This is a genomic window from Streptomyces sp. NPDC054813 (genome assembly GCF_053611365.1).
This window is the reverse complement of sequence record NZ_JBSHAF010000026.1, coordinates 101,354-156,710: the sequence shown is the minus strand read 5'-3', so window position 1 is coordinate 156,710 and position 55,357 is coordinate 101,354. Positions and strand designations below refer to the sequence as shown.

At 69.9% G+C, this 55,357-nt stretch carries 54 protein-coding genes and 8 pseudogenes (1 of these 62 only partly in view); 25 read left to right on the top strand and 37 right to left on the bottom strand.

Annotated features, from left to right (window positions below; translation table 11 throughout):
- The 3 genes and pseudogenes from ACWGJB_RS39425 to ACWGJB_RS39415 all read right to left on the bottom strand — a co-directional run.
- A protein-coding gene (locus tag ACWGJB_RS39425; RefSeq protein ID WP_453384854.1) for an IS110 family transposase crosses the window boundary here: on the bottom strand, positions 1–328 show its start. Its footprint begins 755 nt before the window's first position; the window shows 328 of its 1,083 coding nt (coding positions 1–328); the start codon lies at positions 326–328; its stop codon lies beyond the left edge, outside the window.
- A 483-nt stretch (positions 329–811) separates the two neighbouring features.
- A pseudogene (locus ACWGJB_RS39420) lies at positions 812–1,249 on the bottom strand (transposase); the annotation flags it as partial.
- A 161-nt stretch (positions 1,250–1,410) separates the two neighbouring features.
- On the bottom strand, positions 1,411–2,241 hold the full coding sequence (locus ACWGJB_RS39415; protein ID WP_453384844.1) for a hypothetical protein: 831 nt from the start codon (positions 2,239–2,241) through the stop codon (positions 1,411–1,413).
- A gap of 303 nt (positions 2,242–2,544) precedes the next feature.
- Between ACWGJB_RS39415 and ACWGJB_RS39410 the strand changes: the two genes are divergently transcribed.
- Entirely contained in the window at positions 2,545–2,763 is a 219-nt protein-coding gene (locus tag ACWGJB_RS39410) for a hypothetical protein (RefSeq protein ID WP_453384843.1), read from the top strand.
- Between the two features lie 143 nt (positions 2,764–2,906).
- On the opposite strand, the gene ACWGJB_RS39405 is transcribed toward ACWGJB_RS39410, so the two are convergent.
- Together ACWGJB_RS39405 and ACWGJB_RS39400 are read right to left on the bottom strand one after the other, a co-directional pair.
- Positions 2,907–3,359 (bottom strand): nuclear transport factor 2 family protein, encoded by a 453-nt coding sequence (locus ACWGJB_RS39405; protein ID WP_453384842.1) that lies wholly within the window; start codon positions 3,357–3,359, stop codon positions 2,907–2,909.
- Positions 3,360–4,646 (bottom strand): FAD-dependent monooxygenase, encoded by a 1,287-nt coding sequence (locus tag ACWGJB_RS39400; protein WP_453384841.1) that lies wholly within the window; start codon positions 4,644–4,646, stop codon positions 3,360–3,362. It abuts the gene before it with no gap.
- Between the two features lie 308 nt (positions 4,647–4,954).
- Between ACWGJB_RS39400 and ACWGJB_RS39395 the strand changes: the two genes are divergently transcribed.
- Positions 4,955–6,349 (top strand): amino acid permease, encoded by a 1,395-nt coding sequence (locus ACWGJB_RS39395; protein ID WP_453384840.1) that lies wholly within the window; start codon positions 4,955–4,957, stop codon positions 6,347–6,349.
- 36 nt (positions 6,350–6,385) lie between these two features.
- Here ACWGJB_RS39395 and ACWGJB_RS39390 read toward each other — a convergent pair whose 3' ends face one another.
- On the bottom strand, positions 6,386–6,550 hold the full coding sequence (locus ACWGJB_RS39390; protein WP_453384839.1) for a hypothetical protein: 165 nt from the start codon (positions 6,548–6,550) through the stop codon (positions 6,386–6,388).
- Between the two features lie 414 nt (positions 6,551–6,964).
- Here ACWGJB_RS39390 and ACWGJB_RS39385 point away from each other — a divergent pair, with 414 nt between their 5' ends.
- The 5 genes and pseudogenes from ACWGJB_RS39385 (at position 6,965) to ACWGJB_RS39365 (ending at position 11,474) form a co-directional block, all read left to right on the top strand.
- The gene (locus tag ACWGJB_RS39385; protein ID WP_453384838.1) at positions 6,965–8,644 is read left to right on the top strand and encodes a chloride channel protein; all 1,680 of its coding nucleotides are present in this window, start codon (positions 6,965–6,967) and stop codon (positions 8,642–8,644) included.
- A 106-nt stretch (positions 8,645–8,750) separates the two neighbouring features.
- The gene (locus ACWGJB_RS39380; RefSeq protein WP_453384837.1) at positions 8,751–8,996 is read left to right on the top strand and encodes a hypothetical protein; all 246 of its coding nucleotides are present in this window, start codon (positions 8,751–8,753) and stop codon (positions 8,994–8,996) included.
- Between the two features lie 2 nt (positions 8,997–8,998).
- A pseudogene (locus ACWGJB_RS39375) lies at positions 8,999–9,703 on the top strand (DUF4396 domain-containing protein).
- 134 nt (positions 9,704–9,837) lie between these two features.
- Positions 9,838–10,620: a DUF4142 domain-containing protein gene (locus ACWGJB_RS39370; protein WP_453384836.1), complete on the top strand. Its 783-nt coding sequence runs from the start codon at positions 9,838–9,840 to the stop codon at positions 10,618–10,620.
- Between the two features lie 114 nt (positions 10,621–10,734).
- Positions 10,735–11,474: pseudogene (locus ACWGJB_RS39365) on the top strand (DUF4142 domain-containing protein).
- Between the two features lie 35 nt (positions 11,475–11,509).
- Here ACWGJB_RS39365 and ACWGJB_RS39360 read toward each other — a convergent pair.
- From ACWGJB_RS39360 to ACWGJB_RS39350, 3 genes are all read right to left on the bottom strand, one after another.
- Positions 11,510–12,214, bottom strand: a complete 705-nt coding sequence (locus tag ACWGJB_RS39360; protein WP_453384835.1) for a hypothetical protein — start codon at positions 12,212–12,214, stop codon at positions 11,510–11,512.
- A gap of 207 nt (positions 12,215–12,421) precedes the next feature.
- Positions 12,422–12,961, bottom strand: a complete 540-nt coding sequence (locus ACWGJB_RS39355; protein ID WP_453384834.1) for a MarR family winged helix-turn-helix transcriptional regulator — start codon at positions 12,959–12,961, stop codon at positions 12,422–12,424.
- Positions 12,962–12,995: 34 nt separating this feature from the next.
- Positions 12,996–14,084, bottom strand: coding sequence for a PP2C family protein-serine/threonine phosphatase (locus tag ACWGJB_RS39350; RefSeq protein ID WP_453384833.1), 1,089 nt, complete (start codon positions 14,082–14,084; stop codon positions 12,996–12,998).
- A 187-nt stretch (positions 14,085–14,271) separates the two neighbouring features.
- On the opposite strand from ACWGJB_RS39350, the gene ACWGJB_RS39345 reads away from it, so the two are divergent.
- From ACWGJB_RS39345 to ACWGJB_RS39335, 3 genes are all read left to right on the top strand, one after another.
- On the top strand, positions 14,272–14,778 hold the full coding sequence (locus ACWGJB_RS39345; protein ID WP_453384832.1) for a nitroreductase family deazaflavin-dependent oxidoreductase: 507 nt from the start codon (positions 14,272–14,274) through the stop codon (positions 14,776–14,778).
- Positions 14,779–15,305: 527 nt separating this feature from the next.
- The gene (locus tag ACWGJB_RS39340; protein ID WP_453384831.1) at positions 15,306–15,611 is read left to right on the top strand and encodes a hypothetical protein; all 306 of its coding nucleotides are present in this window, start codon (positions 15,306–15,308) and stop codon (positions 15,609–15,611) included.
- Between the two features lie 122 nt (positions 15,612–15,733).
- A complete protein-coding gene (locus tag ACWGJB_RS39335; RefSeq protein ID WP_453384830.1) occupies positions 15,734–17,539 on the top strand; it encodes a copper resistance CopC/CopD family protein in 1,806 nt (601 codons plus the stop codon).
- A 9-nt stretch (positions 17,540–17,548) separates the two neighbouring features.
- On the opposite strand, the gene ACWGJB_RS39330 is transcribed toward ACWGJB_RS39335, so the two are convergent.
- Both ACWGJB_RS39330 and ACWGJB_RS39325 read right to left on the bottom strand, forming a co-directional pair.
- On the bottom strand, positions 17,549–18,286 hold the full coding sequence (locus ACWGJB_RS39330; RefSeq protein ID WP_453384829.1) for a flavodoxin family protein: 738 nt from the start codon (positions 18,284–18,286) through the stop codon (positions 17,549–17,551).
- Between the two features lie 122 nt (positions 18,287–18,408).
- Positions 18,409–18,777, bottom strand: a pseudogene (locus tag ACWGJB_RS39325) (galactose oxidase early set domain-containing protein); the annotation flags it as partial.
- Between the two features lie 17 nt (positions 18,778–18,794).
- On the opposite strand from ACWGJB_RS39325, the gene ACWGJB_RS39320 reads away from it, so the two are divergent.
- Together ACWGJB_RS39320 and ACWGJB_RS39315 are read left to right on the top strand one after the other, a co-directional pair.
- Positions 18,795–19,058: an Rv1733c family protein gene (locus ACWGJB_RS39320; protein ID WP_453384828.1), complete on the top strand. Its 264-nt coding sequence runs from the start codon at positions 18,795–18,797 to the stop codon at positions 19,056–19,058.
- A 263-nt stretch (positions 19,059–19,321) separates the two neighbouring features.
- Positions 19,322–19,666: an STAS domain-containing protein gene (locus tag ACWGJB_RS39315; protein ID WP_453384827.1), complete on the top strand. Its 345-nt coding sequence runs from the start codon at positions 19,322–19,324 to the stop codon at positions 19,664–19,666.
- Between the two features lie 9 nt (positions 19,667–19,675).
- Here ACWGJB_RS39315 and ACWGJB_RS39310 read toward each other — a convergent pair whose 3' ends face one another.
- Positions 19,676–20,251 carry a TerD family protein gene (locus ACWGJB_RS39310; RefSeq protein WP_453384826.1) on the bottom strand — a complete coding sequence of 192 codons (576 nt, stop codon included), beginning with the start codon at positions 20,249–20,251 and terminating at the stop codon, positions 19,676–19,678.
- A gap of 182 nt (positions 20,252–20,433) precedes the next feature.
- Positions 20,434–21,312 (bottom strand): alpha/beta fold hydrolase, encoded by an 879-nt coding sequence (locus tag ACWGJB_RS39305; RefSeq protein ID WP_453384825.1) that lies wholly within the window; start codon positions 21,310–21,312, stop codon positions 20,434–20,436.
- Between the two features lie 248 nt (positions 21,313–21,560).
- On the opposite strand from ACWGJB_RS39305, the gene ACWGJB_RS39300 reads away from it, so the two are divergent.
- The gene (locus ACWGJB_RS39300) at positions 21,561–22,043 is read left to right on the top strand and encodes a CBS domain-containing protein (RefSeq protein WP_453384824.1); all 483 of its coding nucleotides are present in this window, start codon (positions 21,561–21,563) and stop codon (positions 22,041–22,043) included.
- Positions 22,044–22,070: 27 nt separating this feature from the next.
- On the opposite strand, the gene ACWGJB_RS39295 is transcribed toward ACWGJB_RS39300, so the two are convergent.
- From ACWGJB_RS39295 to ACWGJB_RS39285, 3 genes and pseudogenes are all read right to left on the bottom strand, one after another.
- Entirely contained in the window at positions 22,071–23,375 is a 1,305-nt protein-coding gene (locus ACWGJB_RS39295; RefSeq protein ID WP_453384823.1) for an SLC13 family permease, read from the bottom strand.
- Complete coding sequence (locus tag ACWGJB_RS39290) at positions 23,372–24,619, bottom strand: cation:proton antiporter (protein ID WP_453384822.1); 1,248 nt, start codon at positions 24,617–24,619, stop codon at positions 23,372–23,374. The genes ACWGJB_RS39295 and ACWGJB_RS39290 overlap by 4 nt, the downstream gene beginning before the upstream one ends.
- A 390-nt stretch (positions 24,620–25,009) precedes the next feature.
- A pseudogene (locus ACWGJB_RS39285) lies at positions 25,010–25,210 on the bottom strand (ATP-binding protein); the annotation flags it as partial.
- A gap of 7 nt (positions 25,211–25,217) precedes the next feature.
- On the opposite strand from ACWGJB_RS39285, the gene ACWGJB_RS39280 reads away from it, so the two are divergent.
- From ACWGJB_RS39280 to ACWGJB_RS39270, 3 genes and pseudogenes are all read left to right on the top strand, one after another.
- Positions 25,218–26,132, top strand: coding sequence for an alpha/beta fold hydrolase (locus ACWGJB_RS39280; protein ID WP_453384821.1), 915 nt, complete (start codon positions 25,218–25,220; stop codon positions 26,130–26,132).
- Positions 26,133–26,566: 434 nt separating this feature from the next.
- Positions 26,567–26,968: a hypothetical protein gene (locus ACWGJB_RS39275; protein ID WP_453384820.1), complete on the top strand. Its 402-nt coding sequence runs from the start codon at positions 26,567–26,569 to the stop codon at positions 26,966–26,968.
- Positions 26,938–27,282 (top strand): annotated as a pseudogene (locus ACWGJB_RS39270) (SDR family oxidoreductase); the annotation flags it as partial. The gene ACWGJB_RS39275 and the pseudogene ACWGJB_RS39270, both read left to right, overlap by 31 nt.
- A gap of 97 nt (positions 27,283–27,379) precedes the next feature.
- Here the strand turns inward: ACWGJB_RS39270 and ACWGJB_RS39265 are convergent.
- From ACWGJB_RS39265 to ACWGJB_RS39255, 3 genes are all read right to left on the bottom strand, one after another.
- Positions 27,380–27,871 carry a MaoC family dehydratase gene (locus ACWGJB_RS39265; RefSeq protein WP_453384819.1) on the bottom strand — a complete coding sequence of 164 codons (492 nt, stop codon included), beginning with the start codon at positions 27,869–27,871 and terminating at the stop codon, positions 27,380–27,382.
- A gap of 156 nt (positions 27,872–28,027) precedes the next feature.
- Positions 28,028–28,789, bottom strand: a complete 762-nt coding sequence (locus tag ACWGJB_RS39260) for a class I SAM-dependent methyltransferase (RefSeq protein ID WP_453384818.1) — start codon at positions 28,787–28,789, stop codon at positions 28,028–28,030.
- A 145-nt stretch (positions 28,790–28,934) separates the two neighbouring features.
- Positions 28,935–29,246 (bottom strand): ArsR/SmtB family transcription factor, encoded by a 312-nt coding sequence (locus ACWGJB_RS39255; RefSeq protein WP_453384817.1) that lies wholly within the window; start codon positions 29,244–29,246, stop codon positions 28,935–28,937.
- A gap of 983 nt (positions 29,247–30,229) precedes the next feature.
- Here ACWGJB_RS39255 and ACWGJB_RS39250 point away from each other — a divergent pair.
- Together ACWGJB_RS39250 and ACWGJB_RS39245 are read left to right on the top strand one after the other, a co-directional pair.
- Positions 30,230–31,510 carry a molybdopterin-dependent oxidoreductase gene (locus ACWGJB_RS39250; protein WP_453384853.1) on the top strand — a complete coding sequence of 427 codons (1,281 nt, stop codon included), beginning with the start codon at positions 30,230–30,232 and terminating at the stop codon, positions 31,508–31,510.
- Positions 31,507–32,037: a hypothetical protein gene (locus tag ACWGJB_RS39245; RefSeq protein WP_453384816.1), complete on the top strand. Its 531-nt coding sequence runs from the start codon at positions 31,507–31,509 to the stop codon at positions 32,035–32,037. Before ACWGJB_RS39250 ends, ACWGJB_RS39245 begins: the two co-directional genes overlap by 4 nt.
- Here the strand turns inward: ACWGJB_RS39245 and ACWGJB_RS39240 are convergent.
- The gene (locus ACWGJB_RS39240) at positions 32,007–32,684 is read right to left on the bottom strand and encodes a class I SAM-dependent methyltransferase (protein WP_453384815.1); all 678 of its coding nucleotides are present in this window, start codon (positions 32,682–32,684) and stop codon (positions 32,007–32,009) included. The two genes, ACWGJB_RS39245 and ACWGJB_RS39240, sit on opposite strands and share 31 nt — an antisense overlap.
- 407 nt (positions 32,685–33,091) lie before the next feature.
- Here ACWGJB_RS39240 and ACWGJB_RS39235 point away from each other — a divergent pair, with 407 nt between their 5' ends.
- On the top strand, positions 33,092–34,906 hold the full coding sequence (locus ACWGJB_RS39235; RefSeq protein WP_453384814.1) for a glycoside hydrolase family 15 protein: 1,815 nt from the start codon (positions 33,092–33,094) through the stop codon (positions 34,904–34,906).
- A gap of 199 nt (positions 34,907–35,105) precedes the next feature.
- Positions 35,106–35,849: pseudogene (locus tag ACWGJB_RS39230) on the top strand (YaaC family protein); the annotation flags it as partial.
- Positions 35,850–36,079: 230 nt separating this feature from the next.
- Here the strand turns inward: ACWGJB_RS39230 and ACWGJB_RS39225 are convergent.
- Positions 36,080–36,928, bottom strand: coding sequence for a transposase (locus ACWGJB_RS39225; RefSeq protein WP_453384813.1), 849 nt, complete (start codon positions 36,926–36,928; stop codon positions 36,080–36,082).
- Between ACWGJB_RS39225 and ACWGJB_RS39220 the strand changes: the two genes are divergently transcribed.
- On the top strand, positions 36,830–37,864 hold the full coding sequence (locus tag ACWGJB_RS39220) for an ATP-binding protein (protein WP_453384812.1): 1,035 nt from the start codon (positions 36,830–36,832) through the stop codon (positions 37,862–37,864). The genes ACWGJB_RS39225 and ACWGJB_RS39220 overlap by 99 nt on opposite strands.
- A 90-nt stretch (positions 37,865–37,954) precedes the next feature.
- Here the strand turns inward: ACWGJB_RS39220 and ACWGJB_RS39215 are convergent, their stop codons facing one another.
- The 9 genes from ACWGJB_RS39215 to ACWGJB_RS39175 form a co-directional block, all read right to left on the bottom strand.
- Positions 37,955–38,590 (bottom strand): CoA transferase subunit B, encoded by a 636-nt coding sequence (locus ACWGJB_RS39215; protein WP_453384811.1) that lies wholly within the window; start codon positions 38,588–38,590, stop codon positions 37,955–37,957.
- A complete protein-coding gene (locus ACWGJB_RS39210) occupies positions 38,590–39,345 on the bottom strand; it encodes a CoA transferase subunit A (protein WP_453384810.1) in 756 nt (251 codons plus the stop codon). The genes ACWGJB_RS39215 and ACWGJB_RS39210 overlap by 1 nt, the downstream gene beginning before the upstream one ends.
- Before the next feature lie 21 nt (positions 39,346–39,366).
- Positions 39,367–40,110: an SDR family NAD(P)-dependent oxidoreductase gene (locus ACWGJB_RS39205; protein ID WP_453384809.1), complete on the bottom strand. Its 744-nt coding sequence runs from the start codon at positions 40,108–40,110 to the stop codon at positions 39,367–39,369.
- Positions 40,107–41,078 carry a fumarylacetoacetate hydrolase family protein gene (locus tag ACWGJB_RS39200; RefSeq protein ID WP_453384808.1) on the bottom strand — a complete coding sequence of 324 codons (972 nt, stop codon included), beginning with the start codon at positions 41,076–41,078 and terminating at the stop codon, positions 40,107–40,109. Before ACWGJB_RS39200 ends, ACWGJB_RS39205 begins: the two co-directional genes overlap by 4 nt.
- 114 nt (positions 41,079–41,192) lie before the next feature.
- Positions 41,193–42,131 carry a VOC family protein gene (locus tag ACWGJB_RS39195; RefSeq protein WP_453384807.1) on the bottom strand — a complete coding sequence of 313 codons (939 nt, stop codon included), beginning with the start codon at positions 42,129–42,131 and terminating at the stop codon, positions 41,193–41,195.
- Between the two features lie 11 nt (positions 42,132–42,142).
- A complete protein-coding gene (locus tag ACWGJB_RS39190; protein ID WP_453384806.1) occupies positions 42,143–43,153 on the bottom strand; it encodes an amidohydrolase family protein in 1,011 nt (336 codons plus the stop codon).
- Positions 43,150–44,313 carry an FAD-dependent oxidoreductase gene (locus ACWGJB_RS39185; protein WP_453384805.1) on the bottom strand — a complete coding sequence of 388 codons (1,164 nt, stop codon included), beginning with the start codon at positions 44,311–44,313 and terminating at the stop codon, positions 43,150–43,152. The genes ACWGJB_RS39190 and ACWGJB_RS39185 overlap by 4 nt, the downstream gene beginning before the upstream one ends.
- Positions 44,314–44,465: 152 nt before the next feature.
- Complete coding sequence (locus ACWGJB_RS39180) at positions 44,466–45,428, bottom strand: cyclase family protein (protein WP_453384804.1); 963 nt, start codon at positions 45,426–45,428, stop codon at positions 44,466–44,468.
- Complete coding sequence (locus ACWGJB_RS39175; RefSeq protein WP_453384803.1) at positions 45,425–46,408, bottom strand: fumarylacetoacetate hydrolase family protein; 984 nt, start codon at positions 46,406–46,408, stop codon at positions 45,425–45,427. Before ACWGJB_RS39175 ends, ACWGJB_RS39180 begins: the two co-directional genes overlap by 4 nt.
- Positions 46,409–46,529: 121 nt before the next feature.
- Between ACWGJB_RS39175 and ACWGJB_RS39170 the strand changes: the two genes are divergently transcribed.
- Positions 46,530–47,513 carry a LysR family transcriptional regulator gene (locus ACWGJB_RS39170; RefSeq protein ID WP_453384802.1) on the top strand — a complete coding sequence of 328 codons (984 nt, stop codon included), beginning with the start codon at positions 46,530–46,532 and terminating at the stop codon, positions 47,511–47,513.
- Positions 47,514–47,568: 55 nt separating this feature from the next.
- Here the strand turns inward: ACWGJB_RS39170 and ACWGJB_RS39165 are convergent, their stop codons facing one another.
- Together ACWGJB_RS39165 and ACWGJB_RS39160 are read right to left on the bottom strand one after the other, a co-directional pair.
- Entirely contained in the window at positions 47,569–48,849 is a 1,281-nt protein-coding gene (locus tag ACWGJB_RS39165) for an MFS transporter (protein WP_453384801.1), read from the bottom strand.
- Positions 48,850–49,186: 337 nt separating this feature from the next.
- Entirely contained in the window at positions 49,187–49,501 is a 315-nt protein-coding gene (locus tag ACWGJB_RS39160; protein ID WP_453384800.1) for a hypothetical protein, read from the bottom strand.
- On the opposite strand from ACWGJB_RS39160, the gene ACWGJB_RS39155 reads away from it, so the two are divergent.
- Positions 49,493–49,924, top strand: a complete 432-nt coding sequence (locus tag ACWGJB_RS39155) for a DUF1731 domain-containing protein (protein ID WP_453384799.1) — start codon at positions 49,493–49,495, stop codon at positions 49,922–49,924. The two genes, ACWGJB_RS39160 and ACWGJB_RS39155, sit on opposite strands and share 9 nt — an antisense overlap.
- Positions 49,925–50,272: 348 nt before the next feature.
- Here ACWGJB_RS39155 and ACWGJB_RS39150 read toward each other — a convergent pair whose 3' ends face one another.
- The 3 genes from ACWGJB_RS39150 to trhA all read right to left on the bottom strand — a co-directional run bounded on the left by ACWGJB_RS39150 (position 50,273) and on the right by trhA (position 51,720).
- Complete coding sequence (locus ACWGJB_RS39150) at positions 50,273–50,440, bottom strand: hypothetical protein (RefSeq protein ID WP_388551177.1); 168 nt, start codon at positions 50,438–50,440, stop codon at positions 50,273–50,275.
- Positions 50,441–50,477: 37 nt separating this feature from the next.
- On the bottom strand, positions 50,478–50,834 hold the full coding sequence (locus ACWGJB_RS39145; RefSeq protein ID WP_453384798.1) for a PRC-barrel domain-containing protein: 357 nt from the start codon (positions 50,832–50,834) through the stop codon (positions 50,478–50,480).
- 229 nt (positions 50,835–51,063) lie between these two features.
- Positions 51,064–51,720, bottom strand: a complete 657-nt coding sequence (gene trhA, locus ACWGJB_RS39140) for a PAQR family membrane homeostasis protein TrhA (protein ID WP_453384852.1) — start codon at positions 51,718–51,720, stop codon at positions 51,064–51,066.
- Positions 51,721–52,115: 395 nt separating this feature from the next.
- Between trhA and ACWGJB_RS39135 the strand changes: the two genes are divergently transcribed.
- Positions 52,116–52,676, top strand: a complete 561-nt coding sequence (locus tag ACWGJB_RS39135) for a hypothetical protein (protein ID WP_453384797.1) — start codon at positions 52,116–52,118, stop codon at positions 52,674–52,676.
- A 284-nt stretch (positions 52,677–52,960) separates the two neighbouring features.
- Here the strand turns inward: ACWGJB_RS39135 and ACWGJB_RS39130 are convergent, their stop codons facing one another.
- A complete protein-coding gene (locus ACWGJB_RS39130; RefSeq protein ID WP_030052720.1) occupies positions 52,961–53,164 on the bottom strand; it encodes a cold-shock protein in 204 nt (67 codons plus the stop codon).
- A 243-nt stretch (positions 53,165–53,407) separates the two neighbouring features.
- Positions 53,408–53,746, bottom strand: coding sequence for a MerR family transcriptional regulator (locus tag ACWGJB_RS39125; RefSeq protein WP_453384796.1), 339 nt, complete (start codon positions 53,744–53,746; stop codon positions 53,408–53,410).
- A gap of 1,116 nt (positions 53,747–54,862) precedes the next feature.
- Between ACWGJB_RS39125 and ACWGJB_RS39120 the strand changes: the two are divergent.
- Positions 54,863–55,199: pseudogene (locus ACWGJB_RS39120) on the top strand (hypothetical protein).
- Positions 55,200–55,357 lie beyond the last annotated feature (158 nt).

Below are 55,357 nucleotides of genomic sequence, written 5' to 3'. Positions count from 1 at the left end.
ACTTGCCGCGCCGACGACGATCCGCCCGGTCCATCCAGTTCACGTCAAACACGTCTATGCCCTGGGCCAGCAGATAGCGGGACAGAGACGCCCCGTAGGAGCCGGTCCCCTCCACTCCGGCCCGCCTCACGGTTCCCGACTTCCTGGCCCACTTCAGCAGAGCTCGGTATCCCGCCGCGGTGGCCGGGAACTCGTCGGTAGCAAGGACTGCCCCCGTCGCGGAGAGCACCGAGGCTACGTGGGCATCCCGGTGCGTATCCACTCCAAGAACCACCTCCCCCGCCGGGCGACGACGGCGGGTCTTGGGAGCCGGCGACGTACTGGGCACGGTCGAACTGGACATGCCCGTTCCTCTCCTTCCCGTCCGACGGCACGTCGCGTTGCCGGTACCGGGCCGCGTCAGACGGTCAGAATCGTGAGGACGCCACAACAATCGGCAGGCCCCTATCGGGACACACCCCGCCGGCCCGGCACCGACAACGCACCATCCCCGGCCAACGGCCGACACCGTGTGATCGAGACACTTCGGTCAGAGAAATCATGAGTCAGACCCCGGACCCGGGACAGCACCCGCCCATCCTCCCGCCCCTCATCTCTCTACCACTCAGGAACCGCAGGACATACTCAATCCCCCTCACGCAACACCCCGAACCTGATCCCGGCCGAGCACAACAGCACACAAAGACGCACGGCGCGATCAAGGATCGCCAGCCGCAAAAGCGGCGACCCGGGCACCGACCTCGGCGGCCACCTCACGGATGACCTCGCGCTGGTCGTCCAGGTCCAGAATTACGCACGCGCCAGAGCGCAGCGTTATGCGCTTGGTGAGGTTGTCGATCGAGGCGACGTGGATCATGGCCTCGGAGCCGGAGGGCAGGGTCTCGTAGTCTCGGGCGTGGCGCCGGCGCTGCATGATCCAACCAATCCTTCGTTCGACAACCCGGTGCCTTTTCACGACATGGAAGCCGCGAACTCCGGGGTTCCTGTTGACGACTTCGACATCGATTCCCAGGCTGGCGCCGTGCTCGATGACGGCGTTCTTGAAGCCGGTGTCGACCCAACTTCTGGAGGATTTCCGGTAGGTCTTCTTGGCCTGGTCGAGGAGCCGGATTCCGACGGCGTTCTCGGACAGGCTCGCGGCAGTGACGGTCACGGCGAGGATGAGTCCGATCGTGTCGGTGAGGATGCCCCGTTTCCTGCCGACGATCTTCTTGGCGGCGTCGGTTCCCTGGCTGGTCAGGGGCACACTCCAGGTGCGCAGCACGTAGCCGGTTGGGAGGGTTCCGGGCGTGACCGGCGCCAGCTCGACGGACATCAGGAATGCCGGCTCGTCGGACGCCCACCCCGGTCCGAGCCATGCGCAGACCTGCGCCTCCGGCGCCTCGCACGGCTCAGGCAGGAAAACCCGACCTATCCGAACCCCTCAGGCTGGTCCTTGGCCCACCACAGGAACGCGGCGGAGTGCTGCTGGTTGACGAAGCCCTCGCCGACCAGCGTGTGCAGGAGGTCGTTGCTCCAGAGGATGAGCCGACCGAGGGTCCGGTTCACCGACTCGGGTGTCGGCAGGTCGAGTCCGTAGACCGCCCGGGCTATCTCGCGCTTCCCGCCCGCCTCCGTCGTGTACTTGAGGATCGACAGGAACCGCTCGGGCTGCACCACGCACAGAACCCTCGTGAGAAGCGCCTCCTTGAAACCGGTCATGGCGAACGGCTTCACGCCGGCCAGCAGATGCTGGAGCCGGTCCTCCAGGGGGATGTCGTCCGGCCCGTACAAGAGGTACTCGATCGTCTTGCGGGTCGTCTCCCCTGCCGCCGCGTCGCCCATGAGGTTCCAGGCGGAGTTGAAGGTGGCCTGGTTGCCGGGGTGGGCTCCGACGTCGGAGTTGGCGAAGTCCTTGAGCACTCTGGGGTCGCACGTGTGCAACCCCTCGGGGGAGAAGATCTCCCGGTACTTCGACCAATAGGCGGCGACCTGGGGATCGAAGTGGGGCTTGGTGGCCAGGTACCGCGCCTTGAGCCGGGCCGCCCGCGCCAGACACCTGGGGTCGACATCGTCGGGTCCCGGAAAGCGGGCCTTCAGGTCGCCGAAGGAGCGGGGCTGCTCCTTCTTCGTAGGAGCGGGCTCGCCGTGCTCCCATTCGTAGCCGCACCGGTGCTTCACGACCCGGCGTCCGTCGTCCAGGATGCGGACCAGTTCGATGTCCTCGTCGTCACTGCACAACGGGCACATGGCCAGTCCCATGGCACCCCCACTCCGTCGTGTCCGTACCGCCCGGCGAGCCTGCGTGTCTCCTGGCCCGAGAACCACAAGGCGGCAGCCGGCTCAGGCAAGTGGAAAGCGGTACCGGGGGGCGGCTGCCGGCCCGCGAATCAATCTTGGCATACTGCAAAGATGACCGGCACAACACCGCGTGGCCGTTTCTCCCTCTCAGTGTCCCTGTCCGTGGCACTCGCCGTCCTGGCAGCAGGATGTGCGAGCAGCCCGTCCTCTCCACATGCCGCCGCCTCCGCTCCTGTGTCCACCAGCGGCCCGGGCCATGTCCATGTGGACGTCGCCGACGTGGACATGACGATCACGAACGCCGTGGCGCAGCTCGATCGCTCGGGTGACGGCTCGCTCGGCATGACGGTGCGCAACGACGACGGCGTCCCCGAGCACCTCGGCATGGTCGTGACCCCGGGCGGTGGGCGCGGTGTGCTGGTCGGGGGGGGAAGTCGGCCGAGGGTAACGGTTCGCTGTCCGCCGCCGGGATCCTGCGACTGAGCGGCACCACCGTCACCTTCGGAGGCGGCAGCGGACCGCGTGTCCTGCTGCACCGGGTGCACGGCGTCACCGCCGCGCACACACTGCCGGTGGCCCTGCAGTTCGGCGTGGCCGGACTGGTCAGGTTCCAGGCGCGGGTCGCCTCATCCTGAGGCTCGCGTTCGGTGTCCAGGTATGGGTCCGCGTTCCATCGTGTATCCCGTGGTGGCGCCGGTGAAGGCCGCTTCGAGCGCCTGGGCGCGGTCGGCGTAGCCGGTGATTCGGGTGATCAGGCCGCCGGTGACATCGAAGACGTGGTACCCCACGCTCTCCGGGTCGGCCGGTGGCACCGTGCCGCGGATCCGCAGTCCGAGGACGACGGCCGCCGGGTAGGTGAAGGTCTCCTCGGCTCTCGCCCGCAGTCCGAGCGCGTGCAGGCGGGAACATCGGCTCAGGACGTGGGAGCGGGCGTGGCAGCCCGTTTCGCCTCCTTCTGGCGGGTTCCAGTGGACGTTCGGGTGCAGGATGTCGGCGAGCAGTCGGCAGTCGGCGGCTTCCAGCGCCTCGCGCAGACGAGCGGTGACAACGCTCGGGCCGGGCCTGGGACTTGATGGCATCTAACTCTCCGCGTTACGGGTCTGCTCGCCGGAACTCTTCGCCGCCTGCGCACGTTTGCTGCGACCCGGGCGCTGCGCGCTCCCGTCCGGCGTCCCCGCCCAAGCCGGTACCGAGGCGAGTTGACGCAGGTACGGTCGCTGCCGGCCGGCGAGTGCGGTGCCGGCGATGCGGCTCGCTCCTGGCAGGCCGACGGACCGCAGGCCCAGCCGGCGCAGCCGTAGTTGCCGGGGGGATGCGGGGACGAACCAGCGGGCGGTTCTGCGAGCGGAACGCTGCCTGCGTGTGATGACCGGCCGCCAGAGCCGTTCGTATCCGGCGAGCGCTTCCTCGATGCTGCGGGATCCGGCGAGCTGGTCGGCCAGGACGTAGGCGCCGGCGATCGCCAGCGAGGCACCCTGCGCGGCGAGCAGGGACACGGCGTGGCAGGCGTCGCCGATCAGGACGACCCGCCCGCGGCTCCAGGACGGCAGGTCGGTCTGGGCGACCTGGTCGTAGTAGATCCGCGAGGGCGGCGGGCAGTTGGCGAGGGCTCGGGGCACGAGCCAGCCGAGCGAGCCGTACTCGCGGCGCAGAGCTGCCCGGGTGTCGTCGGGCAGGCGGGGTTCGGTGGCGTGGTGCACGGCGAACGCGGCGACCTTTCCGTCCCGCAGAGCGTACAGGCCCATCTGCCTGCCGACGGTGTCGGTGAGGCAGAACCGGTCGCCGAGTTCCACGTGCGCCTCGGGGTCGTCGAAGGTGAACGCGGCCGTGTGGTAGCCCAGGTACCGTACGTATCGCCGCTCCTCGCCGAAGGCCAGGGCCCGCACGGTGGAGTGCATGCCGTCGGCCCCGACGAGGAGGTCGGCGTCGACGCTGCTGCCGTCGGTGAGGGTGACGCGAACACCGTGGGTGCTCGCGTCGATGTGTGCCGGGCCGACACCGAACCGCAGGCCGACGGCGAAGGACAGCCGTTCGCGCAGGGCGAGTTCGAGGTCGGACCGCATGATGCTCAGCAGGCGCCCGTTCAGGGACCGGGCGAACTGGTCGTACCCGAGCCGGGCACGGCACCGGCCCCGGTCGTCGACGAACGCCGCCCCGGAGATCGGATAGCCCAGTTCCTCCAGCCAGGGCAGTACACCCATGGCCTCGGCAGCGTCGTAGCCCGGGCCGAAGAAGTCGATCATGTAGCCCTCGGTGCGGGGTCCCGGCGCCTTCTCGACGACCACGACCTCCCAGCCGAGCACGTTGTGCAGGCGGCCGGCCAACGACAGCCCCGCGATACCGGCGCCGCAGATCACTGCCTTCATCGGTGTGCACCGCCTCTTTCGCACCTGGAGCGCTCGCGCACCCTCCCCATACTTTTGCATTATGCAAAGCTCGACGCAAGGAGACCTCGGGCGGCCGGCCGGTTTCCGGGCCAGGCCACCTTTTCCCCGGCCGAGCCGACGGCGCCCTCTTCGCGCGGCGGTGCGCCGCCCTGGGCATCTTGACGCTTCCCTAACGCCTCACTGACGGCTCTTTGACGTATCTTCGAGAGCGGTGTGCCGGGAAGACGGGTCGGCGAAGTGTCCCCCCTGTTTCGCCCTCCGTTTCGGACATCGAGGAAGGTCTTCCCGTGACCCCGCCTAAGTCGGCCGTCGCAGCCGCCCCGTCACCCGTCTTGCGCGGACGCGGTCCACGCCGTTCCGTTCTCTTCTTCGCGTTCGCCTTCGCGGTGATCGCCGACCCGGTCTCCTCGGTCGCCTACGCGATCGAGGCCGCGCTGCGCGCCCTGCACGGCGACCTCGCGCTGCTGCTGCCGACGATGAGCCTGGTCATCGGCCTCGTCGTGCTCGTCACCGCGAACTACTGGCAGCTCGTACGGCGCTTCCCCAAGGGCGGCGGTGCGGCGGCCGCGGCCGGGCGGGCCTTCGGCGCGCGCTGGACGTTCCTGCCCATCGGCGCCCTGGTCGTCGACTTCGTGCTGACCATCGGCATCTCGATCGCGGCCGCGACGAGCGCGGTGATCGCCCTCTTCCCCGGTCTCGCCCCGTTCCGGATCCCGCTCGCGCTGCTGCTGCTCCTGGTGGTGGCGGGGCTGACGTGGTTCGGGCACGGCGGGCGGCTGCTGTTCGCCGTCATGACCGTCGCCTTCGTCGTCATCTCGGTGGCCGTTCTGGTCCTGGGCTTCACCTCCCCGCACGGCACCGGGCACGCCACCGCCACGACCGACCCGGGACACTCCGCCGTGCTCGCGGTGGTGCTGGCCTTCCCGGTCGCGATGGCGCTGGCCACCGGTATCGAGGCGCCGTCCACCGCGATCGCCCAGCTCGGCCAGCTCGACGACACCCACCGCCGGCGCTTCGGCCGCGGCACACTCGCACTGCTGCTGGTCATCGTCGGCGGCCTCACCCTGGCCCTTACCGCCCTCGCCGTACGCCTGCACATCGGCATCCCCGGCACCGACTCCACCCAGATCGCCGACATCGCGCACGCCGCCACCGGACCGGGCTGGCTGTACGGCGCCTTCCAGCTGACCAGCTCGCTCCTGCTGCTCGCCGCGGCCAGCTCCTCCTTCCAGGCCGGGCCCGGGCTGCTGAAAGCCCTGGCCGGTACGGCCGAGCGGCCCGGCGTGCTGCCGCCGGTCCTGGGCCGGGCCAACCGACACCACACCCCGTACTGGTCGGTCGTGGTTTACCTGGCCGCCGCCGCACTGATCATCGTCGCGGCGGCCGGCCAGGAGCAGGAACTCGTCCTGTTCTACGCGGTCGCCGTCTTCGTCAGCTTCCTGGTAGGGCTCCTCGCCATGGCACGCTTCGCCACCCGGGCGAACAAGACGGCCCTGGCCTGGGTCAACGGCCTGGCCGCCGCGGCCGTCGCCTTCACCCTCGCGGTGAACCTGCTGCGCGGCTGGCCCATGCTCTCCCTGGCCGCCACCCTGCTCATCGCGGCCGGCCTCTACGCCCGGTGGACACGGGCCGGCCGCCCGACCGGCATCGAGGACATCGAAGCGCGCGCCGAGGCGGACTGACACCCAGGCCGGCGTTCCGGGCCGCCTCGGTAAGCACTACTGCCGGGTGCCCCTGCGCCACCTGAGGGGCGACGGGCACGTCCGGGCGATCAGGGCCTTCTCGACCGTGCGCCGCAGGTCGTCGCCGGCCTTTTTCTCGAAGTCGACGTCGAAGTAGTCCACCGGCATGCCCCAGGTGGGCGGCAGCTGCCAGGCGAGCACGGGAAGCAGAACGCACCGGTCGACCCGCCCTGGCGTGCCGTCCAGCGCAGCGCCGCCCGGCTCGACTCCGACCCGTCCACGCCCACCACGATCAGGGGCGGTGAGCTCTGGCCGCTCACGGTTCACCTCCGCGGTTCGCCCATTTACCCAAGGCCACGCTCGCGCGAGCGTGGTCGCGCCAAGGGGTCCTTCGACCCGGCCGGGCGGACAACCGGACCAGGTTTCCGACGGAGGCGGGTAGCCCCGTGTGACGCACCCCCTTGACTCGTTTTGCATAATGCAAAGGTGAGGGAGGTCGACGCGATGCCCGCAATACCGGCAGCAAGGGACAGGAACCAGGTGACCAGCACGACGGCAAGGGGTTTCACACTCACACCAGGACAGGCGGAACTACGCACCGCCCCGTGGGGCCTGATGGCCTTGGCCGTCGCGGTCGGTGCCGGAGCCGGGGCCGGTTCGGTCGTCTTCCGCTGGTGCATCAAGACCTTCACGCACCTCTTCTCCGGCCACGCCGACTACTCGGCTTCCCCCGGCGCGAGCAACTCGCACCTGCCCTGGCTCGGCCCGTACTTCGTGCTGCTCGCCCCGGTCGTCGGTGGGCTGCTGTACGGGCCACTGGTGAACCGGTTCGCCAAGGAGGCGCGCGGGCACGGCGTACCCGAGGTGATGCTGGCTGTCGCCCAGCGCGGCGGGCGGATCAGCCCCAAGGTCGCTGTCGTCAAGACGCTGGCATCCGCCCTGTGCATCGGCTCGGGTGGTTCGGTCGGCCGTGAGGGCCCGATCGTGCAGGTCGGTTCGGCGCTCGGCTCGACCCTCGGCCGGGTCACGAAGGTGACCGAGGGCCGGATGAAGCTGCTGGTCGCCTGCGGCGCGGCGGGCGGCATCGCCGCCACCTTCAACGCCCCGCTGGCGGGTGTCTTCTTCGCCATGGAGCTGATCCTGGGCACCTTCAGCGCGGAAGCCTTCGGTGCCACCGTGCTGGCGAGCGTCACTGCGAGCGTCATCGGTCGCGCCGCATTCGGCGACGTCGCTTTCTTGCGGCTCCCCGGCTTCCACGTCGACCACCTCGTCCAGTACGGCCTGTTCGCGGCCCTGGGCATAGTCGCGGCCGGGGTGGGGGTGGGCTTCTCCCGCTTCCTGTACCTGATCGAGGATGCCTGCGACTGGAGCTGGCGCGGCCCCGAGTGGCTCCGCCCGACGGTCGGCGGACTGGCACTCGGTGTCGTGCTGCTGGTACTGCCGGAGATGTACGGCGTCGGATACCCGGTGCTGCAGAAGGCGACCGAGGGCGGCTACGCGGTCGGCTTCCTGCTCCTGCTGCTGGTGGGCAAGATGCTGGCGACCAGCCTGACGATCGGCATCGGCGGCTCGGGCGGGGTGTTCGCGCCCAGCCTTTTCATCGGGGCGATGCTCGGTTCGGCGTACGGCATCGGCGTCCACCACCTGCTGCCCGCCTCCGCCGGCGCGGCCGGCGCGTACGCCCTGGTCGGCATGGGCGCCGTCTTCGCCGGCGCGGCACGGGCGCCGATCACCGCCGTGGTGATCCTCTTCGAACTCACCGGCGAATACTCGATCATCCTCCCGCTGATGCTCGCCATCGTGCTGGCCACCGCCACCAGCCGTCTACTGACCCGCGACACCATCTACACCCTCAAACTGCGCCGCCGCGGCATCGACCTCGAAGGCCCCGCCCAGGGTGCGCCGCTCGGCACCCAACCCGTCGGCGCCGTGATGGAACCCCTGCCGTCCCCGCTGCCCGCATCGACCACGCTCGCCGACTCCGCCGACCTGCTCAGCCTCTCCGGCCACGGCGCGCTCCCGGTCGTCGACGACACCGGGCGCTATGTCGGCGTGGTCACCGCGCAGGCTGTGGCTGAGGCCCTGACAGAAGAACCGGAAGGCGCACCGACCCTGGTCGGGCAGCTCGCCGAGCCGCCCGCGCCCGTCACCGCCGACCAGCCCGTCACCCAGGCCCTGCACGCCCTGCTGTCCGCCGCCGGTACCGGGGTACCCGTCCTCGACACCGACTACGGCAAACCGGTCGGCTGGCTCAGCCACCAGAGTGCCCTGCGCGCGGTGCACACGACGCGCTGAGTGCACGTCCGCAGGCGGCCGACACAGAACGCCTCTTAATTTGCACTGTGCAAAAATGGATACGAGGGCCCCGAAGGACGAAACGCATCGCTCCAGGGAGGTGGCCATGCACACCGAGGACACCCGGCGCGCCTACTCGTTCGTCTGCCTCGACTGCGGACACGGCTGGGAGGCGGAATACGACATCCACGTGACCGTGGACGACGAGACGCGGATCATCGCCACGTATCGCCTTGACGGGAAGGCCGTCCCGTCACCGCTGCAGTCACCCCGCTGCCCCGCCTGCGAGAGCCGCAAGATCCGCATCATGCGGCCGGGGCGGGTCGCGACGGCACACCTGTACGAGACGTGATCATGACGCAGCCGCACCAGCAACCGCCCGACTGGCTGGAGGTGCTGGGCTGGGTCAGCCTGACGCCGGCCGCGGCGAGCGCCCTGGTGATCGCGGCTGACATGACGCTGCGCGGTTACCGGCAGCGCATGTGGATCATGCATCTCGTATACCCGATCACCGCCCTGCACTGGGGCCCGGCCACCCTGTGGTTCTACCTCCGCCCCGGCCGGCGCACCTCCCGCCCGGTGATCGAGCGGGAGGGCGAGCCCGATCCGGAGAAGCAGCCCCGCTGGATCGGCTCGGCCACGGCCGTCAGCCACTGCGGCGCCGGGTGCGTCCTGGGCGACATCGGAGGCGAATGGCTGGTGCGGGCGACCGGCATGAGCCTCGCCGGAAAGCCGATCTACGCCGACTTCCTGCTGGACTTCACCCTCGCCTGACTGCTGGGCATCGGCTTCCAGTACTTCAGCATCGCCCCGGTGCACGACATCACCCCGGCACAGGGCCTGTGGGCGGCGGTCAAGGCCGACACGCTCTCGATCGTGTCGTTCCAGATCGGCCTGTTCGCCGGGATGTGGCTCTACCAGGAGATCCTCTTCGAACCAGGGCTGGCGAAGACCACGGCGGCGTACTGGCTGCTGATGCTCGCCATGATCGTCGGCTTCTTCACGGCCTGGCCGGTCAACGGCTGGCTGATCCGGGCAGGCTGGAAGGGGCGGATGTGACCGCGCCCACTCACCCGGTCACCCACCGGAAGCCAATTTAGCATCATGCAATCTTTACCTACAGCAAAGGTTCTCTTGCATCGCGGCCCCCGTACCTCCAGGCGACGACCACTCCGTCCACTCCGGGAGGCCACGTGCCCTTCTCGCGCAACACGCTCGGAACCGCCGTCGTCGGCGGCGCCCTGAGCCTGACCCTCGCCGCCCTCGTCTATCCGAGCATGCTGGGCATTCAGACCACCGCCTCGAACTCGTCCCGGATCATCGCCAACACCCAGTGGGGACCGCTCACCGAGGCCGACCGCAACTTCGTCGTCTTCGTGCGCTCCGCCGGTCTCTGGGAGGGCCCCTCAGGAGACCTGGCCATGAAGAAGGGGACGACCGCGGCGGTGCGCGAGGCCGGGCGGCACCTGGTCATCGGGCACGCCGCGCTCGACGCCAACTGCCGGAAGATCGCTCCCATGCTGAACATCACCATCCCCAACCAGCCCACGCCACAGCAGGCGGGCTTTCTTGCGACGTTCCAGTCGGACGCGGGCAGGCAGTTCGACACGGACTTCGCCAACGTCCTGCGCGTCACGCACGGCTCGATCTTCAACACCATCGCCAAGATCCGCTCCACGACCGAGAACACCCTCGTGCGCGCGTTGGCCGACCAGGCCAACGACGTGGTCCTGGACCACATCACGCAGATGGAGAAGACCGGACTGGTCAACTTCGACCAGGTCAACTTCCAGATAACGACCCCGCCGAAGCTTCCGTCCGCCCAGGTGACGCCGCCCGTGCCGCAGGCGGGCGCACCCCAGGTCGTCCTCACGGTGCCCCCCGGGCTGTCGACCGAGGGAGTGCCTACTGGCCCGGCCGTCACCTCGGAGGGCTCCTCCGCGACGTCCCCGACGCCGTCGCCGACCGCGGGATGACGCGGCCCCACCGAGCGCCGTATGGCAGCGTGCAAGTTTTACCTTGCGCAATGATCGGTCGGCGCGACTCCCGCGTACCTCTTGGCGAACGCTTTGCTCGCGCCAGGAGGAATCATGCCCGTTGCCCGCACCACGATCGGAACCCTCGCCGTCGGCGGGGCGCTCACCGCCACATTGGCCGCCCTGGTCTACCCGAGCATGCTCGGCGTGCAGACCACGTCCTCCGATCCGTCCCGGACCATCGCCAACACCCAGTGGGACCGCTGACCGAGGGCGACCGCGACTTCGTCGTCAAGGTCCGCTCCGCCGGTCTCTGGGAGTACCCCCTGGGCGAGCTGGCGCTGGAGAAAGGCTCGACGCCGGAGATGAAGGAAGCGGGCAAGCACCTGATCGTCGGTCACGCGGGGCTGGACGACCTGTGCCGCAAGATCGCGCCCATGCTGAACATCACCCTGCCCAACCAGGCCACCCCGCAACAACAGCAGTTCGTGGCGACCTCGGCGGCTCAGTCGGGGCGGCAGTTCGACTCCACGGCCGCCAACATCATGCGTGTGACCCACGGCCAAATCTTCCCGACCATCGCCAAGATCCGCGCCAGCACCACCAACACCCTGGTGCGTCAGCTCGCCGACCTCGCCAACGACACCGTCCTGGACCACATCACGGTCCTGGAGAACACCGGCGTGGTCAACTTCGACCAGGTCAACTTCCAGCAGACCACCCCGCCGAAGCTGTCCAAGGACCAGGTCACCCCGCCCGCCCCGCAGCCCGGCGCCCCGATCGTCGTCCTCACCCCGCGACCCGACCTCGGCATCAACACCGCCTCACCCGCCCCCACCCCCACGGCCGGGTGATCAACGGCAGACCGCACGGGTTCGGCCGGTGCACCTCAGAGCTTCATGTCGGCAGGGCGGGTAAGCCGGTAGGAGCGGACAACCGCGACCAGGCTTCCGGCGACGAGAGCGGACGCCCACGGCGTCAGGCCACGCAGGGGCTCCAGTCCGCCCGACCCCGCCTCCACACCGCGCAGGGGCACCCGCCCCTCAGGGTCGTACACGAGCGTGATCGCGTCCCCGGGGCGGGACGTCTCTCCGCAGCCGCGCCAGATCCGGACCTTGAGCGAGATGCCGTCGGCGTCCCGTACCGAACACAGGTACCGGCCCCGCCCGCCGTCCGTGGCCCAGCCGTCCTCGACCGACGTCACGGTCACGGACTGCACCCGTCCGCGTTCCGCCAGCACCAGGCCGGCCGCGGCCTGCGGGGTGTGCAGTGCGAGGCAGACGCCGAGCAGCACGACGATGCCGACCAGCGCACGCCCGGCACCGACGGAGACGAGATACAGCGCGAGTGCCACCGCGCAGGCCAGGCCCCCCTCGCCATCGGCGAGCGAGGGGCGGCCTGTCCAGGCGCCGTAGAGCGTCGTGCCGACGGCGGCTCCGGCTGTGAGCACCCCCGCGAGGACTCCCTCCGCGACCAGCCACCACGGCGGAAGGCCGACGAACTCAGCGGGCCCCCAGACCGTGCCGCGCAGATGCGCCATGAGGTGGGAGTCGGCGGACGGCGAGGCCCGGCGCGTCCGGCGCACGAGTGCCATCCTTCGCGTCCTTCCTCAGCCCCCCGGCGCCCGTGCTGCGGCCGTGCTGCCACGGCCGGACGTACTCGTACGGCGCCTGCCCCGGAGCGGGCGGCGTGGCCCGCGTTCACAATTCCCTTGCATTATGCAAGACAAGTGGGATCCGGCAAAGATGTGTCCGAAAACGGATCCTGGTCGACCGCGCGTTCCGGCCCGGACCACCGCGGATCACACGTCGTGGACCATCGCCTCGTCCACGACCCAGCCGAGCGGGTGCGGATCCGGATTGTCGGCGGCGGGGGTCGCCGGGGGCTCGCCGCCGGCCCGGTTGAAGGCGCCCAGGGCCTCGATGAGCGCCAGCCGCTGAGTCGGTCCGAGACGGGCGACGATCGCGGCGATCTCGGCGCGGCGCCGGGCGGTGACGTGCTCGACGGTGCGCCGGCCCTCCTCGGTGAGCTGCAGCAGGGTCTCGCGGCGGTTGTCGGGGTTGGTCTGCCGGTCGGCGAGCCCGGCCGCGATGAGCCGGTCGACCATCCGCATCGCGGTCGACGGCGCCACCTGGAGGAGGTCGGCGAGTACCACCAGCTTGGTGGCGCCTCTGGTGGCCAGTACGACCAGCATCCGGAACTGCGGCAGGGTCACCCGCTCCTCGACCTCGGCGAGGGAACGGGCGGAGACCGCCACCAGCAGGCGGGAGGCGGTCAGCACCGCCCTGGTGACCGCGTCGACATCGTCCATGGCCCCAGCTGGGGTCTCGTGCTCCGGCATAGGTCCTTTCTACCGCGCCGAAGTCGGTGCCCCCTCACGCGAGGGGAACAGATTTTCCTTCCCCATGACCGTGGTAGCGCAGGAGCAGCATCGCGGCGTCGTCGTGGAGCGGCCCGTCGGCATGTCTGACCAGGTCTTCCCGCAGAACCTCCAGGGCGTGGTCCGCTTCGGGCTCCTTGAGCAGGTCGGCCCGGTCGCCGAGGGGATAGAAGGAGCCCTGTGCGTCCCGGGCCTCCGTGACGCCGTCGGTGTACAGGAGGAGCTGGTCGCCGGGCGCAAAGGCCACCCGATAGGGCTCCGGTCCCTCGGCCCCATGGGCGCCCAGCCCGAGAGGGAGAGCGAAAGCAGGCGGCTGCGGGAAGTCGACGGCGCCGTCCTGCCGCACGACCATCGGGACCGGATGGCCGAAGTTGAGGAACACGACCTCGTGACCGGCGCCGATCTCGGCGAGCACCGCCGTGACGAACTTCTCACCCTCCAACTCCCGGGCCACACTGCGCTCAAGCCGCTCCCCCAGCCCCACCAGATCGGGTTCGTCGTGGGCCGCCTCCCGGAACGCGCCGAGCACCACGGCCGCCGTCTCCACCGCGGCCAGCCCCTTGCCCTGCACATCCCCCACGATCACCCGGATCCCGTGCGGAGAGGCGACCACCTCATACAGGTCCCCGCCGATCCGCGCCTCCGCAACCGCCGACGTGTACGACACCGCCGCCTGCAACGGCCCCGCGGTCCGTGGCACCGGCCGCAGCAGCACCCGCTGGGCCACCTCCGCGATCGACCGCACACTGGCCAGCTCCGCCTCCCGGCGCGAGCGCATCACCGCGGCCGCGACACCCACGCCCGTGACACCCGCCACCGACACCATCGCCGTGAACCCCCGGCGCTCCTCGAACAGCCCGTCGTACATCCCGAGCCCCACGCACACCAGCAGAGCCACCGCGCCGATCAGCGCCGTACGCCGCCACCCTCCCACCAGCCCGGAGAACGCCGGCCCCAAGGAGACCAACGGGAGGAACCCCACCCCCGGCCCGGCGAACACGTCCGCCACGGCCACCACGCCCATCACCGCCACCGGCATCCAGGACAGCACGACGCCCCCGGAAGCCGGCGTCCGCCCGGTCATGACGTCCTCCAGCAATACGGCACCACCCGCCGGCCGTTCTCGCTGCCTCTGCCCACTTCCGACACAGTCACCCTCTCCTCCCCGTCTTTAGACTATGCAAGAGTTTCCGCGCCCAGGCCGCACCCTTCTCGACCTTTTACTCAACAGAGGCCGAGAGCCGAGCACATCCGATCCCCGGGAGGCGACGATGCCCCGCAGTCAGACCACGCCGGACCGTCCCGCGCTCCCAGTCGGCTGGCGGCGCCTGGCCGCCAGACTGCGGATACTCCTCTTCCGCTGCGGACTGGGCTGGGTCGTCGGCAAGCGCCTGCTCCTGCTGCACCACACGGGCAGGCTCAGCGGGCTCGATCGCCGGGCGGTCCTCGAAGTGGTCGCCTACGACCCGGCCGGTCGCAGCTGGACCGTCGCCTCCGGCTTCGGGCCGACGGCGGCCTGGTACCGCAATCTGCGGGCGGACCCGAAGACCCTGATCGAGGTGGGCAGCCACCGGCACGCCGTCACGGCCCGTTTCCTCCCGCCGGACGAAGGCGCCGAGATCATGGCCCGCTACGCCCGCCACCACCCCCGGACCGCCCGCCGGCTGTGCGCCTTCATGGGATACGCCCCGGACGGCACGGACGCCGGGTACCGACTGGCCGGGAGGGCCATTCCCTTCGTCCTCCTGGAGGCCGCACCCGGGTTCCGCCCGAAATGACCCGCAGGGCCACCATGATCCACGACAGGAAACTCCACCGAAGTACTGGCATCGAATTTTGCACCATGCAAAAATTGCACCGGGGGGCCGAGTCGGCGGTCGGGTCGCCCGGCGCCCGCGCAGGAGTGACCGGCACGGATAACGGGCTCGGGTGGCGCGTCCGGCCGCCGACGGGCCCCACGGGCCTGGCCCGACGCGCGCACCTCACCATCCCCTCCAATCTCCAGCAGTACGCCACTCCAGCACGATGTACCCCCGGTCGAGGAAACAGGCATGGAGATGAGAGCCGGTGGTCGCTGAGCACCCGGCGGGCAACGGAGGACCCGGCGCCGAGGACGGCGGTGCGCCCGTCCCGGATGCCGTATGGCGAAGATTCCTCGACGACAACGAGCAGGCCATCCTGGCCTCAGCGCCCCCGCGAGCCCTCCGCACAGGAGCGAGCGACTGGTGTCCGCCCCGGTCCGACGGGGCGGATCGCCGCGCGACGGTGGCGCCGGGCGACGGAGCGAGATCCCAGGCCGAGCCGCATGGGCGACGCGGTCGGCGACCTGTGTGATCCGGAGGATCCGTGGGTGGCGGGCTGGCGGGACCTCGACGGCCCGGGTAGACAGCGACGGGCCGGCCGTGTCCTCGCCGTCGTCGCCGCCGTCATCGTGGCCGTGGGCGCACTCTCCCACATACCCACCCGATCAACCCTCCCTGATGGCACACCCGACGAGGGCACCACACAGCAGTCCGAGGACGTCCTGCCGGACGGAGCACCCACCGCCACCGGCCCGCCGACGGGTTCCACGTACGCCAGCACGCCCTCTCCGATGCCCCACACCGGGTGAGGCACGCGGGATCACCCGCCGCCAGCCGCCGTTCCGCGGTCGAAGGACGCCATCGGGTGAGCACGAGTCGGGCCACGTCCGTACGTGTCACCGGACCAGGAACCGGAAACCGGAGAACCCACGTGGCACGACGACAGGTGAACGACATCAGGTACTTGGTCCGCTCACTGCTCGCGCTGCTCGCCGTGCTCGTCGGTGCCCTTCTCGGCGGTGCCGCGCCCGCGTCGGCGCACGCGACGCTGACCGGCAGCGACCCACGCGACGGCGGTGTGCTGAAGACCGCGCCGAAACAGGTCACGGCCACGTTCGACGAGTCGGTCACCCTGGTCGAGGACTCGCTGCGGGTGGTCGACCCGGACGGCCGTCCGGTGACCGCGGGCCGACCGCACCACGCGGGCGGCAAGGGCGACACCGACCAGGTGAACCTGACGGACGGTCTGGAGCAGGGCACCTACACCGTGTCCTGGCGGGTGGTGTCGGCGGACAGCCACGCCGTGTCGGGCGCGTTCACCTTCTCCGTCGGAAAGCCCTCGGCGACCCGCGCCACCACCGCCGCCGCACCAGCCGTCGACCCCACGGTCAACGCGCTGTACGGCATCGGCCGCTATGTCGCCTACGGCGGTCTGGCGCTGCTGATCGGTGTCGCCGTGTTCGTCCTGGCCTGCTGGCGTTCCGCCACTGCCGTACGGCTGGTGCGCCGGCCGTTCGCGATCGGCTGGTGGACGCTGCTGGGGTCCACGATCGCGCTGGTGCTGTTGCGCGGCCCCTACGACAGCGGTGACGGACCGGCCGGGGTGCTCGACCTGGGCGCGCTGCGCCAAGCGGTGGGCACCCGGCCGGGGATCGCCCTGTTGGCCCGGCTGGTCCTGCTCCTGATGGTGGCCGTGCTCGTGCGGCGCCGACTGCCAGAGCCGAAGCCCACACCGCGCGTCATCGCGGCGAGCGGTGTGCTCGTGCTGGGCCTGGCCGCGACCTGGGTGGCGGCCGAGCACGCCGCCGTCGGAGTCCAGGTGCCCGTGGCCGTGGCCTCCACCACGCTGCACCTGCTGGCCATGGCGGTCTGGCTGGGCGGCCTGACCGCGCTGCTGGTCACGCTCTACCGCACCCCCGCCGAGGATCCGCTGCCGCCCGCCGCCGTAGCCCGTTTCTCCCGCATCGCGCTCGCCTCGGTGGCCGTGCTGGCCGTCACCGGTGTCTACCAATCCTGGCGCGGACTCGGCTCCTGGCAGGCGTTCACCACCCCCTACGGCAGGATCCTCGCGTTCAAGATCTGGGCCGTGCTGCTGATGCTGTTCGCCGCGTCGTACTCCCGGCGCTGGACGGCCCGGCTACTGCCCGCGCCGGAGGACGAACGGGTCCTGATCGCCGCAGGCCACGGCGGATTCCCTCCCCCGGCCGAGGGCAGCGACACGGCGGGCCTCACTTCCCAGGCGCCGCGGCGCGGGTTGCGCCGGTCGGTGCTGGCGGAAGTGGCGATCGGCGTGGCGGTCCTCGTGCTCACGACCCTGCTGACCGGCACCCAGACGGGCCGGGCCGCCGCCGACACGGCGGCCACCGCCAGCAGGGTGCCCGGTCAGCCCGACATCTCCCTGACCCTGATCCCGTACGACACCGGTACGAGCACCCTTGTCGGGCGCGGCAAGGTCCAGGTCAGCCTCTCGCCGGGCCGGACGGGCCGGAACGCCGTGGAGGCGCTGGTCTACGGCGCCGACGACAGTCCCGTCACCATCCCCGAACTCCGCCTGACCTTTACGGACACCGACCGGGGGATCGGCCCGCTGAACGCGGGCCTCGTCGACGAACGCGGCTACTGGGGCAGCGACACCCTCAACCTCCCGGTCGCCGGGACCTGGACCATGAAGGCGACCGTCCGGATCTCGGACATCGACCAGGTCACCGTGGAGAAGACTGTGACGATCCGGCAGTGACCGTCCTGCCTAACGGTGTTCCGGGTTCTCGTAGTCGCGGCGGCAGCCGGCGTCCCAGGATGTGCGCTGGTTGCCGTAGGCGGGGATTCCGCCCAGGTCCTTGAGCGCCCGCGCCAGGTGAAGCAGATTCCAGGTCATGAAGGTGGTGTTGCGGTTGGTGAAGTCGTTCTCCGGGCCGCCGGAGCCCGGATCGAGGTACGAGGGGCCGGGGCCCGCCTCGCCGATCCATCCGGCGTCCGCCTGGGGCGGGATGGTGTAGCCCAGGTGCTGGAGGCTGTAGAGCACGTTCATGGCGCAGTGCTTGACGCCGTCCTCGTTGCCGGTGATCAGACAACCGCCGACGCGGCCGTAATAGGAGTACTGGCCCGCCTCGTTGAGCAGGCTGGAGCAGGCGTAGAGGCGTTCGATCACCTGCTTCATCACCGAACTGTTGTCACCCAGCCAGATGGGGCCGGCCAGCACGAGGATGTCGGCCTCCATGACCTGCTGGTACAGATCGGGCCAGGCGTCCGTCTCCCAGCCGTGCTCCGTCATGTCGGGCCACACACCGGTGGCGATGTCGTGGTCCACCGCCCGCACCACGTCGACCTGCACGCCTTGCGCCTCCATGATGGCGGTGCTGCGGTCGATCAGTCCCTGAGTGTTGCTGGTCTCCGGGGAACGCTTGAGGGTGCAGTTGATCACCAGGGCGTGTAGGTCGTCGTACCGGGCCGGTGGGGCGGCGCCGGCGGACGGCGAAGTGGTCACACGATCCTCCTGAAAGGCCCTGCCGTCGCACGGTGCGCGGCGAGTCGTCCACATCCGGGCTTCAGCCTGTGGGCCTCCTGTGCCGGTCGCCACCGCGGCACCTCCGATTGGCCCTGCCGTCCTCAGGGCACACGCACCCACAGCGCCTTGGACGGGGTGCCCTGGTCGTCGGTCACGAAGAGCATGTAGCAGCAGGCCGGGGCCAGGTCGCGGTTCTTCGGGACGGTGACCCGGATGCCTCTGCCGTCTTTCGTCCTCTTCAACGGCAGGGCGATGGAGCGCTGTTCGACGTCGGTGACGTGGGTGGTGGAGCTGGGGTGGACCAGTCGTGCCGTCTTGATGACCGAGGCGTGCTTGGTGGTGAAGGTCGCCGTCTGCCCCAGCCCGACGGTTTTCGGGCCACCGGTGAGCGACGGCCGCGAGCTGCGGTACAGGTACGGCGGGGTGTAGATCTCCAGGCGCTGTTCGAACACGCCGGGCTTGGTCTTGGCCCACGCGTACCGGCCGCGTGACGGCGCACCCCGGCGCGAAGGCCGGCACGCCGGTCGCGGTGTGGACCGACCGCCAGGGCCGGCTGAGGTCACGGCCGCTCACGCCGGACGAGACGGCGTTCCAGGCGGCCTGGACCTGCACGCTGGTCGCCCTGGCCACGGCCGGTGCGGTGCTCGGCGGCGCCCAGCTCGTCCGTGTCCGACTGGAGCGACGACGGCTGGAGCGGTGGGACGAGGAGTGGGCGCGTGTCGACAGCCCCAGGGGATGGAACACCGGGTGACGGGACCTCCGAGTCGGTCAGGCGCCACGTATGCCCCGGCCCGACCGCGCGGGCGCCGGCCTGTCGGTACCGGCAGCGGGAGATCGGGATCGAGGTGACACATGATCCCGCGAGTACCCAGCGTCCTGGATCCGTACTATTCGGGCGCCCGGGTTCGCCCCACGGCTCAGAACGGGCGCTCTGCCGGCACCCCCGATATGGTGTGCAGTAGGTGTGCCGGGAAGTCTGGTCGGCGGACGTCGTCCGCTGCCCCGGAGCCACCGATGCGCCTCTTCCGCTCGCGTTTCCCCCGACGACCCGTTGCACACGGCCAGTCCGCACGCGAAGTCGTCCGTCTCCGCGGTGAGCTCGACGCCCGCAGCGCCAGGGCGACCGGCCTGCGCCTGGTCCGGCTGATCGACGCCGGACCGCAGGTTCTGGAGATCGACCTCGGCAAGGTGACGTATCTCAGCCCGGACGGCTGCAGAGCGCTGTTCGTCGCGCTGCGTGCCGCTCGCGCCCGCGGCACCCGGGTGGTCGTCACGCACGCCGACGAGCGGGCCCGGTCGGTCCTGGACCAGATCGGTATTGCCCGTGTGCTGCCGGCCCAGCCGGGCGGCGGCTCCTGAGCGGCGTGTTCAGGCCGTCCCGGCCTGACGCTCCTCCGGGGCGTGGCCGCTGCGGGGCCGGCGCACCCCGCCCATCTCCAGACTGAAGGGCCCCGGGTCGCTGTCCGATCCCCGGACCATTTCGCGCATCTCCCACTCGCCCGAGCCGTTTCTGACGAACTCGGCCACGGTGGTGGCGATGGAGTCGGCGACCTGCGTGAAGTCGTCCGCCAGCAGTGCGACGTAGCGCTGGACGACCAGAATCCCGGCGTTGGAGATGTCGCCGAAGGTCCGGCGTCCGCCGTCCTGGTGGATGACCACGCCCACCACTACCCGCCCGTAGGCGGCCGCGAGGCGGTCGAACTCCAGCACCATCACCTCGACGTAGCCGAATCCCTGGCCGCTCTGGCTGTGCCGGGTCATGTTGATGGTGCCGTCGGGTGACCGGCTGTCGTAGTGGACGATGTACTCCGGCCGGCCGTGCGGGTCGTCCGCGGAGTAGGTCGCGGCGACGATGTCGAGATGCCGGGGCGGTTCCCCGAAAGGGCTCGGGTCCCATTTAAGCCGTACCTCGACCTTGCCGAGTCCCTCGCCGACGCTGCTCACCAGGCGCCGCCTCCTCGCGTCGAACCGCAGCGGGACCGATCTGGCCCCGCTCGTCAAGTATGGCCTGCGACCAGCCACTTGATGCTTCCTTGACGCTCCTCTCGCCGAACTGGCGGAGAACGGAAAGGACGGAGGACGAAAGGACGATACGCCGAGGTCGGTCGCCGCGGGCACCGGGACCGTCAACCCGTCCCGCCGCCGGGGTTGTCCGCGAGGAAGGCGCGGACCTTCGTGGCGATCGCAGGCCAGTCGGCCCCGAACCACACGAGGTGGCTGTCGGCCCGGCTCTCAAGGAGCTCCGCGTTGGGGATGGCCGCGGCGAGGGACAGGGCATGGGCGAACGGCACGCCACCGTCCGAGCGGGTGGCGATCACCAGGGTGGGCTGGCAGACCTCGGCGGTGAGATCCGGGGTGGACCGCAGATCGTTGAGAAACCCGTGGCCCGACCGCATCCGGCAGAACAGCTCGATCATTGCCACGCGCCCCTGGGGCCCGAGGCGGGCCATCACCTCCCTGACCGGCAGGGTGCTGAGGCCGTACAGCAACAGTCGCAGCCCCGCCTCGGGCGCATGGTGCACGAGCACCCGCAACGCACCCCAGGTCACTCGCTCGGTCCGCGCGGCGAACACGACATGCGCGCCGAGCCGGGTGCGGCGGTCGGGCCAGGCCGGCCACCCGACCGCGCTCTGCAGAATCAGTCGCCGCACCAGATCCGGATGGCGGGCAGCCATCGTCACCGCCGTCGGCCCACCCCCCGAGGTGCCCACCACCGCCGCTACCTCAGTGATGCCCAGGCGGGCGCAGAGTGATCGGACAACATCCGCGAATCCGCTCGCGGTCGTACCGGTCGACAGCGGGGTCCGGCCGTAGCCGGGCCGCGACGGCGCCAGCACCGTGCAGCCTGCTTCGGCGAACACCTCCTCGCCCACCGCCAGCCCAGCCCGGGTGTGCCCGCCGTGCAACACGACCACGGTGGCCGGACCCCGACGCTCCAACCGGTACTCGACCAAGCCCCCGTCCAGTCGTACGACACTCGTGGGCCGCTCCGCCCCCACCACCACGCGCCTGCACCTCCTGCCGGGCCGGCGAACACGCTGCCGCAGCGAATGTAGCCGCCCACAGTGGACTCACGAGGGCCTGCGCCTGCACGCATGCGCACCAAGGCCGCCACGCCGGTGGGGCGTGCCCTCACCCCGTCATCCCGCAAGGCCGCTCAGGTCGCGTATGTTTCCTCGCGATGACCTGGCGCGCGGAGCGGGCACTGTACGACGCTGGGCACAGGGACGTTTCGGAAAGACGGGAGCCGGCCGTGCGCGCACGTGATCTGGCGGTGGAGTACCAGTCGGTGAGCGTCGACAGCGACGCTCTGGACGCGGCACGGCTGATGGCCGAGCACAAGCTGCCGGCACTGCTCGTGCTGGACGAGCGCGGGGAGCCGAAGGCGATCCTGCCGGCCTCGCAGATGGTCAAGGTGCTGGTGCCGGCGTATGTCGTCGAGGACCCCACACTCGCTGCGGTCGTCGACGAGCAGCACGCCGACCGGATCTGCCAGGCGCTGGCCGGACGGCGGGTCGGCGACTGTCTGTCGCGTACCGCTCCCGCGCCGCCGATCGCCGACCCGGACGACACCGCGCTGGAGGTCGCCGCGCTGATGGCACGGGTACGCAGTCCCTTGGTCGCGGTGGCGACGAAGGACAGGGCCGGCACCCATCTGCTCGGGGTCGTCACCGCTTCGCACCTGCTGCACGAGCTTCTGGGCAAGGCGGGCGTGACGGGTGCGCCGACCGCCTGAGCGGCCCTCACCGAGAACGGCTCGGGCTCAGGCCAGGGCGAAGTAGCGCAGCCACAGGTACAGGGCGCTGATCGCCACGGTCACGGTCGTGACCACCAGGCCGTACTTGGTGAACTGCCAGAAGGCGATGGGCTGCCGGTTGCGTTCGGCGATGCCGAGGACGACGACGTTGGCGCTGGCGCCGATCGCGGTGGCGTTGCCGCCCAGGTCGGCGCCCAGGGCCAGCGCCCACCACAGCACGTGATGGCCGTCTGCCGCGCCGCCCATGTCCTTGACCAGGTCGGCGGTGATGGGTGCCATGGTGGCCACGTAGGGGATGTTGTCGACGACGCCGGACAGCACCGCCGAGCCGCCCAGCAAGGTGAGCGTGGCGCCGAGTTCACGGCCGCCGGTGGCGTCCGCCAGGGCGCGGGACAGGTCGCCGATGACCCCGGTCTCGATCAGCGCGCCGACCATCACGAACAGGCCGACGAAGAAGGCGAGGGTGGGCCACTCCACCTCGCCCAGGACATCCCGGGTGTCCACCTTCGACACGGCGACCAGCAGGCCGGCGCCGAGCAGGGCGACCACACTCGGCTCGTAGTGCAGCACGGGGTGCAGGACGAAGCCGGCGACGACGAGCGCCAGGACGGCCAGTCCCTGCCACAGCAGGCGTGGGTCGCGGATGGCCTCGCGTTCCGTCAGTGTCATGACCTGTGCGGCGCGCTCCTCGTCGTACACGAACGCCTTGCGGAACATCACCCGGCACAGCGCCAGCAGCACGACCGTCAGGACGGCGGCGATCGGGGCGAGGTGGACCAGGAAGTCGTTGAAGGTCAGTCCGGCCCGGCTGGCGATGATGATGTTGGGCGGGTCGCCGACCAGGGTCGCGGTGCCGCCGATGTTGGAGGCGAACACCTCGGCGATCAGGAACGGCGCGGAGCGGAGGGCGAGGCGCTCGCACACCAGCAGGGTGACCGGGGCGACCAGCAGCACGGTGGTGACGTTGTCGAGGAGCGCGGAGGCCACCGCGGTGATGAGTATCAGCATCGTCATCACCCGGAAGGGCCGGCCCCGGGCCCGCTTGACCGACCAGATCGCCAGGTACTCGAACAGGCCGGTCTGCCGCAGCACGCCGACGACCGCCATCATCCCGAGCAGCAGGAAGATCACGTTCCAGTCGATGCCGGTGTGCTCGGAGTAGAACGCCGCCTTGTCGTCGGTGGCGCTGATCACGAGCATCAGTCCGGCGCCGCCGAGGGCCGCGGCCGTACGGTGCACACGTTCGCTGATGATCAGTACGTACGCGCCCACGAACACGGCCACGGCCGCCCAGCTCTGCCAATCGCTCATACGGCTGTCTTTCTCTCCACTTCGGCCGGCGGGTCTGCGTGGTCGGGCTCGTCGTCGGGGATGCCGACCAGGTCCTCGACATCGAACATGCGGGCGATGGGTACGTCGGTGCTGGAGTGCGCCACGATCGAGAAGGCGATGCACACCGCGATCAGCGTGTACGCCTCCTCGGCGTGCGGGATGCCCGACTGCAGTACCAGCAGCCCGTACACCACCGAGGCGAAGCCCTTTGGCCCGAACCACGCGGCGGTCAGCTTCTCGCGCCGCGCGAACCGGGTACCGGCCAGCGAGATCAGCAGCGACGCCGGGCGGATCAGCACGATCGCCAGCACCACCGTCACAAATCCCTGCCACGGCAGGTCCCCGAACAGTCCCGGTGTCAGCAGCGCCCCGAACACCAGCAGCGCGGCGAACTTGGCCAGCTCCGCCAGTGCCTCGCCGAGCGGCTCGAACGCCGCCTTCCCCTCCGGGGAGACTGCGGCGAGCACGGAGCCGACGGAGAACGCGGCCAGGTAGGGGTTGGCGTGAGTGAGGTGACACAGGCCGTAGAGGATGACACCGGTGGCCAGGGGCAGCAGCGGCTGTAGCTTCGGCTCGGCGCCCAGCAGCCGGAACAGTACGAGACCGCCCACCAGCAGCGGAAGCAGCACGCCGAAGGCCAGGCCGAGGCCGAGTTCCAGCGCGATCTTGCCGATCGACGCCTCGTCCGTGTGACCGGCGGCGGTGGGCCCGGCGGCGGCGATCAGGAGCAGCACGACGGGCAGGGCCAGTCCGTCGTTGATGCCGCTCTCGACGTTGAGCAGCTCACGCAGCTTGGCCGGGACCTCCTTGCGGCCCACGATCGCCGAGGCGAACACCGGGTCGGTCGGCGCCAGCACCGCGCCCACCAGGAACGAGGTCGTCCAGTCCAGGCCCACCAGCCAATGGGTCACCAGTGCCATGAACACGAACGCCAGAGGCAAGCCGAGCCCCAGTGCGCGGGCGGGATTGCGCCAGTTGGTCCGCAGCTTGGCGAAGGACACGTGCTGACCGTCGGTGAACAGGACCGCGAACAGGGCCAGATCGGCGGTGACCGACACGATCTCGCTGTCCGGAGTGATGTGGATCAGCCCCAGGAAGCCGTCACTGACCAGTGCCCCGCCGACGAGGAACAGGAGGGAGGTGGACAGCACGGTACGAGCGGCCAGCCCGGACAGCAGCACCGCGATCAGCAGCGCCACCCCGAAGACAGCGACGAGCACCACCGGAAACGCCCCCGATCGGAAGAGAGATCACACCTCTGTTCGCCGACCAGGCTTCCCGGCACACCGGTGGAAACCCTACCTGTTCTTGATACGTCTTTGACAGAACGCTTACGCGCACCGTCGCGGACGGCAGGTTGCCGGAGCCCGGCAACAAGCCTCAGGCGCGGAATTACGGCGCGGATGTCGTTGGCAGGCCGACCCGCCCCGCCTTGTGCCACCGGAAGAGTGAGGACCTGGTGAGCCCGCCGCCGGGGGTGTCCTCGGCCACCCAGGTGCCACCCATGGCCTCGGCGAAGGCCGGTCATCGCCGTGAACCCGGCGACTACCGGCATCGACAGCAACCCGTCCAGGGCGCCGCCCAGCCCAGCACGCCGGCATTCGCGCGACGCTTTACGACGCGGCGCTGGTGGACAGGCCGGGTGAGACCGGCGGGCGGCTCGCCGCGACCGGCAGGCTGAGGACCATCGTGAGGCCGCCGCCCGGAGTGTCCTCGGCCTGCAGGGTGCCGCCCATGGCCTCGGTGAAGCCGCGGGCGACGGCCAGGCCGAGGCCGACGCCGTTGCCACGCGGGGAGTCGCCGTAGCGCTGGAACGAACCCGTGCACGTCGAGCCCCGGGCCCTGGACCTGCTGTGCCACCTGGCCCTGCACCGGGACCGGGTCGTGCCGAAGAGCGAGTTGCTGGACGAGGTGTGGGGCGACCGCTTCGTCAGCGAGGCCGCACTCACCACGGCACTGCGGACCGCACGCCTGGCGGTGGGCGACACGGGCAGTCTGCAGCAGGTGATCCGCACCGTGCACCGGCGCGGCTACCAGTTCGCGGCCCCGGTCACGGTCATCGCAGGCGGCCCGTCCGTCGGCGCCGACCGGGTGCATGACGCCGAGCCCGCGACGACCGACGGACTCGTCGACGCCGACGGTCAGACGGTCCGGTTCTGCCGGGCCGGCGACGGCACCCGTATCGCCCATGCCTCCGTCAGTTCGGGCCCGCCGCTGCTCAAGGCGGCCAACTGGATGTCCCACCTCGACCTCGAATGGACGACCCCGGTGTGGTCGCACTGGCTGCGCGGCCTGGCCCGCAACCGCAGGCTGGTCCGTTACGACGAGCGGGGTTGCGGCCTGTCGGACTGGACGGTGCCCGGCTTCACCTTCGACGACTGGGTCGACGACCTGGAGACCGTGGTGGACGCCGTGGGGCTCGACCGTTTCCTCGGCGTGTCGCAGGGCGGCGCGGTGGCGGTGGCCTACGCCGTGCGCCACCCCGAGCGGATCAGCCGGCTGGTCCTCGCCGGGGCGTACTCCCGAGGACGGCAGGTCCGGGCCCGGGACGAGGCGGGCGCGAGGGGGCGGCACTCGACCTGGATCTGGCCCGGCTGGGGTGGCTCCACGAGGATCCCAGGTTCCTGCGGGTCTTCGCCTCCCAGTTCCTGCCCGAGGGCACAACCGGGAGTGGGACGAGTTCACCGCCTTCCAGCGGCAGACGACCTCGCCAGCCAACGGGGTCCGCTTCCTTGAGGAGTTCGCCCGCATCGACGTGTCCGACATCGCCCACCGGGTAGCCTGCCCGACCCTGACCATCCACTCGCGCGACGACGCACGCGTGCCCGTCTCGCAGGCCGGTGAGCTGGCCGCGCTCATTCCCGACAGCCGACTGGTCCTGCTCAAGAGCCGCACCACCTGCTCACCCCATTCGAACCGGCCTGGGACGAGTTCCTCTCCCACATCGACGCCTTCCTGGCCGAGTGGCCCCAGGGGCCCACGGCCACCGCCCCACCTGCTGAGGGCGGTGCCCTCAACTCCTCCTCAGAGAAGCCTCAGAGCTCCACCAAGCGCAGACCCGGTGGCCTGCCCGATGCTCGAACAGTGCCCGGCAGACGGGCGGCGAACGTACTTCGTACCCCCGCCGGGCGCTCACCGAAGAGGCATGACACGAGAGGGAAGAAGAAACAATGCGACTCGACAACGCCAGGCAGACGGGCCCGATCCGGACGCGACGGGGGCTGGCGCTGCTGATCGCCTCGGGAGCCGCGCTGGGCTCCCTGCTGCTCGCGACAGTTCCCGCGCAGGCCAACGACACCACCAAGCAGGTCTCGGCGGACGGCCAGCAGATCTCGTTCGCCACGAGCGACAGCAGCCGGGATGTCAGCGGCGACGTCACGTTCGTGGTGAACTCGGACGGCAACTGGTCGATCGAGGGAAGCGCACACAACTCGCACCTCCTCGTCCGCACCTTCAGGGTCTTCTTGCCCGGCACGGCCTTCTTCGCGGTCGAGTGCGTGACGCTCGCCGCGTCCCACGTCAGGTCGCAGGTCCAGTGGGCGGTGGCCGGATCGTCAACATCTCCAAGATGAACACGGTGCGGCCCGCTCCAGGCATCGGCCCCTACGCCGCCAGCAAGGGCGCCATCGAGCAGCTGCCCGCGGTCGCAGCACAGGAACTCGGGGCCCGCCGCAACACGGTCAACACCGTCTCCCCTGGAGCCACTGACACCGAAATGTTGCCTGCAGCCAATCCCGCGCAAGCCCTCCAGGCTGTCGCCGGCATGACGTCCCTCGGTCGACTCGGACAGCCCGCCGACGTCGCTGACGTCCTCGCCTTCCTTGTCGGCCAGGACGGCCGGTGGATCACCGGTCAAAACCTGCGGGCGACCGGCGGCCTGGCCTGATCTCCGAGATGGGCGTCCACGAACACTTGGCGAGATCGGGTGGTTGATGACCGGCACCATCGCCCTGCACGCCGCCCGTCCCGAGGGCGGGTGACCGCTACGGCCTGCGCCGCAGCATGTTCATGACGGTCATGGTGAGCACCGTTTCGCCGTGCTGGTTGAGGACCTCGACCTCGGTGTGCACGATGCCGCGGTCGGGCTTGGAGCGGGAGATGCGGGCTTGGGCGATCGTGGCCCGAACCGAGAGGGTGTCGCCTGGCCGCACCGGCCGCTGCCAGCGCAGTTCGTCTACGCCGGGGGATGCTAGCGAGGCGACCTTGCTGAGGTAGTGGTCGGCGTACAGGCGCATCATGACGGCGGTGGTGTGCCAGCCGCTGGCGATCAGCCCCTGGAACGGTCCGGCCTGCGCCGCCACGGGATCCATGTGGAAGCTTTGGGTGTCGAAGCGCCGGGCAAAGTCGAGGATGTCCTGTTCGGTGAGGGTGCTGCTGCCGAAGACGTGCACGACGCCCGGCACGTAGTCCTCGAAGTAGCGGTCCTCGATGGGGTGGGTGAAGTTGTCGGTGGCGGCTGGGACGGTCGTCGTCATGGACGCCCTCTCACTCGGTTCCCCGCCGAACTCGACGAGGCGTGGTGGACGATGGGGCGTACGGTAACGGACGGCCGCCTCCCCGAACGCACGGAATGATCCAGGATCGGCCAAGGCGCCGTGCCGCCCTGCGCGGCCTGCTGGCCCATCGCAAGGTCACGGACGAGCGGCCACTAGCACATCAACGACATACATCTCTTCCACCAGCCCATCAGGGAAGGCCCCGCGCAGTCGCCTGCGCTCCTCGGCGAGAAAGGCCCGGTTCGTGGTCTGGTCGAGGACAAGGAACGCCGAGCGGCTGCTGATATTGGCGAGGTGTGTGTCGAGGGGGACGGTCCGCTGCCAGCGGATCTGCCGGCGCACGACCCGCAGTCCGGTCAGCCCCGCGAGCCGGATGGCTTCGCTGTCGTTGGGACGCACCGCGGAACGAGCGGGAACTCCGCAGTGGTGCGCGATGCGCTCGTGCTGGGCGCGGATCCATGGCACATCGAAGGCGGTGGTGTTCCACCAGATCGCGAGCGCCCCGTTCGTGCGCAGGATCCGCAGGGCCTCCGGGACAGAACGGCCGGTGTCGGTCCACTGCCATGACTGCGCGTACGTGATGAGGTCGTGCGAGGCATCGGCGAGTGGCAGGGCATTGCCGTCTCCTCGGACGATCGGCACGTCCGGGAGCACCCGACGAAACTCGACGGCCATCGCGTCACCAGGCTCGACGGCGACCACATCGGCACCCCGCTCGCGCAGCAGGGAGGTCGCGATTCCTGTGCCCGCGCCGACATCCACGACGCGGACACCCGCCAGGGAACGGCTCAGGAACTCCTCGACGAAGTCGAAAAGGGCGGGCGGATACGAAGGGCGGCTCGCCTCGTACTGGGCAGCAGCCGAGTTGAACGAATGAGCACGTGAGCTGGCAGTCATCTCCACATCATCGGTCCCTGCCCCGGTGCATCAGGGCGCCGGATCACCCACAACCAGAGCCCCCTCGGCGCACGGCAGCTGCCGAAGCTCTCGGGGCTGAATGGTTCGAGGTCGCCAACACACGCTGGATCAGCTTCGGGTACACCTAGTCCGCCGAGATGACGGCCTGAATCAGGCCCGGAAAGCGGCGGTCCAGATCCTCTTTGCGCAGGCGCATGTACAGCCCGTTCCCGGCATCGCGCTGATACACCAACCCCGCCTCACGCAGGACGCGCCAGTGACGGGTGCGACTGGACTTGCCCACCGGCAGATCGAAGGAAGCGCACAACCGCTCCTCATCCGGTCCCTCGGCCAGTTCAGCCACGACCCGACGCCGATTCGCATCAGCCAACGCCAAAAGGATGGCCCCTACTTCCAGCTCCTCAACGCGAGGATGCGCCAACTCGCCCGCCGCCATCACTCCACCCCTCGACAAGGTACGCACATGTGCGTACCTTACTGAAGGTACGCAACAGCGCGTACCTTACCGCTATCGGGGGAGCCATGTCTGCACATACCTCGTCACGTCGCCGCATTCTGTCGCGCATCCGCTCGTCGCTTCGCAAGTTCCTGCTAGCCGAGCACTCGCCCTTCATGACCCTGTGAATCCCAGACAGGGCCTCGTACCCGCACCTACCGTGCGGCGCGTGGAGACGGCATGAACGCGACCACGGCTCGGGGCCCTCCGACTCGCCCACGCGAAGCCCGAAACCAACGCAGTCGGAGGATCAGCAACAGCCTTTGCCATCCAACTCGGTCCGCCCAGGTCGGCGTGACACGCACGACTAACTTCGTTGCCAAAGGACACCATCCGAACGCCGCAGAAACTGGTCTCTCCCGTACCGGTGGTGACGCAGTACACGTTGTCGAAGACATCAGTGTCGTCCGGAACGCCCTGCCACGGGACGTCGGCGTAGAGGGGGCGTTGGAAGAGCAGCGCCGAGCCCTCTCAGCGGCGCATACCGACACACGCATCAAGACCGCCGCCACGGTCAGCGACCCCGGCATCCCTCCTCGCTACTTACGACCGCGCGCCCGACCTGGTGCCGTCGGTCCGCCTGATCCGAGCGGCCCGGTGGCGGGCTCGGCGGCGCTCTCACGTCGGCCTCGGCGGCCTGCATGGCTTACCCGCTTCTCCCGTCCCGGGCGGCGTCTTCCGGCGGATGCGGGCCGTTCGGCAACGAGGCCCTGACTGCCCAATCCGGCGTGTCGCGGGAGTGGTCCAGGTGCTGGGTGCGGGATGTTCTTCCCAATGTTTTGTTGCCGTTTAGTCGCGTTTGCGTGGTGGAGGTGTCCCGGGTGGAGGCGAGCGACGCCAGGCCGGACCGGCCGGACGACGGATCCTCGCGGCCGCCGGCCGTTGCTCCGCCGCCCCCACCACGCGTGAGGCTGCTCGACCGGCTGCGTGCCGTCGCGGACCGGGCCCGGTCCGCGGGTCCGCCACCGGGGCCGACGCGTCCGGGGTTCTGGCGCAGTCCGTTGCGAGGGCCGTGGCTGACCGGGGTGTTCGGGCTTGTGCTGCTGGTCGGGGTCACGGTGCTGTTCGTGACCGGGCTGTTGTCGTACGCCGCCTACAATCCGGACCTCGCCCCGCGCAACGACCCGACGCCCGACAAGGGCTGGCTGGGCTTCTACCTGTTCACCTGGCCGACGTCGCCGTACTGGCTCTACCGGCTGACACAGGGTACGCACACCGTTCTCGGTGTGGTGCTGGTGCCGGTACTCCTGGCGAAGCTGTGGTCCGTCATCCCGAAGCTGTTCGAGTGGCCACCGGTCCGCTCGGTCGGTCACGCCCTTGACCGGCTGTCGCTGCTCCTGCTGGTGGGCGGCGCCGGTTTCACCTTCGCCACCGGGATTTTGAACATCCAGTTGGACTACGTCTTCCCAGGCTCGTTCTACCCCCTGCACTTCTACGGCGCATGGGTGTTCATCGGTGCCTTCATCGTCCATGCCGCCTTCCGGTTTCCCCGCGCGGTACGCGCGGTGCGGGCCGGCCGCGGCTTCCAGCCGGCACCTGAATCGGAGGAGGCAGCGGGTCTCGTATCACCGAATCCGACAGCCCCGACGATCTCCCGTCGGGGCGCGGTCGCCATGGTCGGAGCGGGGTCGCTCGCCCTGCTGGCGGTGACGGCCGGGCAGAGCATCGGCGGCTGGTGGCGCAGGACCGCCCTGCTCGCCCCGCACGGCCGGGACCCCGGCACGGGGCCCAACGGCTTCCAGATCAACAAGACCGCGGCCTCGGTCGGGATCCGCCCGAGTGACATCGGCCCGGCCTGGCGGCTGACCGTCCGCGGCGGGGGACGGCAGGTCGTCCTGACCCGCGAGGCGCTCCTCGCGCTGCCCCAGAGCGATTCGGCGCTGCCGATCGCCTGCGTCGAGGGCTGGTCCACCCCCGACCAGCACTGGAGCGGCATCCGTCTCACGGATCTCGCCGCCCTCGTCGGACTCGGCATCCGGACCCCGTCGGTACTGGTGGAGTCGGTTCAGCGCGGCGGAGCGTTCTCCTCGGTGGTGCTGGCCGCCAACCAGGTGCGCGATCAGCGGTCCTTGCTCGCGTTGAAGGTCAACGGAGCGGAGTTGTCGCCCGACCACGGCTATCCGGCTCGCGTGATCATCCCGGGTGCGCCAGGGGTGCACAACACCAAGTGGGTCACCCGTCTGACCTTCGGAGAGCCCGCATGAGCCCCGCGAGCGGCCCCGCCGTGACCTTCCGCAGCCGTTACGGGGCTTCGCCTCTCCATCTGCTGCTCGTTCTTTCCTCCTTCGCCCTCGCCGTCTACGCCGGCATCCGGCTGCTGACGGGGAACACCATGGGCGTGGTGGTCTGGTTCGTCGGGGCCGCGCTTCTTCACGACCTGGTTCTGCTGCCCTTCTACGCCGTGACCGACCGTGCCGCTCAGCGGGTGCTGCGCGGGAGCCGGGATCCGGACGGAGGCACGGACCGGCCGAGCGTGAACTACCTGCGGGTGCCGACGTTCGTCGCGGGAGTCCTGCTGCTGGTGTGGTGGCCGTTGATCCTGCGCCAGGGCGGCCGGTACACGGCTGACACCAGCCTGTCCGCGGACGGATTCCTGGCCCGCTGGCTCCTCATCACCGCCGCCCTGTTTTTCGCCTCGGCCATCGTCCTGATCGTGCGGACCTGGCTGCGTCTGCGGCCGCAGCGCAAGAGGAGACGCGCTCAGGCGCGGGCGCGCAGGGCGACGAAGTGACGCTCCGCCCAGGTGGTGATCCACTGTTCAGCGGCCGTCCAGCCCGACAACTGGGCGTGTCGAATCAGGGCGTGGGTTCCGACGACGGCCCAGGGAAAGACGGGGCCCGCAGGTCGCTGCCCGACGTGGATGCGGACGCGGCGACGTTCGTCCACCTCGGCGCGGGAGGTTTCGACGATCAGCAGCCCCTGATCATGCACGAGTTCCCGGACGCGTCGCAGGAGCAGGCCGGCGTCACCGCCGATGCCGATGTTCCCGTCGATGAGCAGCGCGGTGTCCCACCTGCCCTCCTCCGGCAGCGGATCGAACACCGATCCGTTGCGCGCGGCGCCGCCTCGGCACACCGTGGCGACGACGGCCGAGGGAACCACGTCGATCCCGAGCGCCTTGTGCCCACGCAGAGTCAGGGCTTCGACGATCCGCCCGGCCCCGCAGCCGATGTCCAGTACACGGCCCGCGCACCGCTCCACAACCGACCGGTCCCCGGTGTCCGCACGCCGAGACCACCTCCCGACCTCCAGAGACATGCACCAGCCTTCCCCGTCACGCAGCGACAGATCACCCTCCCGTGCCCCGACCGCTTCCGCGTAGGGGCCACTGTCCCAGGGTTCCCGGGGGCGCGCCTCCTCTGAACCGGCGGTGCTCATAGACACTCCTTGCACGTTCATGGACAGCCGACGCGCTCGCTTCCGGCGCCCCCGAACAACGAGTCGTGCCGCGCCCTCACATCCTGGCCGAATCTCATACGCCGGGGACTCACCCGAGCCCCGGGTGTACTGCGACCGGCTGACAGCGAAGGGCGTACGACGCCGAGCACCTCCCTTGCGGCGAAGCGGCGCCCGCGGTGCTGGGGCTGCCGGGCCGACGCAGGACGATGCGGCTCGACCCGATGCCGCTGTGGTGGCAATGACACGGGACGGGCCTCGGCTCGCTCGTGTCACGCACCGGCGGGCAGATCCGAGAGCCCATCATGAGGTACCGACCACCACCAGAGCGGCCGCCGGTGCTGGCGCCCCGTAGCCGCGAGGCTGAGCCGCCGAAGGGAAGCGCCTACGTGAGTGAACGGGCCATCGGCGACTACGCCGTGCTCTCGGACTGCCGGTCAGCGGCACTGATCAGTGGCGCCGGTTCCGTGGACTGGCTCTGCCTCCCGCGTTTCGACGGTCCGGCGGTCTTCGCACGACTGCTGGACCCGGACGCGGGCCACTGGTCGATCCACCCCGCCGGGGCGACCGAGGCGAGCCGCCGCTACCTGCCCCACACCCTCGTTCTGGAGACGACCTTTCATACGCCCACCGGGACGGCGGTGCTACTCGACGCGCTCGCCCTGGGCAAGCGCGAGCGCGGCCACACCATGGGAAGGTCCTCCCCAGGAGTACTACTGCGCCAGATCACCTGCACTCAGGGACAGCTGGACATCGCCGTCGAATACGCCCCGCGCCCCGAGTTCGGGCTGATCCAGCCCGTCATGACGCCCGTGCACGGCGGTCTGATGGCACGCGGCGGCGCCCATGTCCTCCTGCTGTCCACCGGCCTCACCCTGCGGGTGGCGGGATCCACAGCCCACGGCGAAGTCACCCTGCGAGCCGGGGACCGCCTCGACCTCGCGCTGAGCGCGACGCCCGCGTGGGGACAGGACCCCAAGCCGTGGCCCGGCCGCCGCATCCGCCGCCGGCTGAGCGACACCGCTGCCGGCTGGCGTTCCTGGTCCACGCTCCACGACGCCTACACAGGCCCCTGGCAGGAACAGGTCCGCCACAGCGGCCGCGTGCTGCGTGCGCTGACCTACGTGCCGAGCGGAGCCATCGTTGCGGCGCCGACCACCTCGCTGCCGGAGAGTATCGGTGGCACCCGTAACTGGGACTACCGCTACACCTGGGTGCGCGACGCCAGCCTCACCCTCCAGGCCCTGGCCACCGCCGCCTGCAAGCAGGAGAAGGGCGACTTCTTCGCCTTCCTCGCCCAAGCCGCGGCCACACAACTCGACGGGGGTGCCGACCTCCAGGTCATGTACGGCATCGGAGGAGAGCGAGACCTGAGCGAGCGCGCGCTGCCGCACCTGTCCGGCTGGCGCGGCAGCGCCCCGGTGCGCGTCGGCAACGACGCCTGGCGCCAATGCCAACTCGATGTCTACGGCGAACTGCTGGACGCGGCCCACCAGACCCTGCCGCACGAGCTACCGCTCGACCCGCCCGTCCGCTCCTTCCTGCGCCAGTGCGCCGAAGCAGCAGCTCGCCACTGGGCCGACCCCGACCAGGGCATCTGGGAGGGACGCGGACCGGCCCGCCACTTCCTGCACTCCAAACTCATGTGCTGGGTCGCGCTGGACCGCGCCATCGACCTGGCCCCCGCCCTGAACGCCCAGGACCACGTCACCGACTGGCAGCGTATTCGTGAACAGATCCGCGAGGCCATCGAGAACCAGGGATTCGACCACCCGACCGGAGCCTTCACCCAGGCATTCGGCAGCCCACAGCTCGATGCCTCCGCGCTGATGCTGCCCCTCGTCGGATTCCTCCCGGGCACGGACCCCCGCGTACGCTCCACCGTCGAGGCGATCGCACGAGACCTGACTGACTCCCGGGGCCTGGTACGGCGCTACCTCCAGGACGACATCGACAACGACGAGGGCACCTTCCTGCTGTGTACCTTCTGGCTCGCCCAGGCCCTCGCCCAGACCGGCCAGACCGCACGCGCCCGCCAGGTCTTCGAAGACGCACTCAGCCACGCCAACGACGTCGGCCTCCTCCCCGAAGAAGTGGACACCCGCACCGGCGAAGCCCTCGGGAACTTTCCGCAAGCCTTCAGCCACATCGGCCTCATCAACGCAGCTCGCGCCATCCGTGCCGCGGAAGCCGCACCCCTGTAGGTTCTCAGATTTCGTGTCATTTTCTCCGCCGCAGTCTCACGCCGATGTCATGTCGCAGGTCAGCGGCTTGCATCGAACAGGAGAGCTGAGGAAATGACACGGGTCCTGCCGTACAAGTTTGTTGGACGGGACCTACCTCAAGGATTCCTCCTCACGCAGGAGGACGTTTTCCGCCGCCCTGCAGCAATTCGAGGAGCAGATGAAGGCGGCGGAGGTCGTCTCTGCCGACACCCGGCCCATCAACCTGTACTACGGCCTCGTCCAGGCCGGGCTGGCAATGACGGCCGCTCACACGAAGGGCCGGTGGACCTTCGACAAGCACGGCCTGAAGATCCTCGATATGAAATGCGGCATCCCCGACGTCACTGTCCGCCCCGAGGGAGTCGGTGCCTTTCAAGCGGTATCCGAAGCCACGGGGTCCGAGCACATGACAGACGCCGTCAGCGTTGGAGCCCTGTGGAACTCCCTCCCTGAACTCGCCGAAGTCCCTCTCGATGGCATAACCGCCCACCCAGTGATCGATTTCTTGGCCTCCAAGCACGCTTTGGCCAGAGACTCCGACGACTGCTCGACCAGGAGCTCTGCCAAGTCTGATGAGTTCCTTTGTGCAACGGTCTGGGTGAACGAGGAAACGCCCCCGCCGCAGGACCGAAAGTCATGGACGCAGGGGTTCATCGCCAGGTACCGGGGGCTGGAGGGCGCAGAGCTCTGGTGCAACGACGAGGAGGCATGCGAGGAGGTCCGTCCTGGACGCTTCGGCGTCGAGCGGTGCTGGCCGGCTCCCAGCACTGGCATGCAGGAGGCGGACATCCTGGAGTTCTTCGATGTCCGGGCCCCCGTCTGCCGCTTCAACGACCACCGCTATCGACGGCGTGCGTTCGAACCCGCCAAATCACCGCCCAGTCCGCTGATGTCCTGGTGGCTGCTTCTCTACAGCTTCTCGATGCTGGCCCGGTACGAGCCCCGGAAGTGGACCGACGCCCTCGACGTCGACAAGTCCCCGACGCTGCTGCCCTGGAGTACGCCATGGACGCAGCCCTCGAAGTCCTCCCTCACCTCGGAAGCCCGCATGGCGCCATGTCCAACGGAGACCACCGGTCAATCGGGCCCGTCCCCGTACGCGGAGACCCCCGCCGGATCAAGCCGACGGGGGGCCGCATCGGTCAGACGCCCCTATAACGAGGGGGTGCTGGACGCCGTCCTGACCAGGTTGAAGACCTCTCGGGCGGCATATCGCTTGAGGCATCGAATGATCTCACGTCTGGTCTTGCCCTCCTGGGTTCGGCATTCGTAGTACGCCTGGGTGCGGGGATCGAAGCGCAGCCGGGTGAACACGATGCGGTGCAGGGCCGCATTGGGTTGCCGGTCGCCCCCATGGTTGAGCCGACGCGAACTCCGACGGCCGGAGGAGTACTCGATGGGGCTGACCCCGCACAGAGCGACGAAGGACGCCTCAGTGCTCAGCCGCTCGGGATTGTTTCCCATGGTGATCAGCAGAGTGACGGCGCTGTCCGGGCCGATGCCCACCGGCACGAGCAGTTGCGGGGCGTGGCGCTCGACGAGCCGAGTCAGGCGCCGGTTCAGCTCGTCGATCTGCCCGGTGAGTTGTTCCGAGAACGCGGCCCTCAAGCCGCCGACGGATCGAAGATCGACACCGACGCCACGGGGTTCACAAGCAACATGATTCGCGCCGACCGCACCGTGTACGACGCGCAGCGCAGCGTCGACGCCGACGCGCGGGCCCGAGCCAAGGCCCTCAGTGCCGATGCCGCTGCCGCCCTGACCGGCTACCTCGCCCTTGGCTTGCTGGTGATCGCCGCCCTCGTCACGGCCGCTGTCCTCGCCGGCCGCTCCATCACCCGCCCCCTCGACGCCCTCCCCCACGAGGCCGACGACGTCGCCCAGCGCCGCCTTCCCGAGACCGTGGCCCGTATCCAGGCCGGCGAACTCGTCCCGGCCGAAGGCGGCGGACGGCCGCCCAGCAGCACACAGGAAATCTCCCGTGTCGTCGCCGCCCTGCACAACGTCGAACGCACCGCCGTCGGCCTGGCCGCCGAGCAGGCCGTGCTGCGCCGCAACACCGCCGAGTCACTGGCCAGCCTCGGCACGCAGCCAGGGGCTCGTGCGCCGTCAACTGGCCCTCATCACCGCCCTCGAACAGCAGGAGCTCGACCCCGAGGCGCTGGCCGAGCTCTTCGAACTCGACCACCTCGCGACCCGTATGCGCCGCAACCCCGAGAGCCTGCTCGTCCTCGTCGACGAACGCAGCCCCCAGATCAGCAGCGTGACCGCCAGCAGCCTCGAACTCGTGCAGTCCGCCATGGGCGAGGTCGAGCAGTACCGACGGGTCGCCTGGCCGAGATCGAGCCCCGGCGGATCAGCGGCCGCGCCGTGGCCGAGCTGTCTCACCTGCTGGCCGAGCTCGTCGAGAACGCCCTCCCCTTCTCCCCGCCCGATCAGCCCGTGGACGTCCACGGCTGGGGGGACGGCGACGACTACTGCATCGCCGTCGTCGACCACGGCGTGGGCATGTCCCCCGAGGGCCTGGCCCGCGCCAACGCCCGCATCTCCGGGGAGGAAGCCTTCCTCGTCGCTCCCACCCGCTACCTCGGCCATTACGTCGTCGGCCGCCTCGCCCGCCGCCTCGGCGTCGAGGTCCTGCTCTCCGGACACCCCCGTCGGGGGCGTATCCGCTCTCGTCACCCTCCCCGCCCGGATCCTCGCCCCCGACGAGGCCCCGCCGCCAGCCCGGCGGACGCACGTCTCCTCCATGCTCGACGGGTTCATGATGATCAACCACATGCGAGACGGCTCCTGCCTCGGCGTCCTCGCCGGGGAGGGCTGCGACATCGGTCTCGTCGGCTACGAGATGGCCGTCCTCGCCGACCGCGCCGGCGCACTCCTCACGCCGCAACTCATCGGTCAACCCCATCCGTCTCCGTTCGTGCGCTGACGTGAGTCGCCACTGCTGTCTGGACGGTGAGAACAGGACGCAGAACCTCGGGCGGGCAGGGACCGTGGTCCCTGCCCGTCCGACGCGTCCTCGGTTCATGGCTTCCGGATCAGAGGTGCTTCGGTGCGGGCGGCTATGTCCTCGGCGATGACACCCGGCGCGCATTCCACGAGGGCGAGGCCCTCGGGTGTGACGTCGAGGACGCCGAGGTCGGTGATGATCCGGTGGACGCACCGCTCGCCGGTCAGCGGCAGGGTGCACTCCTCGACGATCTTGGGGGTGCCGTCCTTGGCAGTGTGTTCCATCAGGACGATGACGCGCCGGGCGCCGTGGACGAGGTCCATGGCGCCGCCCATGCCCTTGACCATCTTGCCGGGGATCATCCAGTTGGCCAGGTCGCCGGCGGCGGAGACTTGCATGGCGCCGAGTACGGCGGTGTCGATGTGGCCGCCGCGGATCACGCCGAAGGACAGGGCCGAGTCGAAGAAGGAGGCCCCGGGCAGGACGGTGACGGTCTCTTTGCCGGCGTTGATCAGGTCCGGGTCGACCTCGTCCTCGGTCGGGTAGGGGCCGGTGCCCAGGATGCCGTTCTCGGAGTGCAGGACCACGTGGATGTCGGGGGGAAGGTGGCCGGGGATGAGGGTGGGCAGACCGATGCCGAGGTTGATGTAGGAGCCGTCGGTGAGTTCGGCGGCTGCGCGGGCGGCCATCTGGTCGCGGGTCCAGGCCATCAGGGTCGTACCGTCCTCTTCTCGATCTGCTTGTCGGCCGCCTGTTCAGGAGTGAGGGCCACGATCCGCTGGACGAAGACGCCCGGCAGGTGGACCTCGTCGGGGCTCAACTCACCGGGCTCGACCAGCTCTTCGACCTCGGCGACGGTGGTCCGCCCGGCCATCGCGGCGAGGGGGTTGAAGTTGGCGGCGGCGCGGCGGAAGACCAGGTTGCCGTGGCGGTCGCCGCGCCAGGCCCGTACGAGGGCGAAGTCGGTGGTGATGCCGTGCTCCAGGACGTGCGGGCGGCCGTGGAAGTCGCGGATCTCCTTGGGAGGGGAGGCGACGGCGACCGAGCCGTCGGGGGCGTACCGCCAGGGCAGACCTCCCCGCGCCACCTGCGTTCCCACGCCCGCCGGGGTGTAGAAGGCGGGGATGCCCGCGCCGCCCGCGCGCAGCCGTTCGGCGAGGGTGCCCTGCGGCACCAGCTCCACCTCCAGCTCGCCGGACAGGTACTGGCGGGCGAACTCCTTGTTCTCACCAACATAGGACCCGGTCACCCGGGCGATGCGTCCGACGGCCAGCAGCACGCCCAGCCCGCACCCGTCGACGCCGCAGTTGTTCGACACGACTTCGAGGCCGGTCGCGCCCTGCTCGTGCAGGGCCCGGATCGCGGCCTCGGGTACACCGCTGAGTCCGAAGCCGCCGACGGCCAGTGACGCACCGTCGGGGATGTCGGCGACCGCCTCGGCCGCGCTCGCGCGGACCTTGTCCATGGGGGGAGGGCCTTTCTGCTGCTACTGGTGAAGGGCGTCGGAGATCGACTTGACGCCGCCGTGCGCCGTGAGGCCGCCGTCGACCGGGATCTCGGCGCCGGTGATGAAGGACGACTCGTCGGACAGGAGGAAGACCACGAGCGGGGCGACCTCCTCGACCGTGCCGGTGCGGCCGAGTGGCGTCTCCCGGATGTTCGCCTCGCGGAACGCGGGCGCCGCGGAGGCGGTCATGTCCGTCTCGATGAAACCGGGATGGATCGTGTTCAGGCGGATGCCGCGGGGTCCCAGCTCCATGGCGGCGGTCTTCGACAGACCGCGCAGCGCCCACTTACTGGCCGTGTAGGCGACCGGGTAGTGGCCGGTGAGCGCGGCGGACGAGCCGACGTTCACGATCGAGGAGCCAGGCGGCATCAGCGGGGCCAGGTGCTGGATGCCCAGCAGCGGGCCGGTGACGTTGACCGCGTGGACCCGGGCCATGTCCTCAGGGCGTACGTCGTCGATCCGGGCCCGCCAGGTGATGCCCGCGTTGTTGACCAGGCCGTGCACCTGCCCGTACGCCTCACGCAGGTCGGCGGCGAGTTCCGCCCAGTCCTTCTCGCTCGTGACGTCGAGACGGCGGCAACCGGGTGACTCCGTGACGTCGGTGGCGATCACCCGGGCGCCCTCGCGGGTCAGCGCCTCGGTCTCCGCGGCGCCCTGGCCCCCGGCCGCGCCCGTGACCACGACGACCCTGCCGAGGAGCCGTTTGGGCTGGAGATCGGTCACGGCCGCTCCCTCGTGCGGCGTCGGGCGACGGGAACGGTCATGGGGTCCGGGCCGGCCACCACGGTGTTGGAGACGGAGCCGATGCCCTCGACGGTGAGGGTGACCGTGTCGCCGGGCTTCAGGGGAGGCGGGGACTGCTCACCCCGTACGCCCCACAGTTCGGCGAGGCAGCCGCCGTTGCCGCAGGTTCCGGAACCGAGGACGTCGCCGGGGCGGACGACGGTGCCGCGTGAGGCGTAGGCGACCATCTCCTCGAAGGTCCAGCTCATGTTGGACAGCAGATCCTTGCCCATGACCTCGCCGTTGATCTCGGCGGTGAGCGCCAGACGCAGGAAGCCGTCCGCGTCGCGGTACTTCCCCAGCTCGTCCGCGGTGACGAGGTACGGACCGAGCGTAGTGGCGGTGTCCTTGCCCTTGCAGGGGCCGAGGCCGACCTTCATCTCGGCGGACTGCAGGTCCCGGGCCGACCAGTCGTTGAAGACGGTGTAGCCGACGATGTGGTCGCGGGCCTGCTCGGGGGTGAGGTCGCGGCCCTCCTTTCCGATCACGGCGGCGACCTCCAGCTCGAAGTCGAGCACGCTCGACCCCGGCGGCATGGGGATGTCGTCGTGCGGCCCGTACATCGCGTAGGGGTTGCCGAAGTAGAACGTCGGGGCCGCGTACCACCGCTCCGGTACCCCGGCGGCCCCGTCCAGGGACCGCCGTACGCCCTCGACGTGTTCCTCGAAGGTGACGAAGTCACGCACGGTGGGCGGCTGGAGCGGCGCCAGCAGGCGTACGTCGGAGACGTGGGGGCCGGCCGGGACGTCGAGGGTCGCGGAGCCCGCGTCGAGCAGTTCGGGCAGACCGCCGCCCTCGACGAGCAGGCCGGTCAGTGAGCTGACGCCGGGCAGGGGGTGGAGCGTGCCGTCCTCTGCGACGACGGCCACCTGGCGTCGGTTGCGGTACTCGTACGTGGCGAAACGCATGGCGGTTTCCTGTCGGCTGTCGGCATGAGGGGTGGGCACGAAGGCCGGGGCGCGGCAGGGGAGTCAGGGCAGTGACAGGGTCACCGCGCCCCCGGGAACTCAGGGCTTCGCCGATCAGACCGGCGGGGCGACGAAGACGCCGCGGTCGACGTCGTTGAAGGACTCCTTGGTGACCAGTTCGTTCATGGGGTTGGCGGTGCCCCACTGGTCGGTGACCTCGGGGTTCGAGAAGTCGTAGACGTGCGGGTGCCAGGTGTCCTCGTCCAGCAGCTCCAACTCCGTCGTGTACTCGACGGTGTTGCCGTGCGGGTCGAGGAAGTAGGTGAAGGTGTTGTCGCCCGCCATGTGCCGGCCCGGCCCCCAGATCTTGCGGGCGCCGGAGCGGATGACACGGCCGGAGCCGCGCATGTACTCGTCGATCCCGCGCATCTCGAAGGAGATGTGGTGCAGCGAGGTGTGCGGGCCCTTGGCGATGGCCATGGAGTGGTGCTGGTTGCTGATCCGCATGAAGTGCATGACGTCGCCGATGTGCGGATGACCGAGCGTGTCGGACAGCCGGAAGCCGAGGTGCTCCTCGTACCACGCCTTGGTGTTGTCCAGATCCGGAGAGTTGAGGACGACGTGCGACAGCTTGACCGGGATCGACTCCTTCTCCTCGATCCTGCGGTGCTGCCGTACCTCGACGTCGGCGGAGACCTCGATGGTGCGGCCGTCGACGTCGAAGAAGCGGAAGCCGTAACCGCCGCCGGGGGTGTCCACCTTGCCCGGCTGGGAGATCAGCTGGACGCCCCCGGCGAGGAGTTGCTCGGCGAGCGTGTCCACGTCGGCCGGGCTCGCGGCACCGTAGGACACGAGGTCGAGACGCTTCTCGTCGGCCTTGCGCAGCCGGACGACGTACTGCTCCGGGCTGCCCTCGGCGGCGAGGAAGGAGATGCCGGAGTCCTCGGCGACCTTGGTCAGGCCCCAGACTCCGGCGTAGAAGTCGAGTTGCTTGTCGTAGTCCGGCACGGCGAGGTCGACGTGGCGGAGGTGGGTGAGCAGGCGGTTACTCATGGGGGGTCTCCTCAGACGAGGTTGAGCAGAGCAGCGGCGTTTCCGCCGCGGACGGAGTGGAAGTCGGTGTCGGGCAGGTCCGCGGCGCGCAGCGCGCCGAGCGGGTCGTCGGTGCCCATGTCGAAGGGGAAGTCGGAGCCGAGCAGGACCCGTTCCTGGCCGACCGCTCGCAGCAGCTCCCGCAACACCTGGGGGTCGTGGACGAGGGAGTCGAAGTACAGCTGCTTCAGATAGCTGCTCGGTTCCCGCTCACAGCCCCGGGCGTCGGGACGGGCCCGCCAGGCGTGGTCCGAACGGCCGATGTGGGTGGGCAGGTAGCCGCCGCCGTGCGACGCGATCAGCTTCAGACCCGGATGACGGTCCAGGACGCCGGAGAAGATCAGGTGGGAGAGGGCGACCGCGTTCTCGGTGGGCTGGCCGACGGTGTTGGACAGGTACCACTGGTCCAGGCGCTCGTCGAGGGAGCAGCCGAACGGGTGCAGGAAGACCAGGGCGCCTGTCTCCTCCGCACGGGACCAGAAGGCTTCGTACGCCGGGTCCGACAGTTCGTGGCCGGGCGCGTGCGAGGAGAGCTCCACTCCACTCAGCCCTTGGTCCAGGGCGTGGTCGAGCAGGCCGACCGCGAGGTCGGGATGCTGGAGCGGGACCAGGCCCAGGCCGTGCAGGCGGTCGGGCGCCTTCGCACAGTGTGCGGCGGTGCCCTCGTTGGCCAGTCGGCAGATCCTCTCAGCCAGTTGGGGCTCGGCCCAGTAGTGGTAGTGGGACGGCGAGGGGCTGACCAGCTGGATGTCCACGCCCTGCGCGTCCATGGCCGCCAGGCGCACCGCGGCGTCCGTCAGCTTCGGCACGCGCGCGCCGACCATCGGACCGTTCACGGTCAGGGCCGCCGGGCCGTTGCGGCGGGCGTCGAGGGCACGTGCCTCGGCGAGACCGGGATGACCGGCGACGGTCTCCTCGACCTCCGGGAGCAGGAGGTGGGCGTGGACGTCGATGGTCGGCGCGGAGGATGCGGTGGGGGTCACGGGCGCTCCTTGAGGAGGTTCATGGTGCGGCCGACCAGCCCGGCCATGTCGGCGTCGCGCACACCGTCCAGCTGCCACTGGCCGACCTGCATGGACGCCGCGACGACGGTGCGCACCCGGGGAATGCGGCGGTCGTGGTAAGCCTGGAGCAGTTCGTCGTCCCAGTCCCGTCCGCTGGTGAGCAGCTCGGCGAGGACGAGGGCGTCCTCCAGGGACATGGCCGCGCCCTGGGCCATGGTGGGCGGGCAGCAGTGGGCGGCATCGCCGACGAGCACGACCCGGCCCCGGTGCCAGGAGTCCTCGACCAGCAGGCGGTCGAACCAGGTGTAGTTGACCTTCTTCGGGTCGGTGATGTGCTCGGTGATCTCCGGCCAGACCCCGCCGTAGCTCTGCGCCAGGCGGCGCATCTCGTCGGCGTAGGTGGCCGGGTCGATGGAGGCACGGTCGCGGCACCCTTCGACGACGTACGCGTAGATGGTGTTCTCGCTGGTGGGGCAGTATCCGGCGATGTAGGCGGGGCCGCCGTAGGCGAGGTCGGTGCGCGTCACGCTCTCGGGCCGCGGGACGGCGATGCGCCAGATGGCCATGCCGGTCGGCTCGGGTTTGTCCGTGATGCCGATCGCGGCGCGGGTGGCGGAGTTGAGTCCGTCGGCGCCGATCACCAGGGCGTAGCGGCCCTCGCTGCCGTCGCTGAAGCGCACCGACACGCCGTCGGCGTCCTGCTCCAGCGCTTCGGCGGTGGTGCCGAGGCGAACGTCGGCGCCGGAGGCCCGGACCGTGTCGATGAGGATCTGCTGCAGCTGGGGGCGCTGCATGCCGAGGGTGGCGGGCAGGTCCTCTCCGCCGGTCTGGATGTCCTCGGCGACGAACAGGACGGTACCGTCGGGGGCGGTCACGCCCAGCGAGCCGAAGGCGTATCCAGAGGCTTTCACCTGTTCCCACACGCCCAGTTCGCGCAGGACCCGCAGGGCGTTGCCCTGGAGGGTGATGCCGGAGCCGGTGGTGGCGTTCCAGTCCGGCTTGGCCTCGATCAGGTCGACGGCGATGCCGGCGCGGCGCAGCAGGATGGTGACGGCGTTGCCTGAGGCGCCCCCGCCGATGACCAGGACGGTGGGTGTGCCCCCGGCTGGAGGCTGGGGAAGAGTGCGGCTGTCAGCCATGTCGGGGATTCCTCCCGGGGTTGGGCCGCGCGACTTCGGGCGGCGGGGGCTGCGGCTCGCCCGCTGGGAGTGCGGGCCAGAGGTGGGGACGGGGGTGCGGGCCTGATGCGCCGCTGCTGTCCGGGGAACGGCGCATCCGGCAGTTGTGCGGGTTACTTGACGGCGATCGGGTTGACCGGTGATCCGACGGCTCCGGTGATGGGGAGGGGAGCGGCAGTGAGCCAGAACTCGTACACGCCGTCGTCGGCGCAGTCGGCGGCGAGTGCGTCGAGGTCCCACATCTCGCCGATCAGCAGGCCCATGTTGGGGATGACGACCTGGTGCAGCGGCTGGAAGGCGTTGTCGAACTCGTTGGGCCGTACCTCGAAGCCCCAGGTGTCGGTGGCGATCGCGGCGATCTCGCTGCCGTGCAGCCAGCCGGCGGTGGTGAACGACAGGCCGGGCGCGGGGCCGCCCGCGTAGTCGCCCCAGCCGGCCCGCCGGGCGCGGGCGAGATGTCCGGTGCGGACGAGCACGATGTCGCCGCGGCCGACGGTCACCCCGTGGGCCTCGGCGGCCCGGGTGAGGTGCTCCTCGGTGATGGCGAACCCGTCGGGCAGCTCGCCGTCCGTGCCGACGACCAGGCCCACGTCGAGCAGCACGCCACGGCTGGCGACGTACGGTGCCATGTGCTCGATGCCGGTGACGAGGTCTCCGTCGGAGGTGACCACCTTCTCGGCGGGCCGTCCGTTCCACGCCTTGCCGTGGTCGAAGATGTGCCCGAGGCCGTCCCACTGGGTGGAGCACTGCAGCGGCATCGCGATCACGTCGTCCGCACCGCCGATGCCGTGCGGGAAGCCCTGGTTGCCCAGCGCCGCGTCGGTGCCCGTGTCGAGCATGGTGTGCACCGGGTTGGTCCGCCGGCGCCAGCCCTTCTGCGGGCCGTTCATGTCGAACCGCTGCGACAGCGAGAAGCTCACGCCGCGGCGCACGAGCGACGCGCCCTCGCGCCGCTTGCCCTCGTCGAGGAAGTTCAACGTGCCGAGCACGTCGTCCTCACCCCAACGCCCCCAGTTGGAGTACGCCTTGGCGGCCTCGGCTATCGCGCCCTCCGGGTCGCGGCGGTCCAGGCTCATGCCGTTCCCTCCGCGACACAGCGGGTGCGCTGCACGCCCAGACCGGTGATGGAACCCTCCATGACGTCGCCGTCGCGCAGCAGCCGTCCCCAGTGGATGCCGTTGCCGGCCGGGCTGCCGGTCAACACCAGGTCACCGGGCAGGAGTTGAGCCGTCTGCGAGGCGTACGACACCAACCGGGCGACTCCGAAGAGCATGTCCTTGGTGGACTCGTCCTGCATGGTGTCGCCGTTCAGCTTGAGCGTGACCCGCAGGTCACCGGTATCCGCGATCGACTCGGCAGGTACGAGCCACGGGCCGAGCGGCGTGAAACCGGGAGCGTTCTTGCAGCGCAGCCAGTCGGTGCCGATGGCCTTCATGTCCCGGCGGAACACGGTGGCCCGGTCGGTGAGATCGTTGGCGATGGTGTACCCGGCGACGTACTCCAGGGCCTCCTCAACCGTCGCCCGGTAGGCGGGCTTGGCGATGACGGCCGCCAACTCCAGCTCCCAGTCAGGCTTTTCGGCCCACGAGGGCAGGACCACGTCGTCGTACGGGCCCGTGATCGCGCTCGGCAGACCGATGAACACGTACGGCAGGTCCTCGGCGGCCCGGCGGTCCATGACCGCGGCGATCTCCGCTCGCGCCTCCTCGACCGTACGCGGGTCGTCGGGAGAGCGGTGGGCGACCTCCAGGTCGATCACGTGCTGCCGGTAGTTGGCACCGGACTGGAAGATCTGCCGCGGCTCGATGGGGGCGTGCACCCGCAGGCCCTCCAGCGGACGCCAGCCGAGGGCATCGTCGTCCGCCAAGGCGTGCAGGAGGGGGAGGGTCTCCTCCCACCGCTCCACCACGGCGCGCACGCTGGACGGTGCCCAGGCCAAGGCACTGCTCAAGTCGAGCACCCGGCCCTTGGCCAGGAGGCCGGGAAACGGCTCCCCGTCCTGAGTGGAGAACGTGCCGAGCGCGAACGGGCCGGCAGGTTGCGCGAGCATTGCCATCTGATTTCCTCCTGCTGGGTTGCGGTCTACTCTGGCCCCGATCGGTTAATCACGGAAATCAATCCTGTGGATGTGCCGAATCCATGACATGGATGACTCTCGCTTGCTAGGTGGTTGCCCGGTGAACCTGTCCCGACTCGACCTCAATCTGGTCCTCGCCCTGCGCGCGCTGCTGGAAGAGCGCAATGTCACCCGGGCCGGCGAGCGCATCGGGCTGAGCCAGCCCGCCATGAGCGCGGCGTTGTCCCGGCTGCGCCGCCATTTCGACGACGAATTGCTCGCCCGGACCGGCAACTCCTACGAGCTGACCCCGCTCGGCACCGCCCTGCGGGACCGCAGCGCCACCGCGTGCGACCTGCTGGAGCGGGTCTTCTCCAGCCAGGCCGACTTCGACGCGGCCGCCGAGACCCGCGAGTTCACCCTGCTCGCCTCCGACTACGGAGCGGCCGTCTTCGGCGCCGCGCTCGCCCGCGCCCTGCACCAGGAGGCGCCCGGCATCCGGCTCACCTTCCAGCACCCGGCGCCGTCCGTCGTGGAGAACACCGCCACCGTGCTGAGCACCGTCGACGGACTGCTGATGCCGCACGGCGTGATCGACGGCTTCCCCGCCGTCGAACTCCACCAGGACCGCTGGCTGTGCATGGTCGCCGATGATCACCCCGAGATCGGTGACGAACTCACCCTGGACCAGCTGGAGCGTCTGCCCTGGGCCGTCTACCAGCGTCCGTACGACGCCCCGGCCGCCCGCCAGCTCAGCATGATAGGGATCAGTCCCCAGGTGGAGGTGTCCGTGCAGACCTTCCAGCTGCTGCCCCTCATGGTCGAGGGCACCCGCCGGATCGCGATGATCCAGGAGCGCCTGGCGCGCAAGGCGGTCCGATCCGCCTCGGTGCGCGTCCTGCCCTGCCCCTTCGAGGCGGTACCGGTGCGGGAGGCGATGTGGTGGCACCCGGTGCACGCTCAGGACGCGGGCCACATCTGGCTGCGGCAGAAGGCCGCGGAGGTGGGCGCGACGCTGGCGGCCAACGGCTACGGCAATGGCAAGGGCCCGGGGAAGGCCGTGCCCGTCGACCAGAGCGCGGGGCTGCCGCCGGGCCGGCTCTGACCGGGCCCGGCGACGCCCGAGATCGACGCGCTCTCGGCGGTCGGCCCGCACACCCTCAGGCCAACTGCTCCGGCAACGGCCGGGGATCGACGGCGCCCACCCGGCGGCGGGCCGCCCACAGCCCCGCCGCGACGAGGGCGGCGGCCAGCCCCAGCACGCCCACCGCACCGGCGAGACTGCCGACCGCGGACTCCCCAGCGAGCAGCACCAGCGGGCAGATGAACTCACCGCCGAAGAAGGCCGCCGTCCACAGCCCCGTTCCGCGGCCGCGGTCCTCGAACGCCAGGCGGGACATGGCACTGGTGAGAAGGGCGGGCAGCAGCATGCCGGTGCCCACACAGTTGACGACCGCCCCGATGACCAGCAGCGGGGCGTTGCCCGCGAGGAACATCACCCCGAAGCCGACCGCGGTGACCGCGAGAACGACGGGCAGCATCGGGTCGGGAGAACGCTTGAGCCGGGCGAAGGTGACCGCTCCGCCCACGGTGGCGGCACTGGCGATCGCGGTGGCCAATCCGATCACGCCGGGGTTCTCCACCCCGAGGTCGTCGAGCAGGTACGACATCTCCACCGGGACGGTGTAGAAGACCATCGCCCCGAAGAAGGTGAGGCCACAGATGCCCGCCAGCTGCCGCCAGGGGAACGAGCGGCGGGCCCCCGCCACGGCCGCAGTCGCGGCCGGGGCCTCGTCGCCGACCGCGCGGCCCGCCGGGTTTGGCAGGGCGGTCGCCATCAGCGGGGCGAGCGCCAGGCTCACGGCATAGACCCAGAAGGGCATGCGCCAGCCGGCCGATCCGGCGGCGCCGCCGAGCACGAAGAAGACGGTGGCCGACGCGGAGGCGCACATGGTCTGCAGGGCGAGGTACTTCACCCGCCGGTGACCGCTGTAGTAGTCGCCGATCAGCGTCGTGCAGCAGGTCATGATCGCGGCCTCGGCCACTCCCACCAGGGCGCGGCTGGCGATGATGCCGCCCAGCGAGTCCAGCCACAGCGGTGCCGTGCCGAACAGCGCGTACAGGACGGTCGCCACGACCAGCAGGCGCTTGCGGCCCACCCGATCCACGATCACCCCGGCGAACGGGGCCAGCAGCGCCAGCGCCAGCGCCGGGACGGTCAGCGCGAGGGGCACCAGCGCCTTGGCCCCCGGGACCGACGCGAAGTGGTCCTGCATCTTCGGCAGCACGGGGGCGATCAGCACCGCCCCCAGGATCGGCAGACAGCTGCCCGCCATCAGAAGGGTCACCCGCAGCAGATGGGCCGGGCCCGACACGGCGACGGCTGACGGAGTGGTGGCATCGACCGCCACGTGAGGCGGCGGGGGCACGGAACCGGGCATGGCGACTCCAGGGGACGGCGTAAGGGAGCGGGCATGCCTCACGGGCACCGACGGCGCACGGCATGCTGGGGAAGCTCGCACGCCGGCGGCATCCGGACAGCGGCGTGCGGTAGCGACGACTATGGGGGCGCCAAAGCGCCGGTGCCATCCCCTGCGCGATCCGAATCCCGTATCCGGGTTATCCACGCGATGGATGGGATGGGCAACCGTCACGCAGACGGAAGACGTGCACGGTCGTTCCTGCGCGCGAACGGCGGTTTCCCGGAGCTCGGTCGTACCGGCCCCCGGGACACCGCCCGCAGTCGGCAGTCGGCACGGTCGCGCACGCCAGGCAGCGTCAGCGGACAGGCAGCGGCAGGACGCGCCGATAAGCGGTGACGGCGACGACCGCGACCACCACATGCATCACCATCAGCGCAGCAACGGCCAGCGGCCCACTGCCGGGCGTACCGCCGCCGAGCAGGGACAGGTCGGGCGCGAACGACGCGACCACGAGCACGGGCACCAGCCACCGCAGCAGCCCCGCCGGGTTCTTGGCGACACGACGGACGACCGCCCAGCGCCGCCCGGGGACGACTTCCTGGCTGCCGTCTGCGTCGGCTGGGAGGCCGCCGCGGACACTGCCCGGGAGGCGGGCATCCGGGTGGTGCACCCCCGCACCGGCCTCGTGGTCTCCGCCAAGGGCGGCGCCTTCGGCAGCCTCTTCCCGCTCTTCCGCTTCGGCCTGGGCGGCCGACTCGGCTCCGGCGACCAGTACTGGCCGTTCATCTCGCTGACCGACCACATCGCGGCACTGCGCTTCGCGATCGACGACGAGACACTTACAGGCCCCGTCAACTTCACAGCCCCCGAACCACTGACGAACCGTGAGATCACGCGAGCGATGGGCCGCGCCCTTCATCGCCCGACGATCGCCTCCGTCCCCGCTTTCGCCCTCAGAGCGGCGCTCGGCGAGTTCGCCACGGGCATCACAGGCAGTTGCCGCGCCGTCCCTGCGGCCCTGCACAAGGCGGGCTTCACCTTCAGCCACCCCACGATCGACACGGCACTCCACTCCGTTCTCCACACGAGCTGACAGGTAGGGATGGACAGCGTCCTGGTTCCGGACGAGCGTCTCGATGCGCCACTCGATCTGAGCGCGGCCGGTGAGGAAATGACACAGACCTGAGACTGAGAAACCGCTGAGCCCGCTGCGGCCAGGTACGAACTCGCTGCTCAGAAGAGCGTCTGATGACGCGGCCACTGGCACGGCACCAACCACTCTCAGCGGGACGCCGCCACCGGCGCCGACCTCACCGACGCCTCACGACCGTCCAGGACGGGACGGACCACTCCCGGGCACTGACTCGACGACTGCTCCGACACCGCGCTACGTCCGGTCCCCGGGCCGGCGGCCCGGGGGGCGCTTGACCGGCTGACCGCGTCACCGGGGAAGATGCCTGCGGCGGCGGCCCAGGCGCAGGCCGATGAGGACGAAGTCGGCGACCAGAACCAACACGCCGATGACCAACAGATAGAACAGGCCCTTCGCCACCACACCGATGATGCCGAGCACGATGGCCACAATAACCAGCAGGAGGAAGAGAGCCATTGGTGTCACCTCGTGGTGGGAGACGTTGTTGGGGGCATCAGCGGCGGGCGAGGCGACGTTCGCCACCCTCACCCATGCGGTAGGCGAGCTCGTAGTGCGCGAAGACCGACTTCTCGTCCTCCGCGAGCAGTTCGCCGTCCGTGCCGATCGAGGGCGCTTCCTTTACCTGCTTCTTGTCGTAGGCGACCTTCAGATAACCGGGACCGACCGTCGCGTCGCCCAGGGGGACGAACACCAGCCGGTGCCGGGTCGGCAGGCCGACCGTGACCGTTGCGAACACGGGCTGGTCCGTGGCCGTGTCGACGTAGACCGCCTCCAGGACGCCAATCTTGTGCCGCTCGTGGTCGACCACGTCGTGGCCTCGCCATTCCCTGATGTCTTGCGCCTCGAGCACGAGGCCCCCTCCGTCGCAGGCCAACTGAAGACCGCTGTCGTCACTCTCTCGCTCCTCCCTCCTTACCTGCCTACGGCGCGTCACACCCTGGAGAGCAGCCAACTTGCAGGCGGCACGACGGACGACCTTCACGCGTGGCGCGATGCCTCGGAGACCGCCCAGCCCGTCGCGGTCCAGCGCGCGGGAGCGTGGGCGATGAGCGGCGCGGGCCGCAACACGTGTCGCGGGGTCAGTAGGTGGCCAGGGAGATGGCGATGTAGTGCGCGGTGAAGGCCGCCACGGTGAGGGCGTGGAACACCTCGTGGAAGCCGAACCAGCGGGGTGAGGGGTCGGGGCGCTGGAGGGCGTAGACGACCGCGCCCGCGCTGTAGAGGAGACCGCCGGCCACGATCAGGGTGAGTACGGCCGCTCCGCCGGTGTGGAGGAAGTCGGGCAGGTAGCGCACCGGTGCCCACCCCAGGGCCAGGTAGCACGGGGTGTACAGCCAGCGCGGAGCCCCGACCCAAAAGACCCGGGACGCGATGCCGGCCAGTGCGCCCGCCCACACGATCCACAGCAGCACGGACCGCTGGTCCGGCGGGAGCAGGAGCACCGCCAGCGGGGTGCAGGTGCCGGCGATGATCAGGAAGATGTTGGCGTGGTCGAGACGTCGCAGGAGAGCCTCGCCGAGCGGCCCCCAGGTTCCGCGGTGGTAGATGGCGCTCGTTGCGAACAGCAGCCAGGCGGTGACCGAGTACACGGCGCAGGCCAGGACTGCTTGCGGGGTACGGGCCAGGCAGATGAGTACGACACCCGCGATCAGTGCGGCAGGGACCATTCCGGCATGGAGCCAGCCACGCAATTTCGGCTTGATCGGTTCGGCCAGGTCGGCCGCCCGCTCCACCAGGGCGGAGACCGAGGGAGCCTTCTCCCCTGCATTTCCGCCTCGCGGTCCGTCGGGTAGCCCGTCTTCACGGCGCTCTCCACGCGCCGAGGCGACGTGACTGTACTCGACTTCAGCGGCATCACGGGACACAGCTTCTCGTTCTCCCTCGGGCGACGGGGCGTCACTGACAGCAATGCCTTCATGCTAAAAGACCTCACTCCGGCAGCATTCATTGAAGGTCGGTCCAGGACCCCAGGGCCATCGCCGGGCCCGGGCCGGCTCGCCACCGTGTGAACTCCAGCCCCGTTGACAGTCCCGCCGATTGGGCCTGCCGAAGCCGAGTAGAACGGCCGGCCATGGGAAAGATCAGGGCTTACGAACGGGCATCTCCGCTCGCCTACGCGCAAGGATCGCCGATGCTTCCTGAGGTCCGCCCCCACGTATCCACCGCCCTCGCAGACCAGTTGGAACACCAACTGGACCTGGCTCCGCATCTCGAGGCCGGCCGGCTCGATGTGGAGGGCGTCGCCGGCATCGCGGTCGTCGCAGCCGCCCATTCCGACGGCTATGCGGCCACTGGCCATCTCCTCGGGCTGCTGGCCGCGCTGCCTGCTCCCACCAAGGCAGGAGAACGCTTCTGGTCGGACCTGTGGAGGTCGTCGGGCACCGCGTATCTGCTACCGGTCAACATGAAGGCACAGGTGCTGCGTTCTCTGGAAGGAGAGGGAACCGCCCTGGCCAGGCAGATCCTTTCGGCCGTCGATGAGATGACTCCGCCCCAGCGCATAGCGGCCGGGGAGGTGATCGGTCAAGCCCTCGCCGAGTCCGACCATTTGCCTGACCTCAAGACACAGGTCATCGGCGAATTGTGGCTCCGAGATCTCGAGCTCACCGCCTGGCGCGTTCTGCATGCGGACCGCAGATGGGACGATCCGGATGGACGGCAAGCCTTCCTCGCCGCCTGGACGGGCACCTGACCGTCTACTGCTCCAGACTGTGCGAACAGAGACGCAGCGCATGCGGCACCCGAACCGGACGACGCTCGAAGCAACTGAGGTCAGGAAGTTCGGCCGAGGCCGCACCCGCCTCCGCCTCCGCCTCCGCCTCAACAGATCAGGGGCCGCGCAGCGATGGTTGCGCGGCCCCTGATCCTGTGTACGCCCGGCATGAGAGCAGGCGCTTCGCCCGGTGGGCGGCAAAGCCCCCACGAGCGGCGCTCAACGGACGTAGTGTGCGCGCTCCCCCGGGCAGGTCTGCGAGGTCAGGCCAGGTTGATGTTCTCGGCCTGCGGACCCTTCTGGCCCTGGGTGACGTCGAACGTCACGGCCTGGCCCTCCTGGAGCTCACGAAAGCCCGTGGAGTTGATCGCGGAGTAGTGCGCGAAGACATCCGGGCCGCCGCCGTCCTGGGCGATAAAACCGAAGCCCTTCTCCGCGTTGAACCACTTCACAGTTCCCGTTGCCATGTCTGATGCCTTCCAGTCGATGAACGCCTCCCACTCCATGTGGAAGGCAGAGGTGATCGCCCTGGTCCCTGCGGCACAGCACAGCAAAACGCCCACACCGAAGGCGTGGGCAAGAGGGAATTCCGAACCACGACAGCTGACGCAGACGCTACACGCCCACACGCCGCGTCACCACAGGAAACGATCACACCGCACAGCAGACCATGCGTGCGGTGCCCGCCGACGCGGACGGGCCCGCTCATCTCATGCTGCTGCGGTCGGGTTCGCCGATCCGGTGGCGCGGCGGTATTCGGCGTTGAGGCGCTGGGCTTCCTCGAGCTGGTCTTCGAGGATGATGATGCGGCAAGCGGCCTCGATGGGGGTGCCGTGGTCGACGAGTTCCCGGGCGCGGGCGGCGATGCGCAGCTGGTAGCGGGAGTAGCGGCGGTGTCCGCCTGCGGAGCGCAGTGGGGTGATGAGGCGGGCTTCGCCGATGGCGCGCAGGAAGCTCTGGGTGGTGCCGAGCATCTCGGCGGCCCGGCCCATGGTGTAGGCGGGGTAGTCGTCGTCATCGAGACGGCCGAACGTGTCGTCTGCTGTCATTGCACCTCTCTGTGGAACGCGTGGAGGGGCCCTGGCGCCGTACTGGCACCAGGGCCCCGAAGGAACTACTACACCATCTGCCGGCCCTGATACTGCACCGGCCCTCTGTTTCCGCAGACCCGACCGAGACACTGTCGGGGGCGCGGGGATCGCGGTTGCTCGACCGGAGACCACCTCACTATCGATGTCCTGCGGTACCCGGGTCCAAGACTTCCACCCGGGCGATCCTGATGGCGCTCGGCTCCTCCGTTCTTCCCTCTTGATCAACTACTCACTGACGGAAACTGCGAACTGCTGGTGGCCTCGAACAGCGCCACTCTTCGGCAGCCAGCCCCGTCGCCCGTCCTGCGTCTACTCTGGCTTGGAACCCCACTGCCGAACCTCCCGGTGCGCGCGCCCGCAGCCGACGCCTTCACCGAGGTACTGCTCACTGACTTCACTGCTGGGTACTGCGAACCTTCACTTACCGGCACTGCCACTGCGGTGCTGCTCATGGCGGCCCCTGATCACTGCGGGCCACCCGGTCCGGTCGTCAGTCCCGTCGCCGTCCTGCAAAACGCTCTGGCTTCGGAACTCCACCACCGCACCGTCATGCCTACTGCAACTGCGTACCACTGCCCGGCAGTTCATGTCTGCCGGGCCTTGCTCGATCTCGACTACGAGAGAAACCATAACCACATCGCCGCCGAATGTCTACTCCGGCTGGCATAGATTTTTGCGTACTTGAAGATGAGGCAGTCCGCCTCGACCGGCCCGCAGATGGTTCAAGCAGCTCCGAGGCTCGGTCCGGCGCACTCAGTGGCCCCCGCCGCGCAGCACATCGGGCTGAGCGTGACGTCGCCGACCGCGCCGCGCCTACCGTTGGCGCGCACCGGCCGAGACTGCGTCTCGTGGAGACTGCGCGCCCCGACACCATCGAGGTCGCCGTTCACGATCCCAGCCGGCATCTGCCGCGCATGTGCACCCCTGACCTGAACGGCAGCACCAGGGGCTGTGGCTGGCCCATGGTCACCCGCCTCGCCACGCAACGGCGGTCACCCGCCGGGCCTCCGGCGGCAAGACCGTGAGCGCCTTCCTTGCCCGGTAGCGTCACCGCTCAAGGCGCAGCCTGACGAGTTGCTCGCTGACGCCGGCGCCCCGGTGGAGTCTGACCAGAGCAACCAGAGTCTGACTGTGGTCACCAGTGGCGCTGTCATCACCGGTCGATGGGCCGTCGCAGCCATGTGGAGGCGCAGGGTACCGGATGTGCTGACGGATTCCGCTCACTTGGACGAGTTTGTCGCCGTCTTCGACTCCCCGCGAAGAAGGACGGGCCACCCACGCGTCTGCACTTCCATGTCGCCCAGATCCCGCAGGGCACCCTGGGGGTCCTTAAGACGGGTGGGGGTACCGGCTTGCGATCGAGGACGTCAACGCCTGGGCCGTGGGCGACTTCAGCTATTGCGACCACTGAGCGACATCGATGGGGACCGGCTGCACGCAGTGTGGGGGGGGCCCCCCGGCGCGCGGGGGGCCCCCCCCCCAGTGGGTGTGGGGGGGGTTGTGGTTTGACGGCCAGGGGCGAGAGGGGGGGGGCCGCAGAGCGCGCGAGGGGGAGTGCACACGGGGGAA

What these genes read in the sequence shown, in the direction of transcription:
- ACWGJB_RS39240 (WP_453384815.1), bottom strand. Translation starts at nt 32,684, where the DNA reads ATGAGCACCGCCGGTTCAGAGGAGGCGCGCCCCCGGGAACCCTGGGAC.
- ACWGJB_RS39415 (WP_453384844.1), bottom strand. Translation starts at nt 2,241, where the DNA reads ATGGGACTGGCCATGTGCCCGTTGTGCAGTGACGACGAGGACATCGAA.
- ACWGJB_RS39125 (WP_453384796.1), bottom strand. Translation starts at nt 53,746, where the DNA reads ATGACAGCAGACGACACGTTCGGCCGTCTCGATGACGACGACTACCCC.
- ACWGJB_RS39315 (WP_453384827.1), top strand. Translation starts at nt 19,322, where the DNA reads ATGCGCCTCTTCCGCTCGCGTTTCCCCCGACGACCCGTTGCACACGGC.
- ACWGJB_RS39360 (WP_453384835.1), bottom strand. Translation starts at nt 12,214, where the DNA reads ATGGCACTCGTGCGCCGGACGCGCCGGGCCTCGCCGTCCGCCGACTCC.
- ACWGJB_RS39130 (WP_030052720.1), bottom strand. Translation starts at nt 53,164, where the DNA reads ATGGCAACGGGAACTGTGAAGTGGTTCAACGCGGAGAAGGGCTTCGGT.
- ACWGJB_RS39185 (WP_453384805.1), bottom strand. Translation starts at nt 44,313, where the DNA reads ATGGCTGACAGCCGCACTCTTCCCCAGCCTCCAGCCGGGGGCACACCC.
- ACWGJB_RS39195 (WP_453384807.1), bottom strand. Translation starts at nt 42,131, where the DNA reads ATGAGTAACCGCCTGCTCACCCACCTCCGCCACGTCGACCTCGCCGTG.
- ACWGJB_RS39260 (WP_453384818.1), bottom strand. Translation starts at nt 28,789, where the DNA reads ATGACTGCCAGCTCACGTGCTCATTCGTTCAACTCGGCTGCTGCCCAG.
- ACWGJB_RS39245 (WP_453384816.1), top strand. Translation starts at nt 31,507, where the DNA reads ATGAGCCCCGCGAGCGGCCCCGCCGTGACCTTCCGCAGCCGTTACGGG.
- ACWGJB_RS39350 (WP_453384833.1), bottom strand. Translation starts at nt 14,084, where the DNA reads ATGACCGGGCGGACGCCGGCTTCCGGGGGCGTCGTGCTGTCCTGGATG.
- ACWGJB_RS39175 (WP_453384803.1), bottom strand. Translation starts at nt 46,408, where the DNA reads ATGGCAATGCTCGCGCAACCTGCCGGCCCGTTCGCGCTCGGCACGTTC.
- ACWGJB_RS39255 (WP_453384817.1), bottom strand. Translation starts at nt 29,246, where the DNA reads ATGGCGGCGGGCGAGTTGGCGCATCCTCGCGTTGAGGAGCTGGAAGTA.
- ACWGJB_RS39340 (WP_453384831.1), top strand. Translation starts at nt 15,306, where the DNA reads ATGGGCGACGCGGTCGGCGACCTGTGTGATCCGGAGGATCCGTGGGTG.
- ACWGJB_RS39200 (WP_453384808.1), bottom strand. Translation starts at nt 41,078, where the DNA reads ATGCGTTTCGCCACGTACGAGTACCGCAACCGACGCCAGGTGGCCGTC.
- ACWGJB_RS39215 (WP_453384811.1), bottom strand. Translation starts at nt 38,590, where the DNA reads ATGGCCTGGACCCGCGACCAGATGGCCGCCCGCGCAGCCGCCGAACTC.
- ACWGJB_RS39150 (WP_388551177.1), bottom strand. Translation starts at nt 50,440, where the DNA reads ATGGCTCTCTTCCTCCTGCTGGTTATTGTGGCCATCGTGCTCGGCATC.
- ACWGJB_RS39355 (WP_453384834.1), bottom strand. Translation starts at nt 12,961, where the DNA reads ATGCCGGAGCACGAGACCCCAGCTGGGGCCATGGACGATGTCGACGCG.
- ACWGJB_RS39275 (WP_453384820.1), top strand. Translation starts at nt 26,567, where the DNA reads ATGCGACTCGACAACGCCAGGCAGACGGGCCCGATCCGGACGCGACGG.
- ACWGJB_RS39405 (WP_453384842.1), bottom strand. Translation starts at nt 3,359, where the DNA reads ATGCCATCAAGTCCCAGGCCCGGCCCGAGCGTTGTCACCGCTCGTCTG.
- ACWGJB_RS39210 (WP_453384810.1), bottom strand. Translation starts at nt 39,345, where the DNA reads ATGGACAAGGTCCGCGCGAGCGCGGCCGAGGCGGTCGCCGACATCCCC.
- ACWGJB_RS39345 (WP_453384832.1), top strand. Translation starts at nt 14,272, where the DNA reads ATGCCCCGCAGTCAGACCACGCCGGACCGTCCCGCGCTCCCAGTCGGC.
- ACWGJB_RS39165 (WP_453384801.1), bottom strand. Translation starts at nt 48,849, where the DNA reads ATGCCCGGTTCCGTGCCCCCGCCGCCTCACGTGGCGGTCGATGCCACC.
- ACWGJB_RS39385 (WP_453384838.1), top strand. Translation starts at nt 6,965, where the DNA reads ATGGCCTTGGCCGTCGCGGTCGGTGCCGGAGCCGGGGCCGGTTCGGTC.
- ACWGJB_RS39265 (WP_453384819.1), bottom strand. Translation starts at nt 27,871, where the DNA reads ATGACGACGACCGTCCCAGCCGCCACCGACAACTTCACCCACCCCATC.
- ACWGJB_RS39135 (WP_453384797.1), top strand. Translation starts at nt 52,116, where the DNA reads ATGCTTCCTGAGGTCCGCCCCCACGTATCCACCGCCCTCGCAGACCAG.
- ACWGJB_RS39400 (WP_453384841.1), bottom strand. Translation starts at nt 4,646, where the DNA reads ATGAAGGCAGTGATCTGCGGCGCCGGTATCGCGGGGCTGTCGTTGGCC.
- ACWGJB_RS39180 (WP_453384804.1), bottom strand. Translation starts at nt 45,428, where the DNA reads ATGAGCCTGGACCGCCGCGACCCGGAGGGCGCGATAGCCGAGGCCGCC.
- ACWGJB_RS39295 (WP_453384823.1), bottom strand. Translation starts at nt 23,375, where the DNA reads ATGAGCGATTGGCAGAGCTGGGCGGCCGTGGCCGTGTTCGTGGGCGCG.
- ACWGJB_RS39380 (WP_453384837.1), top strand. Translation starts at nt 8,751, where the DNA reads ATGCACACCGAGGACACCCGGCGCGCCTACTCGTTCGTCTGCCTCGAC.